This window comes from Sinosporangium siamense, from assembly GCF_016863435.1.
Taxonomy (GTDB): Bacteria; Actinomycetota; Actinomycetes; order Streptosporangiales; family Streptosporangiaceae; genus Sinosporangium; species Sinosporangium siamense.
In genome coordinates this window covers 56,054-113,724 of the sequence record NZ_BOOW01000045.1, presented here as the reverse complement: position 1 = coordinate 113,724, position 57,671 = coordinate 56,054, and the positions used below count along the sequence as shown (strand labels likewise).

46 protein-coding genes and 1 pseudogene (2 of these 47 running past the window's edge) are annotated in these 57,671 nt (G+C 68.1%); 14 read left to right on the top strand and 33 right to left on the bottom strand.

Going from position 1 to position 57,671, the window contains the following annotated elements:
• Nucleotides 1-102 carry the end of a MerR family transcriptional regulator gene (locus tag Ssi02_RS33220; protein ID WP_204031546.1) on the top strand. 264 nt of this gene lie to the left of the window's left edge, so the window shows 102 of its 366 coding nt (coding positions 265-366); its start codon lies beyond the left edge, outside the window; it ends in the stop codon at nucleotides 100-102.
• Nucleotides 103-137: 35 nt separating this feature from the next.
• Nucleotides 138-1,379 (top strand): MFS transporter, encoded by a 1,242-nt coding sequence (locus Ssi02_RS33215; RefSeq protein WP_204031545.1) that lies wholly within the window; start codon nucleotides 138-140, stop codon nucleotides 1,377-1,379.
• Between the two features lie 99 nt (nucleotides 1,380-1,478).
• On the opposite strand, the gene Ssi02_RS33210 is transcribed toward Ssi02_RS33215, so the two are convergent.
• The 3 genes from Ssi02_RS33210 to cobF form a co-directional block, all read right to left on the bottom strand.
• Nucleotides 1,479-2,420 (bottom strand): prenyltransferase/squalene oxidase repeat-containing protein, encoded by a 942-nt coding sequence (locus Ssi02_RS33210; protein WP_204031544.1) that lies wholly within the window; start codon nucleotides 2,418-2,420, stop codon nucleotides 1,479-1,481.
• 235 nt (nucleotides 2,421-2,655) lie between these two features.
• Nucleotides 2,656-2,865: a hypothetical protein gene (locus Ssi02_RS33205; RefSeq protein WP_204031543.1), complete on the bottom strand. Its 210-nt coding sequence runs from the start codon at nucleotides 2,863-2,865 to the stop codon at nucleotides 2,656-2,658.
• A 195-nt stretch (nucleotides 2,866-3,060) separates the two neighbouring features.
• On the bottom strand, nucleotides 3,061-3,828 hold the full coding sequence (gene cobF, locus Ssi02_RS33200) for a precorrin-6A synthase (deacetylating) (protein ID WP_204031542.1): 768 nt from the start codon (nucleotides 3,826-3,828) through the stop codon (nucleotides 3,061-3,063).
• Nucleotides 3,829-4,093: 265 nt separating this feature from the next.
• Here cobF and Ssi02_RS33195 point away from each other — a divergent pair, with 265 nt between their 5' ends.
• On the top strand, nucleotides 4,094-4,645 hold the full coding sequence (locus Ssi02_RS33195; protein WP_204031541.1) for a cob(I)yrinic acid a,c-diamide adenosyltransferase: 552 nt from the start codon (nucleotides 4,094-4,096) through the stop codon (nucleotides 4,643-4,645).
• A gap of 7 nt (nucleotides 4,646-4,652) precedes the next feature.
• Here Ssi02_RS33195 and Ssi02_RS33190 read toward each other — a convergent pair whose 3' ends face one another.
• The 11 genes from Ssi02_RS33190 to Ssi02_RS33140 form a co-directional block, all read right to left on the bottom strand.
• Complete coding sequence (locus tag Ssi02_RS33190; RefSeq protein ID WP_204031540.1) at nucleotides 4,653-5,417, bottom strand: cobalt-precorrin-4/precorrin-4 C(11)-methyltransferase; 765 nt, start codon at nucleotides 5,415-5,417, stop codon at nucleotides 4,653-4,655.
• A gap of 122 nt (nucleotides 5,418-5,539) precedes the next feature.
• On the bottom strand, nucleotides 5,540-6,586 hold the full coding sequence (locus Ssi02_RS33185) for an alcohol dehydrogenase catalytic domain-containing protein (protein ID WP_204031539.1): 1,047 nt from the start codon (nucleotides 6,584-6,586) through the stop codon (nucleotides 5,540-5,542).
• Nucleotides 6,583-6,876 (bottom strand): YciI family protein, encoded by a 294-nt coding sequence (locus Ssi02_RS33180; protein ID WP_204031538.1) that lies wholly within the window; start codon nucleotides 6,874-6,876, stop codon nucleotides 6,583-6,585. The genes Ssi02_RS33185 and Ssi02_RS33180 overlap by 4 nt, the downstream gene beginning before the upstream one ends.
• Before the next feature lie 12 nt (nucleotides 6,877-6,888).
• The gene (locus Ssi02_RS33175; protein ID WP_204031537.1) at nucleotides 6,889-8,520 is read right to left on the bottom strand and encodes an FAD-dependent oxidoreductase; all 1,632 of its coding nucleotides are present in this window, start codon (nucleotides 8,518-8,520) and stop codon (nucleotides 6,889-6,891) included.
• A 19-nt stretch (nucleotides 8,521-8,539) separates the two neighbouring features.
• Complete coding sequence (locus tag Ssi02_RS33170; RefSeq protein WP_204031536.1) at nucleotides 8,540-8,998, bottom strand: GlcG/HbpS family heme-binding protein; 459 nt, start codon at nucleotides 8,996-8,998, stop codon at nucleotides 8,540-8,542.
• Complete coding sequence (locus Ssi02_RS33165) at nucleotides 8,995-10,557, bottom strand: GMC family oxidoreductase (RefSeq protein WP_204031535.1); 1,563 nt, start codon at nucleotides 10,555-10,557, stop codon at nucleotides 8,995-8,997. The genes Ssi02_RS33170 and Ssi02_RS33165 overlap by 4 nt, the downstream gene beginning before the upstream one ends.
• Before the next feature lie 46 nt (nucleotides 10,558-10,603).
• Nucleotides 10,604-12,019 carry an FAD-dependent oxidoreductase gene (locus tag Ssi02_RS33160; protein ID WP_204031534.1) on the bottom strand — a complete coding sequence of 472 codons (1,416 nt, stop codon included), beginning with the start codon at nucleotides 12,017-12,019 and terminating at the stop codon, nucleotides 10,604-10,606.
• Nucleotides 12,016-13,383 carry an amidase gene (locus Ssi02_RS33155; RefSeq protein ID WP_204031533.1) on the bottom strand — a complete coding sequence of 456 codons (1,368 nt, stop codon included), beginning with the start codon at nucleotides 13,381-13,383 and terminating at the stop codon, nucleotides 12,016-12,018. Before Ssi02_RS33155 ends, Ssi02_RS33160 begins: the two co-directional genes overlap by 4 nt.
• A gap of 111 nt (nucleotides 13,384-13,494) precedes the next feature.
• On the bottom strand, nucleotides 13,495-14,970 hold the full coding sequence (locus Ssi02_RS33150; RefSeq protein ID WP_204031532.1) for an APC family permease: 1,476 nt from the start codon (nucleotides 14,968-14,970) through the stop codon (nucleotides 13,495-13,497).
• A 92-nt stretch (nucleotides 14,971-15,062) separates the two neighbouring features.
• The gene (locus Ssi02_RS33145; RefSeq protein WP_204031531.1) at nucleotides 15,063-15,794 is read right to left on the bottom strand and encodes an SDR family NAD(P)-dependent oxidoreductase; all 732 of its coding nucleotides are present in this window, start codon (nucleotides 15,792-15,794) and stop codon (nucleotides 15,063-15,065) included.
• An 87-nt stretch (nucleotides 15,795-15,881) separates the two neighbouring features.
• Entirely contained in the window at nucleotides 15,882-17,633 is a 1,752-nt protein-coding gene (locus Ssi02_RS33140) for an FAD-dependent oxidoreductase (protein ID WP_204031530.1), read from the bottom strand.
• 93 nt (nucleotides 17,634-17,726) lie between these two features.
• Between Ssi02_RS33140 and Ssi02_RS33135 the strand changes: the two genes are divergently transcribed.
• A complete protein-coding gene (locus Ssi02_RS33135) occupies nucleotides 17,727-18,653 on the top strand; it encodes a LysR family transcriptional regulator (protein ID WP_204031529.1) in 927 nt (308 codons plus the stop codon).
• Nucleotides 18,654-18,722: 69 nt separating this feature from the next.
• Here Ssi02_RS33135 and Ssi02_RS33130 read toward each other — a convergent pair whose 3' ends face one another.
• The 9 genes from Ssi02_RS33130 to Ssi02_RS33090 form a co-directional block, all read right to left on the bottom strand.
• On the bottom strand, nucleotides 18,723-19,682 hold the full coding sequence (locus tag Ssi02_RS33130) for an ABC transporter substrate-binding protein (protein ID WP_204031528.1): 960 nt from the start codon (nucleotides 19,680-19,682) through the stop codon (nucleotides 18,723-18,725).
• Nucleotides 19,679-20,527, bottom strand: a complete 849-nt coding sequence (locus Ssi02_RS33125; protein ID WP_204031527.1) for an ABC transporter ATP-binding protein — start codon at nucleotides 20,525-20,527, stop codon at nucleotides 19,679-19,681. Before Ssi02_RS33125 ends, Ssi02_RS33130 begins: the two co-directional genes overlap by 4 nt.
• Nucleotides 20,528-20,594: 67 nt before the next feature.
• Nucleotides 20,595-21,359 (bottom strand): ABC transporter permease, encoded by a 765-nt coding sequence (locus Ssi02_RS33120; protein WP_204031526.1) that lies wholly within the window; start codon nucleotides 21,357-21,359, stop codon nucleotides 20,595-20,597.
• 28 nt (nucleotides 21,360-21,387) lie between these two features.
• Nucleotides 21,388-22,158: an ABC transporter permease gene (locus tag Ssi02_RS33115; RefSeq protein ID WP_204031525.1), complete on the bottom strand. Its 771-nt coding sequence runs from the start codon at nucleotides 22,156-22,158 to the stop codon at nucleotides 21,388-21,390.
• Nucleotides 22,155-23,285, bottom strand: a complete 1,131-nt coding sequence (locus Ssi02_RS33110; protein ID WP_204031524.1) for a histone deacetylase-like amidohydrolase — start codon at nucleotides 23,283-23,285, stop codon at nucleotides 22,155-22,157. Before Ssi02_RS33110 ends, Ssi02_RS33115 begins: the two co-directional genes overlap by 4 nt.
• Before the next feature lie 91 nt (nucleotides 23,286-23,376).
• A complete protein-coding gene (locus tag Ssi02_RS33105; protein WP_204031523.1) occupies nucleotides 23,377-23,820 on the bottom strand; it encodes a hypothetical protein in 444 nt (147 codons plus the stop codon).
• Between the two features lie 12 nt (nucleotides 23,821-23,832).
• Nucleotides 23,833-25,824 (bottom strand): primary-amine oxidase, encoded by a 1,992-nt coding sequence (locus tag Ssi02_RS33100; RefSeq protein WP_204031522.1) that lies wholly within the window; start codon nucleotides 25,822-25,824, stop codon nucleotides 23,833-23,835.
• A gap of 242 nt (nucleotides 25,825-26,066) precedes the next feature.
• Nucleotides 26,067-28,127 (bottom strand): catalase, encoded by a 2,061-nt coding sequence (locus tag Ssi02_RS33095; RefSeq protein ID WP_204031521.1) that lies wholly within the window; start codon nucleotides 28,125-28,127, stop codon nucleotides 26,067-26,069.
• 183 nt (nucleotides 28,128-28,310) lie between these two features.
• Nucleotides 28,311-29,771, bottom strand: coding sequence for an aminotransferase class I/II-fold pyridoxal phosphate-dependent enzyme (locus Ssi02_RS33090; RefSeq protein ID WP_204031520.1), 1,461 nt, complete (start codon nucleotides 29,769-29,771; stop codon nucleotides 28,311-28,313).
• A 389-nt stretch (nucleotides 29,772-30,160) separates the two neighbouring features.
• On the opposite strand from Ssi02_RS33090, the gene Ssi02_RS33085 reads away from it, so the two are divergent.
• Together Ssi02_RS33085 and Ssi02_RS40015 are read left to right on the top strand one after the other, a co-directional pair.
• On the top strand, nucleotides 30,161-30,625 hold the full coding sequence (locus tag Ssi02_RS33085; protein ID WP_204031519.1) for an SRPBCC family protein: 465 nt from the start codon (nucleotides 30,161-30,163) through the stop codon (nucleotides 30,623-30,625).
• A gap of 330 nt (nucleotides 30,626-30,955) precedes the next feature.
• Nucleotides 30,956-31,564, top strand: a complete 609-nt coding sequence (locus tag Ssi02_RS40015) for a DUF6461 domain-containing protein (protein WP_373870231.1) — start codon at nucleotides 30,956-30,958, stop codon at nucleotides 31,562-31,564.
• Between the two features lie 288 nt (nucleotides 31,565-31,852).
• Here the strand turns inward: Ssi02_RS40015 and Ssi02_RS40170 are convergent.
• Nucleotides 31,853-32,296, bottom strand: a pseudogene (locus Ssi02_RS40170) (VanZ family protein); the annotation flags it as partial.
• Between the two features lie 433 nt (nucleotides 32,297-32,729).
• Between Ssi02_RS40170 and Ssi02_RS33075 the strand changes: the two are divergent.
• Nucleotides 32,730-33,269 (top strand): hypothetical protein, encoded by a 540-nt coding sequence (locus Ssi02_RS33075; RefSeq protein ID WP_204031517.1) that lies wholly within the window; start codon nucleotides 32,730-32,732, stop codon nucleotides 33,267-33,269.
• Between the two features lie 48 nt (nucleotides 33,270-33,317).
• On the opposite strand, the gene Ssi02_RS33070 is transcribed toward Ssi02_RS33075, so the two are convergent.
• The 3 genes from Ssi02_RS33070 to Ssi02_RS33060 all read right to left on the bottom strand — a co-directional run bounded on the left by Ssi02_RS33070 (nucleotide 33,318) and on the right by Ssi02_RS33060 (nucleotide 38,554).
• Nucleotides 33,318-34,370: a hypothetical protein gene (locus tag Ssi02_RS33070; protein ID WP_204031516.1), complete on the bottom strand. Its 1,053-nt coding sequence runs from the start codon at nucleotides 34,368-34,370 to the stop codon at nucleotides 33,318-33,320.
• Nucleotides 34,363-34,914, bottom strand: a complete 552-nt coding sequence (locus Ssi02_RS33065; protein ID WP_204031515.1) for an RNA polymerase sigma factor — start codon at nucleotides 34,912-34,914, stop codon at nucleotides 34,363-34,365. The genes Ssi02_RS33070 and Ssi02_RS33065 overlap by 8 nt, the downstream gene beginning before the upstream one ends.
• 481 nt (nucleotides 34,915-35,395) lie before the next feature.
• On the bottom strand, nucleotides 35,396-38,554 hold the full coding sequence (locus Ssi02_RS33060; protein ID WP_204031514.1) for an FAD-binding and (Fe-S)-binding domain-containing protein: 3,159 nt from the start codon (nucleotides 38,552-38,554) through the stop codon (nucleotides 35,396-35,398).
• A 344-nt stretch (nucleotides 38,555-38,898) separates the two neighbouring features.
• Between Ssi02_RS33060 and Ssi02_RS33055 the strand changes: the two genes are divergently transcribed.
• The 4 genes from Ssi02_RS33055 (at nucleotide 38,899) to Ssi02_RS33040 (ending at nucleotide 43,592) form a co-directional block, all read left to right on the top strand.
• Nucleotides 38,899-40,680 carry a glycoside hydrolase family 15 protein gene (locus tag Ssi02_RS33055; RefSeq protein WP_204031513.1) on the top strand — a complete coding sequence of 594 codons (1,782 nt, stop codon included), beginning with the start codon at nucleotides 38,899-38,901 and terminating at the stop codon, nucleotides 40,678-40,680.
• Entirely contained in the window at nucleotides 40,677-41,753 is a 1,077-nt protein-coding gene (locus tag Ssi02_RS33050) for an enolase C-terminal domain-like protein (RefSeq protein ID WP_204031512.1), read from the top strand. Before Ssi02_RS33055 ends, Ssi02_RS33050 begins: the two co-directional genes overlap by 4 nt.
• 5 nt (nucleotides 41,754-41,758) lie before the next feature.
• Entirely contained in the window at nucleotides 41,759-42,772 is a 1,014-nt protein-coding gene (locus Ssi02_RS33045) for an SDR family oxidoreductase (RefSeq protein ID WP_204031511.1), read from the top strand.
• 94 nt (nucleotides 42,773-42,866) lie between these two features.
• Nucleotides 42,867-43,592: an MgtC/SapB family protein gene (locus Ssi02_RS33040; RefSeq protein WP_204031510.1), complete on the top strand. Its 726-nt coding sequence runs from the start codon at nucleotides 42,867-42,869 to the stop codon at nucleotides 43,590-43,592.
• Between the two features lie 87 nt (nucleotides 43,593-43,679).
• Here the strand turns inward: Ssi02_RS33040 and Ssi02_RS33035 are convergent, their stop codons facing one another.
• The 3 genes from Ssi02_RS33035 to Ssi02_RS33025 form a co-directional block, all read right to left on the bottom strand.
• The gene (locus Ssi02_RS33035) at nucleotides 43,680-45,299 is read right to left on the bottom strand and encodes an alpha/beta fold hydrolase (protein WP_204031509.1); all 1,620 of its coding nucleotides are present in this window, start codon (nucleotides 45,297-45,299) and stop codon (nucleotides 43,680-43,682) included.
• Nucleotides 45,300-45,458: 159 nt separating this feature from the next.
• Nucleotides 45,459-45,791 (bottom strand): hypothetical protein, encoded by a 333-nt coding sequence (locus Ssi02_RS33030; RefSeq protein ID WP_204031508.1) that lies wholly within the window; start codon nucleotides 45,789-45,791, stop codon nucleotides 45,459-45,461.
• Between the two features lie 1,110 nt (nucleotides 45,792-46,901).
• A complete protein-coding gene (locus tag Ssi02_RS33025; RefSeq protein WP_204031507.1) occupies nucleotides 46,902-48,413 on the bottom strand; it encodes a hypothetical protein in 1,512 nt (503 codons plus the stop codon).
• Between the two features lie 356 nt (nucleotides 48,414-48,769).
• Between Ssi02_RS33025 and galE the strand changes: the two genes are divergently transcribed.
• A complete protein-coding gene (gene galE / locus Ssi02_RS33020) occupies nucleotides 48,770-49,780 on the top strand; it encodes a UDP-glucose 4-epimerase GalE (protein WP_204031506.1) in 1,011 nt (336 codons plus the stop codon).
• A gap of 257 nt (nucleotides 49,781-50,037) precedes the next feature.
• Here the strand turns inward: galE and Ssi02_RS33015 are convergent, their stop codons facing one another.
• The gene (locus Ssi02_RS33015) at nucleotides 50,038-50,826 is read right to left on the bottom strand and encodes a carbonic anhydrase family protein (RefSeq protein ID WP_204031505.1); all 789 of its coding nucleotides are present in this window, start codon (nucleotides 50,824-50,826) and stop codon (nucleotides 50,038-50,040) included.
• A gap of 1,677 nt (nucleotides 50,827-52,503) precedes the next feature.
• Here Ssi02_RS33015 and Ssi02_RS33010 point away from each other — a divergent pair.
• Entirely contained in the window at nucleotides 52,504-55,977 is a 3,474-nt protein-coding gene (locus Ssi02_RS33010) for a carboxypeptidase regulatory-like domain-containing protein (protein WP_204031504.1), read from the top strand.
• Between the two features lie 320 nt (nucleotides 55,978-56,297).
• Here Ssi02_RS33010 and Ssi02_RS33005 read toward each other — a convergent pair whose 3' ends face one another.
• Both Ssi02_RS33005 and Ssi02_RS33000 read right to left on the bottom strand, forming a co-directional pair.
• On the bottom strand, nucleotides 56,298-56,744 hold the full coding sequence (locus Ssi02_RS33005; protein ID WP_204031503.1) for a hypothetical protein: 447 nt from the start codon (nucleotides 56,742-56,744) through the stop codon (nucleotides 56,298-56,300).
• A gap of 102 nt (nucleotides 56,745-56,846) precedes the next feature.
• Nucleotides 56,847-57,254: a hypothetical protein gene (locus Ssi02_RS33000; RefSeq protein WP_204031502.1), complete on the bottom strand. Its 408-nt coding sequence runs from the start codon at nucleotides 57,252-57,254 to the stop codon at nucleotides 56,847-56,849.
• Between the two features lie 134 nt (nucleotides 57,255-57,388).
• Between Ssi02_RS33000 and Ssi02_RS32995 the strand changes: the two genes are divergently transcribed.
• A protein-coding gene (locus tag Ssi02_RS32995) for an SMI1/KNR4 family protein (protein WP_204031501.1) crosses the window boundary here: on the top strand, nucleotides 57,389-57,671 show its 5' portion. 269 nt of this gene lie beyond the right edge of the window; the window shows 283 of its 552 coding nt (coding positions 1-283); it begins with the start codon at nucleotides 57,389-57,391; the stop codon falls past the right edge of the window.

Genomic DNA, 57,671 nt, shown 5'->3' with positions numbered 1-57,671 from the left:
CGCCGGCGGCTGGCCGAGGTGGACCGCCGGATCGAGCAACTCCAGGAGCAACGCACACGCCTGGCCGTGCATCACACGGCGATCACCGGGCCGCCCGTTTGACCTTGACACCGGTGTCACGCTTTTAGCGTGCACGCATGAACGCTGACAACAAGGGCGTGCGAGGACACGGCTGGCTCTTGGTCCTGCTCCTGGCGACGTTTGTGATCGGTACGGATGACTTCGTCATCGCCGGAGTCCTGCCGGAGATCGCGGCCGACCTGGACGTGAGCGAGGCGGCGGCGGGGCAGCTCGTGACGGTCTTCTCCATCACCTATGCGCTGGCCGCGCCCCCGCTAGCGGTGCTGACGGCGCGATGGCCGCGCAAGACCCTGGTGGTGGGGGGACTTGCCGTCTTCGCGGTCGTCAACGTCGTGACGGCGCTGGCCCCGGCCTATGCCGCGCTGATGGCCCTGCGGGTGCTGGCGGCGCTCGTGGCGGCGGCGATCACCCCCGCGGTGTTCGGGATGGCGGGCCGGCTGGCGGCGCCTGAGCGGGTTGGCCGGACGATGGGCGTGGTGGCCGCCGGGCTGACCATGTCGCTCTTCGCCGGGGTGCCGATCGGGACGCTCCTCGGCTCGGCGTTCGGCTGGCGCTCGACGTTCGCGGCGGTGGCGCTGTTCACGTGCGCGGTGGTCGCCGCGGCGTCCGTGCTGCTGCCGCGGCTCCCCGGCGCACCCGAGCTCGGGGTCGGGGCACAACTGCGCGCCTTGAGCCGGCCGGCGGTGCTACTCGGCGTGCTGGGCACGGTCATGGGGGCGAGCGGCGGGCTGATGACCTATACCTACATCGCCCCGATCACCCACGACCTGACCGGCCGGGGTGGCACGCTGGTGGCGCTGAGCATCGCCGTGGTGGGCGTCGCGGGGGCCTTCGGCACCTTCGCCGGCGGCAGGCTGACCGACAGGTGGGGAGCGGACCGTGCGCTGCTGTTCACCTTCGGCGTGCAGGCGGTCGCGACGGCAGGGCTCGCGGTCATCGGCCTTCTGGGGCAGGGCTCGGCGCCGGTGTGGCTGCTGCTGACGACCCTCGCCGTGTGGGGTTTTGGCGGGTGGGGCTTCAACCCTCCCATGAACACCCGGGCGCTGCGCCTGGCCGGCGACGCCGGCACCGAGGCGGTGGCGCTGAACACCAGCGGTCTGTACGTCGGCATCGCCCTGGCCGGCGCCCTCGGCGGCGTGGCGCTCGAACTCCACGGCGGCCTCGGGCCCGCGGTCGCGGCGAGCGTGATCCTGCTGCTGACGTTGTCGCTGATGGTGATCTCGGTCAGGCGCTTCCCGTCCGGCGATCGCGCCCCGGCAGACCTCGGTGCACCCCAGTCCATGCCCTCGTCCCACTAGACATGGATTTATGCCCGTTAATCGATTTGACGGATAACGCCAAGGTCTAAGCGGCGACGGCGGGCGGAGAATCCCTTCGCCCGCCGTCGAGGTGACCGCTCAGCGGCAGCGGATCAGGCCGAGGGCCTGGCCCGCCTGGAACGTCGCGAACGCGTTGTCGCCCGGGCTTTCGTCGTTGTAGCGGAAGGCCCCGCTCGGATTCTGGAGGTCCAGCAGCCGCCCGGCGGGGTCGGCGTTGCCTTTCCGCCAATTCCTGAAGTTCTGCCCCGTCGCGCGCAGGGCGAGGATCACCAGGCCGGTGGAATTGGCATCGCTGGCCGTGCCGTATGCCGTGGAGAAGGTGAAACCCGCGTCGGCGCTCTGCTGCGTGCGCAGATATCGCAGTGCCGCCGGGATCGTGCGGCTCCTGCCGTTGGCCTTGAGGGCGACCAGGCTCACCGCGGTCGTGTTGGTGTCGGTCTCGGCGGCAGGCCGGTAAGCACTCCAGCCGCCGTCCGGCTGCTGAAGGTCCTCCCAGGCCCGCAGCGCCCTGGACGGCGGACGCTCACCCACCGCGCGAAGAGCGGCCAGCGCGTAGGCGTTGCCCGTGGGGTTGGTGTCGTAGAGACCGGTGGCCGGGTCGTATGCACTCTTGACGCGGTTTTTGAAGTCGAAGCCGTCGGGCGCGACCGTCGGCTTCTTCGCGAGAGCCAGCGCGAGCAGGAACTTCGCCGCGACACCGGCGTTGGGGATGCTCGTGGTCTGGCTGTATATCCAGTCGACGGCCGACTTGCCGTCGCGCCTGACCGTCGACGGGTCGACCCCGAGCGCGACGAGCGCGTAAACCGCGTCGGCGGTCGACGTCTGCCCCACACTCGGGAAGGAGCCGTCGGGCTGCTGCTGAGCCTTGATATAGCGCACGGCCTTGTCGACGGCGCTCGCCGGAGCGCACGCCGTCGTGCGCCCGGAGGATGTCACCGACGCGGCCGCCGCCGCGGGCGTGAGCACGCCGGCGGCCAGCACGACGGGCAGTGCGACGAGCATCGATCTAAAGAATTTCACTACACCCCCTGTGGCAAGAATGGACTCCACGCCGGGGCGGTGTGGAGTGGAGAGCACGACCATTTCCGGTCGGGCTGAGGTGCGGTGAGAGTATCGTGGTCGGAACCCGGCCGGGGGTCAAGTCTAAATTCCCAAAATATCTATAACGGCCATCACGCATACACGAAATGGATTTACCACAAAAGCCGCCGGAAGTCCCGGAGGTGCACCTTCGAGTGGATTTTCAGATATTTGATCAATATGAATGTACGGCGAAGCCGCCGTAAACGGCAGACACGGCTTCGCCGTACCCGACCCGCTCACCCTGCAAGAGCACGTCTCCGCTTTCGCGAGGAGCGGCGGCGCGGTGCATGCGGAGTGCGCCGGCCTGCTCTACCTCGCACGACAGCCGAAACGGGCACCCGATGTGCGGCGTCCTCGACGTCGACGCGGTGATGACCGGCACGCTCGAACTTGGCTACCGGGAGGCGACCGCCGCCCCCTCCGTGCTCGGGGCGGAAGGCGCCCGGCGGACAGGTCACGATCGGCGCCTGCGCACCGCCGGTTCAACCGCACCACGACCTCCGGGGCAAGAGCCGCCGAAATCTACGGGGAGTTCACGACAACGCCTGCCATGAAATCGCCTGCGGGAAAACGCCGATCACGAGCCGGAGCGGCGGCGCAGCAGATAAGTGTCCATGATCCAGCCCTTACGCTCGCGGGCCTCGGCCCGGACGGCGACGATCCGCGCGCCGACCTCCCCCAGCGGTCCGGCGATGACGATCTCATCCGGTGTGCCGAGGTAGGCACCCCAGTAGATGTGCAGATCCCCGTCGTCCAGGGTCGTGAACGAGCAGTGCGCGTCCAGCATGACGACGACGTCGTCGACGTCGCTCGGGAATCCCTCGGCGGCCAGGCGGCGTCCCGTGGTGACGAGCACGGACTTGCCGACCTGGTTGAGGCTCGTGCGATGCCGCGCCACCAGGGTGGAGACGCTGCTGATGCCGGGAACGACCTCGTAGTCGAAGGCCACCCGGCCGCGTGACCTGACCTCCTCCAGCACCGCGATGACGTTGTCGTAGAGCGTGGGGTCGCCCCAGGCCAGGATCGCGCCGATCCCGTGCTCGGGTAGTTCGTCGAGGAACATCCGCTCATACAGGTCGGATCTGCGGTTGTGCCAGTCGGCCACCGTCGCGACGTAGTCGGCGGGGTCGCGGTCGCGGCCGACGTCGGCCGAGGTGACGACCCGGTAGTCCGATCGTTCCACGAAGCGGTCCAGAATCGCCTGCCGTGCCTCCACCAAGTCCCGCTTGTTGTCCCCCTTGTCGAGGAAGAAGAAGACCTCCGCTTCATTGAGCCGTTCGATCGCCTCCACGGTCATTTGCCGTGGGTCTCCGGCGCCGATGCCGATGATGAAGATCTTCCGCATGTGCGAAACCCCCATTCCTCTCCATGGTCGGCCGTGGACGCGATCCCCGCCGTGGTCAAGCCGCCGGCTAAGTTTTCCACGCCCCGGCCGCAGGAGCGGCTGCGGGTCAGCGTGCGGCGCCTGGAGCCGGTCGCGGTGGCGCCGCTTGTCCATGTCACAGGGTCCGCGGTGCCGTAGGCTGTCACTCGATCATCCAAGGTGGAATATCCCGGCAACTCCAAATTCTCATTTCACATGCAGCGGGCGACATTTCGAAGGGATCGATATGAAGCTTTACACACGCGGCGGGGACAAGGGTGAGACCGGAATTTGGGGAGGGAAGCGGGTCGGCAAGGACACCGCGCGAATCGAGGCGATCGGCAGCGTCGACGAATGCAATGCGCTGATCGGCCTCGCGATCGCCATGGGCCTTCCCGGAGACATCGGGCGGATGCTGGAGACCGCGCAGAACAACCTCTTCGTCGTGGGCGGGGAGCTGATGGCGCCGAGCCGTGAAGGGTCGGGCACGTCGCTCCCCCGGCTGTCCGGCGACGAGATCCAGGCGCTCGAAGGGATGATCGACGAGTTGGACGCGCGGGTTCCGCCGCTGCGAAACTTCATCCTGCCGGGCGGGGTTCAGGCGGCGGCACAACTGCACGTGGCGCGAACGGTCTGCCGCCGCGCCGAGCGCAGGGCCGCCCAGCTCAACCGGCAGGAGGGCGTGAGCGAATATGTTCTGGCTTATCTGAACCGATTGGCGGACCTTTTGTTTGTGATGGCCCGCGCCGCCAACCACTCGGCGGGCGCCGCAGAAACCCAGTGGGCCCCCCGGGGGTAGGAAGGATTCACCCTCCGGGCATGACCTTCCGGGGACGCCGGGGATCGTAGAGATATGACTCCCGGCCGTGGCGGGAGGCCGCGTCCAGTGCGGGGCCCACGAGGATGACGGCGGCCTGCCTGAGTCCGTGGGCCTCGACCTGATCGGCGATGTCGGCCAGTGTGCCGGTGAGGATCACCTCGGCGGGCTGGGAGGCGTAGGCCACCACCGCGGCCGGGCAGCCGGCGCCGTATTCCTCGGCGAGCTCACCCGCCAACTGCCTGACGCGGGTGATCGCCAGGTGCAGCACCAGGGTGGCCCGGGTGGCGGCGAACGCCGCGAGTGACTCGGTCTCCGGCATCGCCGTCGACCGAGCCTGCGTGCGCGTGAGCACGACGGACTGGGCGAGGAACGGCACTGTCAGCTCCTTGCCCAGCAGCGCGGCGGCGGCCGCGTAGGCGGGCACCCCCGGAGACACGTCCCACGGCACACCCTGCGCGTCCAGCCGGCTGGTCTGCTCGGCCAGAGCCGAGTAGATCGACGGATCCCCCGAACACAGCCGGACCACGTCATGACCGGCCAGGTGGGACTCGACGAGGTGGCCGACGATCTGGTCGAGATCGAGGTGGTGGGTGTCGATCAGCCGGGCGCCGGCACGGCAGTGCGACAACACGTGCTCGTCGATGTAGGTGCCGGGATAGAGGCAGACGTCCGCCCGCTCAAGCATCCGCACGGCCCGGAGCGTCAGCAGATCGGCCGCTCCGGGACCGGCTCCGATGAAGTGAACGGTCACCCCTGATCCTTTCGCGCCACCCGACTGCCCGGCCCGCGAACCCCCACGCTTATGGGAAGCCGCTCGGCCCGCCTCCGAGAGCACACTGTATCCGCCCGAGCAAGACGCCCGGCCTGCGGTCCTTATCGGTCGGCGCCGTCCATGGTTATCAGGACCTTGCGCACGTTTTCCGCCTCGGTGTGCATGGTGTTGAACGCCTGCTCGACCTGGTGGAAGCCGAAGCGGTGGGTGATGAGGTGGGTGAACCGGTCTTGATGTCGTGCGATGAGCTGAAGGCCGTCTCCGATCAGGTCGAGGCTGTTGCGGCTGCCGAGAACGTCGAGCTCCTTCAGCGGGATCGTCCGCATCGGGATTCGGGTGTCCCGGTCGGAGATGCCGACCATCACGACCCGGCCCGTGGGTGCGGCGACGTCCAATGCCGCGGCGAAGGCCGCGGGGGATCCCGTCGCCTCGATCACGATCGTCACCGGTCTGGCCGGATCGGCCGCGGCGAGGGTGGAGATCTGTGGACCCGTAGGGAAGGGGGCTGTGGGGTCGACCGTGACGCTCGCGACCGCGCCGAAGTGCTTGGCCGACTCCGCGCGGGCGGGCAGGGTGTCGGCGGCGACGACGTCGACGCCGAGTTCGTGCAGGTAAAGGGTGGCGATCAGGCCGATCGGCCCGCATCCGATGACGAGGGCGAGTTCGCCCGCCTCGGCGCGGCTGCGGCGGACCGCCTGCATGGCGATGCTCGCCGGCTCGCTCAGCGGGGCGAGTTCGCCGGGCAGGCCGGGGGGCACCTTCCGCAGGGTCTCGATCGGTGCGAGGACATAGTGGGCCAGGGCGCCGTCCTCGTAGCAGCCGAGCACCGAGACACGCTGGCACACGTTGGCGCGGCCGATGCGGCAGGGGTGACAGGTTCCGCAGGAGCGGACGGGGGACACCACGACGGCCTCGCCGGGCGTGATCGGGGTGTCCCCCGCCACCTGCTCGACACGTCCGGCGAACTCGTGTCCCTGCACGATCGGGAAGGGGTTGAGATATTCGCCCTGCCAGATGTGTGAGTCGGTCCCGCAGAGCGTGACGTGCTCCACGCGGATCAGCGCGGTGCCCTCGCTGAGGGCCGGTATCGGCCGCTCTTGATATTCGAGCCGATGTGCGGAGACGGTGTTGGCGACCTTCATCGTCATTCGAGGGGTACCTTTGCGAACGCCACGTTCCACTCCCTGATGTCTCGTTGTTCGATCACTCCGGCCGACCAGAAGGGGTCTTGGTCGAGGGCCTGCTCCACCGCGGTCGCGTCGTGCGCGTGCAGGATGATCAGTGCTCCGGGGCGGTCCTCGTCCTCCAGGCGCCCGCTCAGCACCAGCACCTCCGCCGCGAAGAGTTCGCGCAGGAAATCAACGTGGACCGGCCGATATTGATCACGTCGCGCCGCGCTGCCTTCGGCGTACTCATATCGCACGGCATACAAAGTCATGAGGTCTCCTGGTCACGACGCACTGGCGGGTTTGACGTAGCCGAAGCGGCTCATCGGGGTCAGCGCGCCGATCTTGGGCCACTCAAGCGGAACGTCGAGTTGTGTCCGCAGCAGGCGCTGGTAGTCGGCGAGTGTGCGCTCACGCGCGTGCACCTGCGGCGGGGTCGTGCCCTCAAGCACGCAGAACGCGGCGAGCGCCCCCGCCGCCTCCCCGATCGCCCATTCCACGGGATGCACCCGGTAGGCGCCGTTGGTGATGTGGGTGGTGCCGATGTTCTTGGCGGCGGCGATCAGGTTCGACACCCGCACGGGAAGCAGTGCGCCGAGCGGGATCTGGAACGGCCAGGTGTCGATGTCCACGCTGTTGCGCCCGGACGTCGACGGATGGAGGTCCATCCGGTAGGCGCCGATTCCCACGGTGTCGGGGAACGCCTCCGCGCCCGCCCGCCCCTCGCGTGCCTCCACGCCGACGTGGGACTCGGTGACGGTGAACCGGGCCCGGATCCGGCGCGCCTCCCGGATGTACGGCTCCATGGCCAGGCCGTCCTCGGTGCCGGTGAGGTCGGGGCGGGGCCGCAGTCCCGGATAGCCGTGCCCGCCGTCGTGGCGGGGCGCCTCGGTCTGAATCCAATAGATCAGCGAGAGTGAAAGCTGACGGGCGCCTTCCAGGGCCAGTGCCTTCCCCTCTTCGCCGACGCCGAGCAGCGGGCGGTCGAAGTAGTCCATCATTGGCCACACCGCCGCGGACAGGTCGGACTCCCAGCGGCCGTCGAACTGGTGGGAGGCCAGGATGCGGCGGGACGACCACAGGTCGTAACGGACCCCCGACTCGTTCACCTCGTTGGTGAAGAGCGGGCGTGGACGCGGTGTGTGGGTCACATAGTCGGAGATCTGCCACCCGAGGAAGGGGCCCGGCCAGAACTCCGGCCGGTAGGCACGCCAGTAGTCGTACTGCTCCGGGCGGTCGATGGTGAAGTCGCCGTCCGGGACATATCCCACGATCATCGCCCAGGTCATGGCCTGCTGGTCGAGCGGGTCGGCGACGTCGAGCGCGTGGAGCTCGCCCGTCTCGTCCCGGCTCTCGGCGCCGATGACGTGCTCGACCGCCGCCTTGTCGATGAGGTCGCCGAGTTCACTGGCGTCGAGGAAATAACGCGCCTCGTATTCCCGCACCGCGCCGCCGCGGGTTCGTACGCCGATCGAACGGATTCTGTCGCCGTCGACGTGCGCCTCGGTCAGCGTGGAATGCTTGAGCACACGCAGCCGCCCGCGGCTCATCCACGGGTAGAGCTCGCTTTCCAGCACCAGCTGCGCGACATAGGGCTCATGGGTGAGCGGGCCGACATTGCCCAGCCCGGGGTTGAAGCCGGGCCGGTTCCGTGCGCGTGCGGCGACCGGATACTTCTCAAAGTAGAAGCGGCGTACGGCGTCGCGGAAAGCACGATAACTCGCGGAGCATCCCAGCGACTCGATCCAGGGATGCTCGTCCGGCGGCACGGCCTGAGCCGAGACCTGTCCGCCGATCCATTCGCCGGGGACGACGAGAAGAACGGTGGCGCCGGTCTTCACGGCGGCGAGCGCGGCGGCGACACCGCCGAGGCCTCCGCCGTAGACGGCGACGTCGAACCGTTGTGGTGATTCCACGCGGGGCTCCAGTTGCTGGTTACTCATTGCTGTGTGCCGGATCGGCGGACGGCTGCGCCTGATCGAGGTAGGCCGACACGGCCACCCTCGCGATATCGGCGTCTTGCTCTCCGGTGCCGCCGCTGACACCGACGGCGCCGAAGCAGTAGCCGTCGTCCAGCAACGGCAGCCCCCCGGCGAATGTCGCGATCGGTGCGGCGACCGCCGCGGGCAGACCAAAGTACGGTGCCCCCGGCTGCACGACGCCGGCGAGCGCTTCGGCGGGTTTGGCGAATCCGGCCGCGGCGCGTGCCTTCGCCAGTGCGAGGTCGGAGGTGGCGGGCAATGCGTCCTCGTGCCGGCACGCGGCGACGAGAACTCCCGCCCGGTCCACGACGACAACGGTGATCCTGACGTCGCCCGCGTGGTGCAACGCGGCCTCGACGGCGGTCAGTGCTCTCCTGCCGGAGACGACCGTCCGGGTGATGTGCTGTGTCATGCGGTGTACTCCGAGGTGGCGCTGATGCGGAGCTTGTCGCCGAGGAGCAGGTCGGCGGCCTTCTCGCCGACCATCACGGCGGGGGCGTGGGTGTTCACGCTCGGCACGGCGGGCATGATCGAGGCGTCGGCGACACGGACGCCCTCGACGCCGCGCACCCGCAGTTCGGGGTCGACGACCGAGGCGTCGTCGCTGCCCATCCGGCAGGTGCCCACCTGGTGGTGATAGGTGATGCACGTCTGCCGTACATATCTCTCCAGCTCCGCGCGTGACAGCCCCGGTTCCGCGGGGGCGACGAGCGAGGCTTTGAGCGGCTCGAAGGCACCGGTGCCGGCGATCGCCAGTGCGATCTCGACGGCGGACATCATGGCCTCGACGTCGTAGCGCTGGGTCAGGTAGGCGGGATCGATGACAGGCGGGTCGGAGAGGTCGGCCGAGCGCAGCGTGATGCGGCCGCGGGATTTGGGGCGCATGATTCCGGCGCCGATGGTGAATCCGAACTCCGGCACCGGATATCCGTCCACCGGCTTGATGAAGTGCAGGAGAATCGGCTGCAGATCGGGGACGGCCATCTGCTCGTGGCTCCGCCAGAAAAGCACCGTGTCCATCATGTTGCCGCCCGGTGAGGGCAGTGGTTCGGGGGAGCCGAACAGGACCGGGGCGAGCGCATGGTCGTGGAGGTTCTCCCCCACACCGGGCGAGTCGGCTTCGACGTCGATTCCGAGCCGGGTCAGCTCCCGTTCGGGACCGATTCCGGATCGGAGCAGAATGGCGGGCGACTCGACGACACCGGCCGACAGAACGACTTCCCGGCGGGCGCGCACCGTGCGTGAACCGCCGGACTCGTCGACGAGCCGGACACCCACACACCTGCCGCCTTCCAGCACGAGGCTTTCGACTCTCGTCCCGGTGAGCAGGGTCAGACGGGGACTATCCAGGACCGGCCAGAGAAAGGCGCGTGAGGTCGACGCGCGGCGCCCCGAGCCGACGGTCAGGTCCACCGTTCCGGCGCCTTCCATCGTCTCGCCGTTGAAGTCGAAGTTCTCGGGAATGCCGATCGCCTTCGCGCCTTCGATGAAGGCCTGGCTCACAGGGTTGTCGCGGGACACGGGGGTGACGGAAAGCGGCCCGGCGGCGCCGTGCCAGGGTGTCTCCCCTAGCAGATGGCGTTCACTGCGGAGGAAAAGCGGGAAGACGGAGTCCCATCCCCAGCCGTAGCAGCCGTCGAACTCCCACGCGTCGTAATCGCGCCGGTGGCCGCGGACATAGATCATCCCATTGACGGAACTGCTTCCGCCCAGCACCTTGCCACGCGGCAAACTCAGCTCCCTGCCCTGCAAACCGCGTTGTGGGGTGGTCTTGTAGTTCCAGTCGTAGGGACCACCCCAGAGTGTGCGCCAGGAACCCGGATCGCTGAGCGATTCGACGCCGCGGTCGCTGCCTCCGGCCTCGACGACAAGGATGTCGCCGACGCCTGCGTCCACCAGCCGCCGCGCGATCACACTGCCCGCCGAGCCCGTTCCGACGACGATGTAGTCGAACTCGTCCCGTTCTTTCATCTCCGCGTCTCTCCAGTCCTGTCGTTGCTCCCGTGGAAAAGCCCGATCACGGCTCTTCGAACGGCACAGCCGCCGCGGCGTCGAGAAGAGCACCGTCGCGGGTGAGCGCCGCCGCCAGCACGGCTGTGTCGAGTGCCTGCGGCGCGACGGCCTTGCCGGCGCTGAGCGCCGCCGCCGTCCCCGACGCCTGGCCGAGGGCCATGGCCGTGCCCATGTGCCGCAGCCCCGCCATTCCCTTGCGGGTGGCCGACACGCAGCGGCCCGCGACGAGCATGCCGTCGACCCCGCGCGGCACAAGGGCGCGGTAGGGGATGGGGAACGGCCGGTCGGGCACGACGAGCGAGATCCCGTCGCCGCGGTGGTGATGGATGTCGAGCGGCCCCGACCCGAGCGCGATCGTGTCCTCGAAGGCCGTGCCCGCCAGGACGTCGTGCTCGTCCATGACGTAGTGGCCGATGACCCGCCAGGTCTCCCGCACCCCGATCCAGGAGGCCAGCGTGCCGAGACGCGCGTTCTCGAAGCCGGGCAGCTCTCCGCGGAGGAAGGGGATCAGCCCGTCGATCATCCGGCGTCCCTCGATCTCTGCCAGCCCAAGCTCGGACTCGTCGGTGCCGTCGCGGCCGGTGACGCGGGTCATCAAGACGATGGCGTCGTCGCCGTGCGGTGAGCTGAGGACCGGCAGCAGTTTCTGGGCCAGCACGCCCCGGCGCAGCCCCTCCTCGGCGATGCGCTGCTTCTCCTCGCGCGGCAGGGCCCTGAACCGCCCCACGTCGACCCCGACGACGCGGGCGATCTGCGTCATCGGCTGGCGTTTCCGGGGGTCGTCGCGTGCGCTCTCCCGCTCCGCACCCGCTTTGACCGCGATCGAGCCGTGGGCGCTCGCGTCGATCACCGTCGTGGCGAGGAGCGCCCTGCGCTCCACCGGGCCCTGGTAGACGACGCCCACGCACCCGGAGCGTTCCATCACGGGCTCGACGGCCTGCGCGTGGAGATAGGGGGTGACGCCCGCCTCGACCAGCATCTCGTCGAGCACGATCTTGAGCACTTCCGGGTCGAACGGGAAGGTGATCACGTTCACGGGGTTGTCGCTGGCCTCGGCCAGCACGTAACGCCCGAACCCGGGGGAAGCGCCGCGGGCGACAAGGCGTTCGGTCACCTCCAGCGGGATGCCGCCCACGACGCGCAGGTCGTTCCAGAAGAAGCCCATGAAGCTCGCGACCATCGCGCCGGTGGCGGTGCCGCCGAGGAAGGCGGCCCGCTCGACCAGTGCGGTGCGCGCGCCCGTCCTGGCCGAGGCGATCGCCGCGCACACCCCTGCAGGGCCGCCGCCCACGACGACCACGTCGAAAGTGGCGGCGACGGGAACCGCGCCGGCCTCCTCGTGGACGACGTCTCCCCCGGGCCGTCCGACACGCACGGCCGGTCCGCGGCCTCCGGGGTCGTCCGGCTCGCTAAAGGTCACGAAACATCCTCACCGTCATGTGCGTCGTCGAGTGCGTTTCCGGCGACGATCAGCCTGGCCAGGCCGTACAACTCTGCCTCCGTGCCTGGAGCGCCGATCAACTGCACGCCGATCGGCAGTCCGTCCGGGTCGTGCCCGCCGGGGACGCTCAGGGCGGGCAGGCCGGTGACGGCGGCCGCGCTGATGTAGCGGAGCATGGCGGCGTCACGATCCTCGAAGCTCCCCGGAGCCGTCTCGACGGTGTCGGTGTATTGCGTGACCCTCGTGAACGGGAAGACCGGCAGCACGAGGATTCCGTCCGGGCCGAGACCGCGGCGGGCGCGGTGCGCGAGTTCGAACCGGCGGGCCGCCGCGTTCAGATAGTCGTCGCGGGAGATGAGCGTGCCCTGCTCCAGAGAGCCGCGCACGTCCGCGCCGTATTCGTCCGGACGTTCCCGCAGCCACACCTCGTGCAGGTCGGCCGCCTCGCGCAGGAAGGTGGTGACCGCGACGTCGACGCTCTCCGGCACCCATCCGGTGTCCGCGTCGCGGTCGAGCCGCACCCGGCCGCGGAGATTGTCGACCACTTCGGCCATGGTCTCCCGCACGGCGTTCGCCACGTCGTCCAGCCGGTGGGTGAGCAGGCGGACACGGGCCGCTCGCGGTCGCCGCAGTGTGCGGCCGGAGAGGACCTGGAGGATCTCCACGTTGTCGCCGATCGTCCGGGTCATCGGGCCGGCCGTGTCCATGCTGAGGGCGAGCGGGACGACTCCGTGCAGCGGCACGGTCCACGCCGTGGGGCGCATCCCCACCGTCCCGGTGAGTGAGGCGGGCATACGGATCGAACCGCACGTGTCGGTGCCCAGGGCGACCATGGTGAGACCGGCCGCGACCGCCGCCGCCGAGCCGCCCGACGAGCCGCCGGGCGACAGACCCGCGCCGAGCGGGTTGTTGACCGTGCCGAAGTGCGGGTTCTCGCTGGTGCCGCCGAGCGCGAACTCGTGCATGTTGGTGCTGCCGACGACAACCGCGCCCGCCGCCCGCAACCGGGCGACGACAGTCGCGTCCTCCGTGGGGACACGCCCGGCCAGCACGCGGCTGCCGGCCTGCGTCACCCGCCCCCCGACGTCGATGTTGTCCTTCACACCGACCGTGACGCCCGCGAGGGGCAGGTCGCGTCCGGCCGCCAGCTCGGCGTCGACCCGCCGGGCCTCCGCGCGGGCCGCGTCGCGGTCGACCCAAATGAAGGAGTGCAGTCCGGCGTCGAGGGCGTCGATCGCGGCGAGCGACCTCTCGACCGACTCCAGCGCGCTCGTCTCGCCCGCGCGGATCCCGCGGCGCAGCTCGCGCACGCTCGGCTGGGTGACCGCCTTGTCTTCAGGCACGATCTACCTCACCCACCCGTGCGGGTGCGGGCCCTCGACACCGGCCCCCGGGGGTGGCGCGCACGCGGCGGGTGCATCGATGTCCGTGGTGCTCATAGGGTTCCTTTCCGGTCAAGCGCCGACGCGCTCGATCATCTCCTCGTAGGAGGCGGGGTTACGCTTCTTGATCACGGCTGCCTGGATCAGCGCTAGGACGGGGAAGGCGGCGATCAGTCCGAGCAGCAGGATCGTCACGCCGCCGACCACCTGGTTGCCCTCGGCGTCGACGTCGCCGACAAGCAGCGGGAAATACGCGACGATCAGGACCGCCGCGGCGACCATGCCGATGAGGCCCAGCACGGGGGCGATCACGGTGTTCCAGGGGCGCCTGTCGACCTTCGTCTTGGCGAAGTAGACCAGGATCGCGACGGATGTCAGCGTGATCAGCAGGGCGATCGCCAGGTTCGTGACGCCGCCGAGCGGTGTGAACACCGCGAAGACCGGGTCCAGGCCGAGGACCGCGAAGACCGCGATCAGCGCCCCCGCGGTGACCGTCTGCACGAGCGACGACGTGTGCGGCGACCGGTGCCGCGGGTGGATGCCGGACAACGCGCGCGGTAGGACCCCCGCGTTCGCCATCGAGTGCTGGTAGCGCGCGAGCACGTTGTGGAAGGCCAGCACACACGCCAGCATCGCGGTGATCAGCAGGAAGTTGACGCCCTTCTCGCCGAGCACGCCGAGGTAGCGGTGCATGGTCGCGAAGATCATGGTGCCGGGGTCCTCCGTGGCCTTGGCGACCACCTTGTCCGAGCCCCAGGCCATGACGATCGACCAGGCGGCGAGGGTGTAGAAGACGCCGATGCCGATCACGGCGGCGTATGTCGAGCGGGGGATGGTGCGGGTGGGATCGCGTGCCTCGTCGCGGAAGACGACCGTCGCCTCGAAACCGATGAACGACCCCATCGCGAACATCAGCCCGATGCCGGGCGAGCCGCTCACGATGTTGGCCGGGTCGAAGGGCGACAGGTCGAGCCCGGAGTCGCCGCCGGTGATGAGCACCGCGACCACCAGGGCGAGCACGATGCCGACCTCAAGCACGAGCATGAAGCCGAGGACCTTACTCGACAGGTCGATGTTGCGATAGCCGAGATAACCGACCAGGGCGATGACCAGCAGCGAGCACAACCACCACGGCAGCGCCGGGCCACCCAGCGAGCTCAGGGCGCCGCTAAGGACATATCCCATGTAGGCGTGCACAGCGATCTGCACGGAGGTGTAGGCCAGGATCGCGAGCCACGCGGCAACGATACCGGCGGCGGGTCCGAGGCCGTAGCCGACGAAAGTAAAGAACGCACCCGGTTTGGGCACGTGGCGCGTCATCGTCGTAAGCCCCACTGCGAAGAGCACGAGGATGACGGCGCCGATCGCGAACAGCGCCGGGAAGCCGACGCCGTTGCCGATCATAATGCCAAGCGGGGAGACGCTACCGACGACAACGAGCGGCGACGCGGCCGCGACAACCATGAACACGATGGAGACGACCCCGAGCGAGCCGGAGAGACGGGCCGGTGTCTCCTTGCCTTCTGGTGCAACTGTGCTGTTGCCCATTGAGGCTCCTTACCTTTGTTGCTACACACTGTTGTTGCTGCACTGTTGTTGCTGCACTGCTGTGCTGGTCGGTGGACGGAGGTGGCCCGGCTTCAGTAGGCGCCGTTGACCGACCATCCGCCGTCGATCACGAGGTTGTCGCCGGTCACGTGGGAGAGTCGCTCGTCGGTGAGCAGGAGCACGGCGTCGGCGATCTCCCCTGGCTCGGCGAGACGCCCTTGAGGCGTGCGGCGGAGAATGGCCCGCTCGTCGAGATGGCCGGCGTTCAACGCGTCCTGCACCATGCGGGTTCTCGTGTATCCCGGGCTGACGCAGTTCACCCGGATGCCGTGGGCCGCCCACTCCAGGGCGAGCACCTTGGTCATCGTCACCACGCCCGCCTTCGAGGTGCAGTAGGCGACTCTGCCCTCTCCGGGAACACCCGCGGTGATCGAGGCGATGTTGACGATCTGCCCCTTGGCCCGGCGAAGTGCGGCGAAGAGCGCGTGCGCCGTGTGGAACGACCCGTACAGGTTGCTCTCCAGCACCTCGCGCCACAACTCCGGAGTGATGTCCTCCGCCCGCCCGAACCCGGTGACGCCCGCCGCGTTGATCAGCAGGTCGACCCGGCCGAGCGCCGACGCCGCACGAGCGACGTCGTCCGCCTTGCCGACGTCCACCGGCACGTAGTCGACGCCTTGGATCGCGTGCTCGGGGGCCTCGCGATCCCAGACGACGACCGGCTGCCCATTCGCGGTGAGCCGGGCGGCGCAGGCGGCGCCGATCCCGCGCGCGCCTCCGGTGACGACCGCGGCACCAGGTGTCCCCGCATCGTGAATTGGCATGTCTGAACCTTCTCCAGTCGGCCTCGGCGCGTCCAATATCGAGCGCGACAGGGGTGATAAGCGACGGTTATTGTCGGGCAACGAGAGTCACCCGCTTCGCGTGAGCGCGTCTTCGACCGCGAGATAGGCGAACACGATCGCGGGACCGAGGGTGATGCCGGGACCCGGATATCCGCCTCCCATGATCGAGCGCATGTCGCTGCCGAGCACGTAGAGCCCGTCGATGGGCCGCCCGCCGGCGTCGAGCGCGCGGGCGTTCTCGTCGGTGACGAACCCCGAGGCGGAGCCGATGTCGCCCGGAAAGATCCGGACGGCGTAGAACGGCGGCCGCGTGAGGGAGCCCAGCGAGGGATTCGGCCGATGCCGGGCGTCGCCGAGGCCGCGCTGGTAGGGGTCGTCCCCGCGCCCGAAGTCGGGGTCCTTCCCCTGTCCGGCGAAGGTGTTGAACCGCCGCACCGTCTCGCGCAGCCGCCCCGGCGGCATGCCCAGCCGGTCGCCGAGATCGTCCAGGTCGCGGGCGCGCGTGAGATAGCCGTCGCGCAGCCGCCGCCTGGTGCCCCATCCTCCCGGCCTGACCGCGCCGATTCCATAACGCATGACGGCCCGGTGATCGGCGATCAGATAGCTGGGCAGCCCGTCCCGCTCGCCGTGCGCGAGCATCCGCTCCCCCACCACGTGGTACGGCGAAGCCTCGTTCAGGTAACGCCTTCCCAGCCGGTCGACGATGACGAAGCCGGGTTTGCCGCGGTCGAGCGCGAAATGCGGATAGGGATCAGGTTTCCCGCCGTGACGTCCGGGTGTCAGCGAGACCGGGGCCCAGAACGCGTCGGTGCCCTGCCGTCCGAAGACGGCCCCTGCGCTTTCGAGCAGGCTGTGGGCGGTGGCCTTCGCGCTGCCGGCCACGGCGCTCCACTCCAGCGGGAGGTCGCCGAGGACCTCCGTTCTCCGTACCCCTCGGGAGAACCCGCCGGTGGCGCTGATCAATGCCCGCGCCGCACGGACGGTCCTGGTCGCCCGCCCGTCGGTGATCTTGACGGTGTGCGCCCCGCCGGGGCCGCGGGCGAGCTCCACCGGTTCGGCGTTCACGACGACGCGGGCCGTGCCGAGCCGTCTCAGTGAGGCGAGCAGGCGGCCGATCAACGCGTTGCCCAGGGTCAGCCGGGATGTGCGCCGGTAGACCAGCAGGTCGACCAGGTGCCGCACGACACGCGGGAGCGCGGTGACGGCGTTCACCAGCGCCTCCCGGCTCACCGGCCGGGCCGCGATCACCGAGTAGCGCCGTACCTCGTCCCGGCCCGGCGCCAGGCCGCCCAGGATGGTGAAGTTCCGCAGCGGCGGGCGCACGAACCTCAGGTCGGGGCCGAGGAGCCTGCCGTCGAAGTCGACGGCCTCGAGCGCCCGCCCGGAGACCGCCGCCCCCTCGACGGAGCCCAGATAGTCGGGGTGGTGATCGCGCCGGACGAAGCTCACCAGCGTGCGGCGCTCCAGGAGGGCGACGGCTTCCGCCGCCTCGCCGAGGAAACGTTCCCGCAGGTGAGTGAGGGAGTCATCGCCTAGCGCGCGTTCGAGGTAGCGGCCCGCGAGCCGCCGGTCCTCCTCGGCCGGCCTGCCGTCGGCGGGGTGCGCGCCCGGCAGCCAGAGTGTGCCCGCGGTGAGCGCGCTTGTGCCGCCGATGTGCTCACTGCTTTCGACGATCAAGACGCGTGCGCCGCGCAACCCGGCGAACAGCGCGGCGGCGAGTCCCGCCGCGCCGGCCCCCAGCACCACGACGTCGTACTCGCCGTCCTCCGGGATGTCCCGCACGGACGTGACGACGATCGAACGCTTGCGTTGCGTCATGGGACTCCTTTCAGCGAACTGTCCGTTGAAATGATTGAAAGTTGCAGCTCATCCCTCCAAGACGGAGTGGACCAGTGCCGATAAGCTGGGGTTATGACCTTCTCGGCGACCAGGCTGGGCTTCGACCTGCGCATCCTCGAAACCTTTGTCGTGGTCGGACGCGAGCTGAGCTACCGGCGGGCGGCCGAGATCCTTTACGTCTCGCAGCCCGCGGTGAGCCAGCAGATCAAGAAACTGGAACGGCAACTCGGATTCACGCTTTTGGACCGTTCCTCCTCCGGCGTGCGTCTGACCGCGGAGGGCACGGAGCTGCTCCGCGCCGCCGAGCGTGCGCTGGGCGACCTGCGCGACACCCTGCGACCGATCCAGATGGCGCTTCGCCCGAGTGAGAGCCGGATCAGGATCGGCTACATCACGACCTGGGCGCGCACGGAGATCCCCAAGCTGATGGCCATGGTCGAGCGTGACTCACCCGAGCTGAAGGTCGTGCTCGAGTCGTATGTCTTCGACGACCTGCTCCACGCGATCCGCAACCAGATGATCGATCTGGCCATCTTCCATCTGCCGGACGTGCTCGACCTCGACACCTCGGCGCTCCACCTGATGCGGGTCGGGAGCACTCAGCGGTTCGTCGCCGTGCGCGCCGACCATCCGCTCGCCGCCAGGGAGTCGGTGGATCTCACCGAGCTCGCGGGCCAGGCGTGGGTCGGGGCCACCGGCCTGTACGCCGAGAACTTCGTGGCCCTGTGCGTCAAGCACGGGTTCACACCCAACATCGTCGTCTCGGCGGCCAACGCCGAGACCATGCTCGGCCTCGTGCGCGCGGGCCTCGGCGTCACCGTGGTGCCCAACCAGCCTCCCGGCTGGGACGACCTGGCTTTTGTCCCGATCGAGGATGAGGTGCTCGACATCGTGGTCGCGCAGCACCGCGACGCACCGCACCCCTTCACACGGCCGCTGATCGGCTTGATCAGATCCACGTTCGCCGCGACCACCATTCCTCGGACGGAGACCGGCTGAGCGCCTCGAATCGGCTCTGTCCTGTACGGTGAAGCCTCCACGGCCCCACGCGGCCACCGCCGCCTGGGCTCAAGGCAGCAGCCCGCCGACGTCCGCCGGAGAGTTGATCCACTTCTCCAGCTCCAGCAACTGACCGATGCGCTCAAGCGGGGCGCGGCGCACCTCGGTCTCGAACACGTCGAGATCGAGCCGCTTGACGATCTCCGGGTCGAGCTGCTTGAGAACGGTGGGCACATGCGCCCGCACCTTCTCGGGGTTCTCCTTCACGTGCACCAGGGTCTTGTTCAGCGCACGCGTCATGGCGGCCACAAGCTCGGGATCATTGTCGGCCAGCTTCTTCGACGTGAAGATGAGCTGGGTCGCCATGTCGGGGACGGCGTCGGAGTTGTTCGTCTCCTTCACCGCGTGGTTCCCCTTGGCGACCAAGGTGCTGATGAAGGGCTCGGCCGTCCAGATCCCGTCGACGTGCCCCTGGGCAAGGGCGCCCGGCATGTCCGCGAATCCCATCTCGACGAAACTGACCCGGTCCGGATTGCCGCCGGCGTGGCGCACGGCCTCGCGGATCGTCAGGTCGCCGACACTGCGGAGCGCGTTGATGGCCACGGTCCGGCCTTCCAGATCCTTGGCGGACCGTACGGCGGGATCCTTGGCGAGCACGACGTTCGACGACTTGACCGTGCCGCCGGCCGACGTGCCGTCACCCGTCCACGGGGCGATGACGCGCACGTCCAGCCCCCGGTCCCTGGCCAGCAGCAGCGAGACCGGCGTGCTGGAGGCGAACTCCATCTGCCCCGACGAGACGGCGGGGAGGAGTGCGGCCCCGCCCTGCCCCGTCTCGACGGTCAGTTTCAGTCCCTCGGCTTCGAAGAACTTCTGGTCGATGCCCACATGGATGGCAGCCGTGACGGCGGCGGGCACGAGACCGATGGTCACCTCCTTTAACCCGCCGGCCTCCTCTCCCCCTCCCCCGCAGGCCGCCGCGACAGTGAGCGCCACCATGGCCGAGAGCGTTTTCCCCACACGTTTCATGAGGGCTTCCTTTCGTATTGCAAGGTTTGGCCGGCCGGGCTCGCGTCGGCCGGAACGGCCCGCACGCCCCGTTTGGCCTGTTGAACGAGTCCGTAGACGTGGGCGCGGAGCTCGGCGAACCTCGGGAGGGCCCTCGTGCCGAGTTGGTCGCGCTCGCCGGGCAGGTCGATCCGTACGTCCTCAAGGACGACCGTGGGCGAGTTCGACAACACGAGCACGCGTTCGCCGAGGTAGACGGCCTCGTCGATGTCGTGGGTGACGAACAGGACCGTGACCCGCAGCCGCGCCCACAACTCGCGGATGAGGTCCTCCAGGTCGGCGCGCGTCTGCGCGTCGACGGCGGCGAACGGCTCGTCCATCAAAAGGATGTGCGGCTCGTAGGCCACGGCCCTGGCGATGGCGACGCGCTGCTGCATGCCGCCGGAGAGCTGCCAGGGGTAGGAGTCGTGGACGTGGTCGAGCCCCACCGTGGCGAGCGCCTCGTCGACCAGGACGGTGCGCCGGGCGCGGGGAACCTTCTTCTCCTTGAGCGGCAGTTCGACGTTGCCGCGGACCGTCATCCACGGAAACAGGCTGCGCCCGTATTCCTGGAAGACGACCGCCATGCCGCGGGGCGGGCCGGAGATGGCCGAGCCCTCCAGCCGGACCTCGCCCGCCGTGACGTCCATCAGCCCCGCGATGCACCGCAGGAGTGTCGTCTTGCCGGCGCCCGAGGGGCCGACGACGCAGACGAGTTCGCCCCGCGCCACATCGAAGTGCAGGTCCCGGACGGCTTCGACGTGACGGGTGCCGGTCGTGTAGACCTTCTTGACGTGGTCCACGGCGAGCACGGGTGTGAGGGTCATGGGGCCCCTTCTTTTTGCTTGCGACCTGTCGCCTGAGAGCCGTCGCCCGCGACCTGTCGTGCGGGTTCTATTGCTTACGGCGAAGGCCGAAATACCAGGCCAGGACGCGGTTCTCGACGAGTCTGAAGACGAACGCGAGGGTCACCCCGATGGCGCCGAGCAGCAGGATGCCGGACCACATCTGCGGGATGGCGAACGACCGCTGGAACTGCACGATGGTGAATCCGAGCCCGTTGCTCGCCGCGAACATCTCGCTGATGACCACGAGGATGACGGCGATCGACAGGGCCTGGCGCGCCCCGGTGACGATGTGCGGGCTCGCGCCGCGCAGCAGCAGGTGCCGGAATCTCGACACCGGGCTTAGGCGATAGATCCGCGTGGTGTCGTGAAGCACCTCGTCGATGGCCCTGGCGCCTTCGACTGAGTTGAGCAGGATCGGCCACACGCAGCCGAACGCGATGACGACGACCTTCATGGTGTCGCCGATGCCGGCGAAGAGGATGATGACGGGAACCAGGACCGGCGGGGGAATCGACCGCAGGAACTCGAAGACCGGTTCGCAATATTGCCGCAACGGAGTCGAGAGACCGATGGCCAGGCCGGTCGGCACTCCGATGAGCAGGGCGAGCAGATATCCCACGGCGAGCCGCAGCAGCGAGGGTCCGACGTCGGCCTGCAGGCGTCCTTCGAGCCAGGTCGAGGGCACCGTGCCGAGGATGTCGCGCAGCGGCGGCCAGAAGAAGTTGTCGCTGCCCAGTGAGACGAACCACCATGCGGTGACGAGGCCGGCGGGCAGGATCGTGACGATGGCGATGGAACGGATGAATCTCATATGCGTTCTCTCGGCGTGGAGACGCGTGTCACACGGCGTTCTCTCGGCGTACTGAAACGTGCCAGCGCAGGGCGCGGCGCTCGGCGGCCCGGATCGACAGGTTCACCACGACCCCGAACAGGCCGGCGACGACCACGAGGCCGTACATCGTCTCGACGGCGCCGGCGGACTGCGCGAGGGCGATCTGGCGGCCGAGGCCCGGGGATCCGATGACCAGTTCACCGGTGATCGCGAGCACGAGCGCGACCGTCGCCGCCAGGCGCATGCCGGTCATGACATGGGGCAGCGCCGTGGGCCAGACGACGACCCGGATCCGGGTGAACACCCCGAAGCCGTAACTGCGCGCGGTCTCGTGCGTGACCGGGTCGATGTCGCGCACCCCGTCGAGGACCTGCACGAGGACCTGCCAGAAACTCGCGTAGACGATCAGCATCAGGGTGGATTCCATGCTGGTGCCGAACATCAGGACGGCGAGCGGAATCAGCGCCACCGACGGGATGGGGCGCAGGAACTCGACTGTCGACGCGGTCAGCGCCCGAAGCCCCGGCACGACGCCGACGACGACTCCTACGGCGACGCCGGTGACGATCGCGACGCCCAGCCCGGTGGCCCAGCCCCGCACGGTGTCGAGGAGCGCGGACCAGAACGCCTCGCGGGAGAGTTCGCCGGCCAGGGCTCCGGCGATCGTGCTCGCCGTCGGCAGATAGCCGGGGTCGACCAGGCCCGTGCGCGGAAGGAGTTCGAGAAGCGCCGTGAAGGCGGCGGTCCCGATCAGTCCGCGCCGCCACGAGGCCCTCATGACGCCGGCCGCGGATGTGTGGCCGCGTTCAGCGCCGCCTCGACGCGGTCGACGGCGCGTGCCTGGTCCGGTGAGATCTCCTGAAAGGGATTCCCCTCGACGATGAACCCCACGGGATCCCCCACCTCGGTCAGCTCCCCGGCCAGCGTCTCGACGACGGCGAGCATGCAGAAGGGGACATACCACGGCGAGTAGCCGCCTTCGTGGGCCACGACGAGCCGCCCCTCACAGGTGCCGGCTGCCAGTTCCATGACCTGTTCGGTCATCCACCGGTAGTCCCTGACCCCCAGCAGCATGTGGCCGTTGGGGTCGAAGAAGGACGCGTCGTAGCCACTGGCCACCACGATCAGCTCGGGGCCGAAGTCGCGCACTCTCGGGATGACGATCCTGCGGAACGCCTCCCGGTAGGCATGTGTTCCCGACCCCGGCGGAAGGGGGACGTTCACACACGCGCCGAGCGCGCCGGGGCCGCCCACCTCGTCGGCGTCTCCTGTGCTGAGTTGCAGAAGCCGGTCCTGATGGATCGACACGGTCAGCACGTCCGGGTCGTCCCAGAAGATCTCCTGCGTGCCGTTGCCGTGGTGAACGTCCCAGTCGATCACTGCGACGCGGCTCACGCCGTACTCGTGGCGCACGGCCTGTACGGCGAGAGCCACGTTGGCGAACACGCAGAGAGCCATGCCCCGGTCGGGGAGGGCGTGGTGGCCGGGCGGGCGCACGAGTGCATATGCGTTCTGCACCGTGCCTTCCATCACGGCCCTGGCGGCGGCGACGACCCCGCCGGCGCTCAGCCGGGCGATCTCCAGATCGCCCGGGCCGAACGGTGTGCGCCAGATTCCCCGGTCCGCGTAACCGCCCTTGGGGAGGGCGTCCTGCTCGATCAGGAAATCCAGGTAGTCGCGGGTGTGCACCCGCAGTAGCTCGGTGTCGCTCGCCGGGGCCACCCGCAGCGGCGTCAGACGCTCGGCCAGCCCGCTTGTGTGGACCAGCGAGGCGGCGCGGCGGCGGGTGTCCGGTTGATCTAGGTGATCGCCTGGTTCGACGAATCTCCCGGGAGGGATCAGCCCTGGGCTTCTCCCCATGTCGTACCAGTTGTACTCGTCTTTGTAGACCCATCCAGTCTTCACGGACATGCTCCTCCGCATACGCGACGGCGTTCGCTGATCGGACAGGTGGCGTTCCCCCGCTGGCGCCGCCCGGCGGTTTATCGTGGTCTCGTCATGGACACGTTCTGTTCCTTCCTGGAGTGATCCGGCGCCAGGCGACCCCCAGCAGCACCCCGGCGGCCAGGACCGTCTCGGCGAGGGCGAGCCACATCGCCGCGCTCATCGCGAGACCCGCGAAGCCTGTCAGCGGAGTCCGTTCGTCAAGATGGCCCCCGTGGTGGCCCGCCGTGTGCGTCACCGCGCCGTCATGGCCGAGGCCGATGTGTACGACGATCATGGTGACGCTGAGGACGAGCATCATCGCCCACGCGTGAGGACGTGGCCGCAGCCACACCTCGATCGCGCAGAGCGCGCACGCGAGGGCCAGCACGACCGTGAGCACGGCGGTCGGCCCGGGAAGCGAGCCGATGAACAGCAGGTGCAGCGCGGCCTGCGAGACGGCGCACACCGCCGCGACCATGACCGGCACCCGCGCCCGGCGCGACGGTTGAACCACGGGACGCGCCGCTCAGTGCCGGTGACCGTCGGTGTGGCACGCGGCGGCCTCACCGTGGCCGCGCTCGGCGGGCAGGTCGAGCATGGGGTTGCCGTCGAAGAACCCGACCGGCTTGAGGTGCAGCCCCACGGTGGCGACCGGCATGACCGGCCAGTCCTCGGGGCGTGTGACGTGGTGCGCGCAGAGCACAGGCCAGATGACCAGGTCGGCGGCGGCGAGCGAACGGTTGCCCTCGGTGTAGGCCGGCAGGCCGTCGCCACCGGGGTGCTGCGCCACGTATTCCCCCGCCGCGTAACGTTCGCGCGAGTCGTACGGGGTGGCCCAGATGTGCTTCGCCGTAAAGCCGCCGCGGTTGGCCTGCTGCGAGCCGGGCCGGGCGAACGGCATGGTGAGGGAGCCCCCCAGCTCGACCTTGTAGGCGATCAGGGACCCCAGCGCGTTGCGCTTTTCGGAGTTCGCGACGAGCCACGCCTTGCCCGCGGCCGGGTCGGCCAGCTGGCGGGCCGCGTGCTCGGTGTCAAGGTGGGTCACGACCTGCCGCCAGGCGTTCCCCCAGGGGTTCTCCTCGTCGGGGGCGGCCTCGCTGTGCACGGCGTAGAAGTCGTTGCGTTCGCCGTCGACCGCCATGTCGAGGCGGAGGCCGAAGAAATGCTGGTGGTTGGGGCCGTAAAGCCCGGGCGCGACAAGAGTGCCGTATCCGGGGGTGACGCCGGCCTCCACGGCACCGGTGGACAGAATTCCGGTGAGCTTGGACTCGAACTCGATCGACCCGTCGAGATACAGATACCAGTAGAACCCGTAGTCGTAGTTGCCGACCGTCGTAAACACCGAGATCACAAGCCGCCGGTTGCGGCGCACGAAGCCGGCGCCGTCGGTGTCGGTGTGCTTCCACCCGATGCCGGCGTCCTCCTCGTGGATGCAGATGGCGTTCGGGATCCGCACCGCCTGCCCGGTCTGGTCGTTGACGTAGGCGTCCATGTAGGCGATGTCGCCCAGGCAGTCGCACCCCAGCACGAGGCTGTTGGCCATGCCGCCGAGGCCGTACTCACCCTCGTCGAAGACGTTCTTGTTCCAGTGGGTGTCGCCAGGGTCGCCGTACGGCACGTACATCTCGGAGAGCGACGCCCGGTAGATCACCGGGCGTTCGACCCCGCGGTCGGCGTAGGAGATCTGGTGCAGCACCAGCCCCTCGCGGGGGGTGTAGCCGATCCGAAGCCGCCAGTTCGCCCAGGTCAGCGCGTGCCCGTCGATCGTGAACGAGCGCCCTTCCGGCTGTTCGACGACGATCGGCTTCATCGGCTCGCGCACCGACTCGAAGACCGGGGTGTTACGCGGATCGGCGATCTGGTCCGGCCGGTAGTCGCCGTTGGTCGGTGGGAGCGCGACCACACCGGTGTCGGTGACGTCGAGCACCTCCATCGCGTCCAGGTCGACCGTGACGACGAGGTTCTCCACCGGCCTGGCGTAGGCGTTGCCGCGCGGCGAGTCCTTGACGTAGGTGAGCGGCCGCGCGATGCGCCGCCGCTCGGGCGCGTCCTCGGGACCGGTGTATCCGCTGGCCCACTTGTCGATGGTGACCAGGGAGAAGTCGGTGACGCCGCGCTTGCGCATCGCCTCCTGCCAGCGGGGATCCGCGCGAATCACGGCTCTGCAGTTCGCCAGCTCGTATTTGGTCATCGGCGCCTGAGCGTCGGGGATCTCCGTAAGGCTGACCACGCTGTCGGCGGACAGGTCGACGACGGCCTCAAGCGTCCGGTGGAAGGTGCGGTCCCGCAGCACGACGAACGCCTGCCTGGCCCACGTGTCCCCGGCACGGAACCCGTTGACGACCTCCTTGGGCGGCTCGTGCAACTCGATGAACACGAACCGGTGGTCGTCTTTGAGCCCACGATCGCGCGCGAGGATGGCGGAGGCGCGCCCGATCTCCTCCGGGCTCAGCGGTTCGAGCGGATGGGCGGGCCCGGCCGCACCGAGGTCCTCGCCATATCCAAGGGTGCTGGACAAATAACCGTCTCCTCACGAAGCACGAGAGAACGACCGTTCGCACAGGTCACACGGTCCGAGTACGGCGGAGCCCAGGCGACAGGTCGTCCATTCTTTCCCGGGTCTTTTCCGGGATTTCGGCTGGTTGGAACGACCTTGACATGCATCGTGAGGGACGTCCAAGAAGGTCTGTGCGCGGGATGATAAGCGGAGCTTATGAACTTGTCTGCGATCTTGATCACCCGGCACCGCTGGCCACCGGGTCAGGCCGGAACGCTGTTGAGCTCCCGGTTCCAGTGCCGGTGGAGGCCGAGAGCGGCGACCAGCTGGTCGAGGAATTCGGCGGACGTCTCCACGCCGGTGACCACGCCCCCGCCGTCGCCGTCCAGGTGGGCGGCTTGCAGCAGCTGCCGGCCCGCGCCGACCGCCGCGACGGTCTTGCCGTGTTTGAAGGCCTCAGCCAGGAAGTGCAAGGCTTTGCCGTCCTTGGCGAGCAGGTGTGCGCTGCCCTCGCCACCCGGGACGACCACCGCGTCGTAGAAGACCGAGGCCACGGTGGGCAGTGCCTTGGTCACCGGCAGGCGGCCCTCCTCGGTGGTGACGACCGTGCCGTCGTGCGGCGCGAGCAGTTCGCAGATCGCTCCCGCGCCGGTGATGGCCCCCGACAGCGCCAGCACGTCTGCCGCGTCGACCCCCTCCGAGGCGAGCACGGCGACCTTCCTGGTGTCGGGGCTCTGCGGCTGGCGGGACTGGCTGAGCGCCGGCGAGCTCCTCCCGTGGTTGAGCGTCTTCTCTTCTGGAGGCGCGACGCCGACTCCCTGGGCCACCTCCACGGCCAGGTCGTGGTCGACGTTGTTGAGGTTGGCCACGACGCGTTCGCGTACGTGGAGGTGTGTCACCTTGCCGAGTTCGAAGCGGAAGGCCGCCACGATGTGTTCCTTCTCCCAGGCCGACATGCTGTTCCAGAACAGCGTGGCCTGGCTGTAGTGGTCGGCGAAGCTCTCCGCCCGCTTGCGGATCTTCGGTCCCGCCACGTGTTCGGGGTAGTGGACGTAGGCGCCCTGCTCGGCGATCGCCGGACAGCCGCCCGACAACGAGTTCGGGTGATAGGCGGCCTGCCCCTGGTGAAGGGCGCTCTGGTGGTAGCCGTCGCGCTGGTGGTTTCGCACCTCGGCCAGGGGCCGGTTGACCGGCAGTTGCGGGAAGTTGGGCCCGCCCAGGCGGATGAGCTGGGTGTCGAGGTAGGAGAACAACCTGGCCTGCAGCAGCGGGTCGTCGGTGACGTCGACACCAGGCACCAGGTTTCCCAGGTGGAAAGCCACCTGTTCGGTCTCGGCGAAGAAGTTGTCGGGGTTGCGGTCCAGGACCAGGCGCCCGACGAGCCGCACCGGGACGATCTCCTCTGGGATGATCTTCGTGGGGTCCAGCAGGTCGAAGTCGAAGGCGTGCTCATCCACCTCCGGCACCAGTTGCACCCCGAGGTCCCATTCGGGGAAGTCGCCCGACTCGATGGACTCCCACAGGTCCCGGCGGTTGAAGTCGGGGTCCATGCCGGCGATCTTCTGGGTCTCGTCCCAGACCAGCGAGTGGGTGCCGAGCCGGGGAATCCAGTGGAACTTGACGAAGGTGGACTTCCCCTCGGCGTTGACGAGCCGGAAGGTGTGCACGCCGAACCCCTGCATCATGCGGTAGCTGCGCGGCAGGGCCCGATCCGACATCATCCACATCATCATGTGCGTGGTCTCGGGCTGCAGCCCGACGAAGTCCCACAGCGTGTCGTGTGCGGAGGACGCCTGCGGGATCTCGTTGTTCGGCTCGGGTTTGACCGCGTGCACGAAGTCCGGAAACTTGATCCCGTCCTGGATGAAGAACACCGGCATGTTGTTGCCGACCAGGTCGAAGTTTCCCTGCCGGGTGTAGAACTTGACGGCGAATCCCCGCACGTCGCGCACGGTGTCGGCCGAGCCGCGCGACCCGGCGACGGTGGAGAACCTCACGAACACCGACGTCTCCACCTTGGGGTCGGTGAGAAACTCAGCGGTGGTGAACTCCGTGAGCGGTGACGTCACCTGGAATTTGCCGTAGGCGCCTGCTCCCCGGGCGTGCACGACACGTTCGGGGATACGCTCATGGTCGAAGTGCGTGATCTTCTCACGCATGTGGAAGTCGTCCATGAGGGTGGGGCCGCGTTCTCCCGCACGTAGTGAATTGTCGGTGTCTGAGACGCGTGTGCCCTGGTCTGTGGTGAGACGCGCACGCTCATCGGCCTTGACGCGATCGTCGGTGAGAGCGTGGTTCTTGTCATCAGATGTGTGGTGAGTCATTTTCTGCTCCAGATGGGGCCCGCCGATAGATCACTGTCGGCCGTTGACCAGCCCTTTTGGAAGGACCGCTGGTGTGATGCGCTCCCATAGCGGATGACTTGTCCTTCTTCTGGCCCTGCCCGCCATCTGGGAAAAGATGCGCCGTACGCCAGGAAAAGCAACTCTTGTGGAAACGGCCTTCGATCAGAGCACTACGCGCACAGTCCCCACCGTGGGATCCACCGCGTCGGGGATCACCATGCCCGCCGCCACACCACTGCGCAGATAGCGCAGAATCTCACCGGTAATACGCTCCCCCGGCACGACGGCAGGCACACCCGGCGGGTACGGAGTGACCATCTCCGCCGCGATCCGCCCGGCGGCCTCGTCGGCGGAGACCTGCTCGGTGGGGCCGAAGAACGCGTCACGCGGCGGCATGACCTGCTCCAGCCGCATTTGCCGCGGGGAGAGCAGCTCAACGGGGGCCGCGGCGGGCATCGCCGCCGCCGCCTCCACCATGGCGCGAAGCCCGGCCACGAGCAGGCCCGTGGAGTGGGCGTCGTCGGCGTGGGTGAGCTGGGCGCAGATCCGGCGGTGGTCGGCCAGCCCCACATTGATCCGCCGGTGCCGGCGCAGCCAGTCCGCCATGCTGTAGCCCGTCTGGTTCAGCGCCCCGACGTCGATGACCACCTGCAACGGGTCCATGTCGAAGGCCCGATCCACACCGCAGAGGTGCTCCCTGCCCTGCACCGCAAGCCCCTCGATGGCGTCGATCGCCGCCCGGGTGGCCTCGGCCAGGGCCAGGGTGTGGTCGTACAGGGCGCGCCCCTGCTCGGCCATCTGGCGGCGCCAGCCGTCCATCGCCGCGTAGATCAGCACCGACGGACTCGTGGTGCTCAGCAGATCGGCACGTGCCTTGAGCACCTCGGGCTTGATCAGAAGCCCCTGCAGGTGGAAGACCGACCCCTGTTCCAGCCCCGCCCCCATCTTGTGGATCGAGGTGACGCAGACGTCCGCCCCGGCGTTCATCGCCCAGATCGGCAGATCCGGATGGAACGGCAGATGCGCCCCCCATGCCTCGTCCACGATCAAGGGCGTACCGTGCTCGTGGCAAACCCGACTGATCGCCACCAGATCGGCGCAGGTCCCATATGGCGTGGGACTGACCACCAGCGCACCCTTGGCATCGGGATGCTCGGCGAACATCGCCTCGAACGCCGCAGGCGAGGGCGGATGCGCCAGATGCAGCTCGGCGTCCCACTGCGGATCCACCCACACCGGCTCGACACCCGACAGAATCAGCCCCGCTATCACCGACTTGTGGGCGTCCCGGCTCACCAGCAGCTTCTCACGCGGACCCGCCGCCGACAGCAGGGCCGCCTTGATCGACAGGGAGCTGCCACAGGTGGAGAAAAACGTGTGCTCGGCGTGTACGGCATGAGCCATCAACTCCTGGGCCCGCAACAGCGCCGACCAGGAGGAAGTGCGATCGTCCAGGCCACTCATCACCAGCACATCCGACCGGAAGACGGCCTCCCCCAGCACCTCGACAACCCGCGGATCCACCCCACGCCCCTGCTTGTGCCCCGGAGGCGTAAACGGCAACTGACCAAGCCGGTGGTAGTCGACCAATGCCTCCAACACCGGCGCCTGCGCGTGGTCCATCCCCTACGGCTGCCCCGAGACCCAGCCAGAAAACATCCCACCAGCCCCACCAGTCTGTTGTTTTCCACCCTTTTTCCCCACACGGTGGGAGATTGAGGTGCGACCGTCGGAGTCCTGTCTTGGAGAAGATCCCTAACCGGGTCCACCGATGATCACAGCGAGACGGGAGCCGCCCAGCCGCGCGCCGGTGCGCGTCTCCAGAATGGCCATGGCCGCGAACTCGCCGCCAACCGGGGGGCGTCGACCGCAGGGCCAAGAACCGCTAGCGGCGGGGGTGGCGGAACGCACCAAGCGCATAAAGGGGCAAAGGGCGGGTATTCGGAACCTTTCCGGCGCTATGCCGTACACAGCGTCGGTCAGGACAGCAGAACACGACGAGAGGATCATCGATGAGCACCATCACCCAGTCCGTCGACGTCGCCGTCCCCGTCCGCACCGCCTACAACCAGTGGACCCAGTTCGAGTCCTTCCCCCACTTCATGGAAGGTGTGGAGTCCGTCGTTCAGCACGGCGACACCATGACGCACTGGAAGATCAAGATCGGCGGCGTGGAGCGTGAGTTCGACGCTCGCATCACGGAACAGCGGCCCGACGAGAAGATCGCCTGGGCGTCGATCGCCGGCCCCCGGCACGCCGGCGTCGTCACCTTTCACGCGCTCCGCGACGGAGGCACCCGCGTCAGCCTGGAGCTGGAGACCGAGCCCGAAGGGGCGGCCGAGAACCTAGCGGACGCCGCAGGCCTCCTGTCCCACCGGGTCAAGGGTGACCTCCAGCGTTTCGCCCGGTTCATTGAACACCGCGGCCAGGAAAGCGGCGGCTGGCGCGGCGAGGTCCCGCCCCCGCCCGCCGTGTGAGCCTCGGCCTGGGCTCTCGGGGCAATAGGGGTGCGCTGAGAGCCACGGGCCCACTCCGCCAGCCGGCGGTGGACTCCACCACCGCCCGGGGCGTCCCACTCGCCGCCGGTGCCACCTCAAAAGGGGGCGCCCGACGGGACAAACCCCGCCATACCAGGCATCAAGCTCCGCTGAGGCGGCGCAGCGTGCGGGGTGTGTAGTCGCACCCCACTCGGTTCCAGGACAGGCAGGGAAAGAGGGTCGCGCGTCCCATCGCCGGTTTCCGATCCACCCCGAAGCCGGGCGGACATAGTGTGCTTCGCGTAGGACAACGGAGCGGGGAATACCAGCGTGGAGATCGAGCATGCTGACGTGCGATGGGTGTCCCATGGTTGGGACCTGGGGGACGTCTGGTGCTTGACCTTTGTGCGCGGTCTAACAGAGGCGGAGGCTCTGCGGCGCACGGGTGCCGTTGAGGAGAGCATTCGGCCGTTGAGTTACGCCGAGTTGGTGGACAAGGGCCTGTTCCCCGGCACGGTCCTGGCGGGGCGTCTCGGTGACTGGGTCGTGCTGATCGGCCGGAACCAGGGCAGGGCTCCTGACTCCGCCGCAGTGTCGGCGCTCTCACGCGGGACAGAGATGGTGTCGGTCTTGCGGCACGACTACGCGAGCGACTACTTCATCTATGCCGTGGACGGCGATGAAGTGACCGGTTTCGATCCGAGGAAACCGGCATGGCGATATGGGAGTGATCCGGAGCGCCTGCTGGAGGAGATGGGGCACGCCGGTCTCGATCCCGCCTATCCGCCCTCTGATGACGACGAGTGGGATGAGAGCGTGGTGCATCGTCCGGCGGTCGACGGGGCGCTGGTGCTTGCGGCCCGGCTGGCGGGAGTCGCCTTCACGCATGAGGTTCTGCACGGCCCTCTCACAGGGGGGCGCCGCGCGCAGGGCGACTAGGCACTCGGCCGGCCCCCGTTCTTCCGCCGACCCGTACTGCACCGCTTTCCCGTCCTGGCCGTGGGAACCGCTCATCCGGCGGCGACGGTTCACGGCGTCCGCGCCGAGCAGGGACACGACGCCCCTCTCCCACTGCTGAGCAGGGCCGGCGACGCCACCCTGGAACTCCACCACGACACCGGCAAACGCCACCGCCGGCACGGCGACAACGAGCGTCCCCCAAAGCGGGAGGGCGGACTTCGCCCCGTAATCCACGGTGAACCAGCGCATAAGGGCCAACGCCACGACCGATCCGCCCATCGCACCGAGCGTGTTCGCCGCGATGTCGGAGGTATCGCACAGCCGGCCCAGGTGGGGAGCCAACGCCTGGACCGTCTCGATCGCGACCGAGCTCACGGCGCCGGTGGCGGCGGACATCGCAGGCCTGCTGGTGATCAGCGTCAGGAACAGGGTGAACGGCATGAACAACACCACGTTGAGCATGCCCGACTCGTTGAGGACGCCGTCCCAGGGCGAGGTGACGGTGCAGTAGCGCCACTGCGCATCTCCCAGGCCGACGGGTGTGAGCGTGGCCGCCAGGACGATCGACGCCGCCAGGGCGAAGAGAACAACCGGCGTCCTCGGCCCCTTTCTCCGCGTCGCCCAGAGAACTCCGAAGGGCACGGTCACCAGGAACAACGCCACCAACACCCCGACAAGCAGCCAGCTTCTTCCCAGAACCACGGAAAGCATAAGCTCCTCTGTTTTTCCCGATAAAAATACGCACCACCCCCAGACGGAAACGGCATTTACGGAAGTCCACTGCGATCGAGAGACGGCGGGAGAGGCCGATCCTATAACCACACCCCGAGCCAGGCGCACCCCCCATATCCCGGGTGCAACCATTCCGCGCCTCCGACCTGGCGAAACTGCGGCGCCGGCATATCCATCGGCCCCTGCATAAATAGACCAGCCTCCCACCGGGACAAATGTGGAACTCAACCATCTATGTCCGGCACCTATACCGTCATTACATCCCGAAGGAAAGTTTCCCCATCTGTCACCGAATTCTGTCCATAGGTGCAGGATTGAGCCGTAGATCTTTAAGTTTTCCGGTGATCGAGTTAGACATGTAAGGGCGTCTGATCATCAGCCGCGCATCGTCGTTGACAACGAAAGGATGCTCATGGCCCGGAAAACACGAGCCCTCGGCATGGGACTAGCCTTGGCGCTGTCAGCCGGAATGTTTCTTGTTCATCCGGCGCAAGCCGCCCCCACACCGACCCAATGTGAATCCGACCGAAAGGAAGCCGTTGCGCAGCAGTTGGCGGACAAGCCCGGAGGTGACGTCGTCGACGCACGAACCGTCGCCTACGAAAACGGCAATGCACGGGTCGTGCTCGCCAGCCCCTCCTCGTGTAGCGAGATAACCGTTCAGGCGATGAACGACTGCCCCGCCGGCTGGGCATGCTGGTGGGAGGACACTTATTATCCCAGCACCGGAAGGCGTCTCCAGTTCTACGACGCCGGCGTCTGGCAGAATCTCCGCGACTGGGGTCTCAACTCCTGGGGCTCCTACTACAACCGCAGAGGCGATGACGCCGCCATGAAAAACGTCTCCAGCAGCGCGGCATCCTGCTATCCGCAATATTCGTCGATTTCCACCAGTGGCGGCCTGGCAAGCTGGCGCTGGATCTACCTAGCGAACACCAGCGCCAACTGCTGATGGTCTCTTCGGCCCCGGGAGAGAATCCCCTCCCGGGGCCGAAGGCGTTCAGCTACCCGGGTTCTGTGCGTAGTCCCCGTTCAGCAGGAGCTTGTAGCCGATGACCGCCGGCACGTCGAGGTTCAGTTTGCCGGCGTTCTCCGTGAGCATCTCCTCCACCGCGAGCAACTCCCCCGTCTCCGGGGCGATGATCAAGGCCCATCGCCGGGGAAGGGAGTACTTCTCGTCGAGGGCGACGGCCTCCCCCTTGCGGCCGGCGCGGTCGACGACGGTGCCGAGGTGTTTCAGGTCGGGGCGTTCGGCGAGCAGCCGCCACAGCCTGGCGGCGTCGCCGGGGGGCACGGTCTGCTGGAGGTGCAGGGCGATGACGCTCTGCACCAAACGGTGTGTCTCGCCGGCCTCCGGCAGGTTCACCCTGTCCAGCAGTGCCTTGTGAAGGTCCCCGGGCAATGCGCTCACCGGCGGGAAGTGGCCGGCGTCCACCGGGAAGGTCTCCTCCAACACGGGCCGTACGGCGGTGCCGGCGGCGGCCTCGCCCTCATACCTCGTGGCCAGCGGATGGCCTGGGCTGGAGATCCTGCGTATCCGGCCCTCGCGGCGCAGCGGGGTCCACTGCTCCACCACCGCGGGCACGATCTCGGAGGTGGTCCTCCCGTGCGAGAACGAGGTGATGAGGTTCCACTCGTTACGCGACACGTGGCTGTAGGCGGCCCCCGGCGGCACCGGGCGGGCAGGTTGACCGGCGGCGGTCTCGGCCAGGGCGAGGAGGGCCCGGCGGGCGGAGGGCAGCGTGTCGTCTTGCGACACGGAGTGCCCGGCCAGGGTATAGGTCAATATTTCTGGTGTCGCTGGATATTGCAGGGGTGTGGTCCAGGAGACGAGCCCCACGGTCACCGCACACGCCGTCGCCAGACCTGCCGCGCCCAGCACCATGATCCGCCGGCGCGGCGGCCGGGAGCGGCTCGGCGCGGCATTCTCGGCGACGATGCGGCGCAGCGTCTCGCGCGCCTCGGGGCTCTGGGCCGCTCCGGCGAACCGGTCCCGGCGGATCGGATCGAGAGATCGCATCAGGCGTCGGACGTCGTCGAACTTGTCAATCACGATCGCTCCTCCCGTTGCCTGCCCGCTGCCTGAAGTCGAGCAGGAGTCCTTGGTCGCTCAGAATGGCCAGCAGGCGCTGCCGCGCCCGGTGTGCCCGCACGGCGGCGGTCGCGGGAGAGCAGCCGATCACGACGGCCACCTGCCGGATGGTGAGTTCCTCCCAGCCGATGAGCTGGAGAATCTCCTGATCCTTGGGGGACAGCACACTAAGGGCCTGAGACAGATCCAGGGTGGCGCCGACGTCAACGGAGGGATCGGGCGTCTCCCCGCCGAGAAACCCGGCTCCGAGAAAGCCGGCCAGTTTGGCCGCGAGGCGGCTCCCCCGGCGTTCCCTGCGGTGCTCGTTCGCCAGCACCCGCCGAGCCACGGCGTAGAGCCACGGCAGGACCTCGGCGTCGTCCGCCGGTAATTCCCGCTGTTTGCGCCAGGCGATCAGAAAGCTGCCGGCGGCGATGTCGTGAGCGGTCTCCTCGTCCACCCGGCGCGCCGCGTAGCGCAGCACGTCCTCGTAGTGGATGTCGAAGAACCTGGTGAATCTGGTCACCCGCTCGTCCACACTTGCGCCCTTCTCCCCTTGGCCAACACCTGTCTATGTCCGGGACGGGCAACGCGATAACAGGCCGGATCGGGAAACCGGCCGGCAGGCGACGGTCAGGGCAGCATGGGGTGACCGTAGCGATGATCAGGAGGACGGTGACCTGAAAGCGAGAGACGCGACAGGGGCACCACGGAGCGGTGACCTGAAAGGGAGAGACGCGGCGGGGGCAGCACGCATACGACAGGCACCCATCGGCCGGGGCGTCAGGCGTTGGATCGTGTTCTTTGAAAAAAGTGGAGTGCCGTCTTGGCGACGGCGGGCCTTGTGATCTTTCGATCACTAAACCTTCCACCTTCGAACACAACCACCGTTTGAGGATCTCTCCTCATTCGGCCCCTCGTTTCCCGAGGTCGATGGGTGTCACCTACATAGTCCCGCGCTCAGGGCAAGCACTCAAGGGGTCCCAGACCCCTCGTGACCAGGTTTTTTACCTCTTGTGAGGCTTGAGTGGTTTAGTCCTGCCGACGGAAGCCGCGTCCGGAGAACGCCGTCTTCCCATCAGCCGGCGCACGCAGATCCACCCGCCCGCCGCCGCCGCGGCACAGGCGCCGATCACCACGACGGTGGTCAGCACACGGACAACCCGTGAAGGCGGTTCGGGCCGGTCCGACCATACGCGTTCGGGACGAGCTTGACCGTGGTCACCGCGCAGCCCGGCACGCAGCAGCTCCGCGAGATGCACACCGCGGCGCCCACCGGAGGCCCCCTGATCCACCTGAGTGCGGCAGCTGAACCCGTCGGCGAGGATCACGTCATCGGCGGCGGCGGCCCGGACGGCGGGCATCAGCACCCGTTCCGCACAGGCCTCCGAGACCTCGTAGTGCCCCTGTTCGAACCCGAAGTTGCCGGCCAGCCCGCAGCACCCGGAGTCGAGCACGTCGGCCTCCAGCCCCGCCGCCGCGAGTACGGCCTCATCGGCGTCGTAGCCCATGATCGCATGATGGTGACAGTGCGTCTGAACGTGCACCCTGCGCGCCACCGCTTTCGGCCGCCAGCCGGGCGTGTGATCGTGGAGCAGCTCGGCCAGGGTCACGGTCTGCCGGCGCAGCCGCTCCACATCCTCATCGTGCGGGAACAACTCCTTGGCGTCGCTGCGGAAGACCGCCGTACAGCTGGGCTCCAGGCCGACGATGAAGGCACCGGCCCGCAGATGTGGACGGAGCACGTCGACGGTGCGCCGCAGCGCCCTCTTGGCCGTTTGCAGCTGGCCGGTGGAGATCCAGGTCAGGCCGCAGCAGACGGTCTGATCGGGAACGAAGACCCGCCATCCGGCGTCCTCGAGAACCTCGACCGCCGCCTGGGCCACGCCGGTGTCGAAGTGGTTGGTGAAGGTGTCGGGCCACAACACCACCTGGCCTCGTTTCCCGATGCCACGGGGAACATGTCTGGCGTACCACCGCTGGAAGCTCTGATCGGCGAACAATGGCACATGCCGCCGGATGTCGACCCCGGCCGCCTTCTTCGCAGCCCAGGCCAGGCCCGGCGCATGCGTCAGCAGGTTGATCAGCCGCGGCGCGGTGCGCACGACCAGCGCCGCCGCGAGTGGCAGCCAGCCCATCGTGTAATGCGCACGCGGGCGCAGCCGGCGGGCGTAGTGGTGGGACAGGAATTCGGCCTTGTAGGTGGCCATGTCCACGTTGACCGGACAGTCCGCCTTGCAGCCCTTACAGGCCAGGCACAGATCAAGGGCGTCCTTGACGGCGGCGGAGCGCCAGCCGTCGGCGATCGTTCCCCCGCGCACGACCCCGTCGAGCATCTCGAACAACAGGCGGGCGCGGCCCCGGGTGGAGTGCTCCTCCTCCTTGGTGACCATGTACGACGGGCACATGACGCCGCCTTCGTGCCGGCGGCACTTCCCGATGCCGACACACCGCAGTACAGCCCTGCTGAACCCGCCCCCGTCTTCCGGATACCCGAAATGCGTGGCAACCTCGCCGTGGTGGTAGTCGGCGCCAAGCCGCAGATTCGTGTCCAAGGGGTACGGCGAAGCCACCTTCCCCGGGTTCATCCGGTTGTCCGGGTCGAAGATCGCCTTGAACTGCCCGAACGCCTTGACCAGGTCGTCGCCGTACATCTTCGCCAGCAGCTCGGCCCGGGCCTGCCCGTCGCCGTGCTCCCCGGAGAGCGAGCCCCCGTAGCGGGCCACCAGATCCGCGGCCGATTCGAGGAACGACCGGAAGGCCCTGATACCGGCGGGATGAATGAGGTCAAAGGGAATGCGGCTGTGCACACAACCCTGTCCGAAATGCCCGTACAGGGAAGCCTGGCTATAGCCGTACTCGTCGTAGAGCCCGCTCAGATCACGCAGATAGTCGCCGAGCCGGTCCGGCCCGACGGCGGAGTCCTCCCACCCGGGCCAGGTGTCGGCCAGGCCGGGCACGTAGGCGGTGGCGCCCAGCCCGGACTCGCGGATCAGCCACATCTCCTTTTCGCGCTCCGGGTTGTCAAAAAAGCCGACAGCGGGATCGCCGCGCTTCTTGCCCAGCCCGCGCAGCAACCTGTCGGCCGCCGCGTCCGCCTCCTTCTGGGTGTCGCCGCCGGTCTGCACCAGCAGGTATGCGCCCTCCTCAGGCAGGAGCCGGAGAGCTTCGGGATTGAGATGTTTGCGCCTTTCGTAGTCGACGAGTTTGCGGTCGATGCCCTCCAAGGCGATGGGGTGGTACGGCAGGATGGCAGGCACGGCGTCACCGGCCGCGGCGATGTCCGGGTAGACCAGAAACGCCAGCGTCTGACATTTGACGACCGGCACGAGTTTGAGCCTGGCCCGCAGCACCGTCACGCATGTGCCCTCGGCGCCGACCAGCGCCTGGGCGATGTTGAAGTGGTTCTCCGGCAGGAGACTGTCGAGGTTGTAGCCGGACACACGGCGCGGGATCTTCGGATAGCGGGTCCGGATCTGGCCGAGATAGGTGTCGCGCAAGGCGCGCAGTTCGCGGTAGACCTGCGCCCTGCGGTCATCGCGGGCGACGATCTCGGCATATCTGTCGTCGTCGGTCTCCCCGACCCACATCCGGGTGCCGTCGTAGAGCAGCACCTCCAGCTCCACGATGTTGTCGACGACCTTGCCCGTGCGTTGCGCGGTCGCCCCGCAGGAGTTGTTGCCGATCATGCCCCCGAGCGTGCAGTGATTGTGTGTCGCGGGCTCCGGGCCGAACTCCAGCCCCGTGAGTTCGAGCTGTTTGTTGAGCACGTCCAGGACGATGCCGGGTTCGACGACGCAGGTGCGGTTTTCCGCGTCAACCTCCAGCAGGCGATGGCAGTATTTCGTCCAGTCGATGATCACGGCGGTGTTGGTGCACTCGCCCGCCAGGCTCGTGCCGCCGCCGCGCGAGGTGATCGGAGCCCCGTGCCGCCGGCACACTGCAACCGCGGCGACCACGGCCCCGACGTTCCTCGGCACCACGACGCCGATGGGCACCTGGCGGTAGTTGGAGGCGTCCGTCGAGTAGGCGCCCCGGGATCCGGCGTCGAAGCGGACCTCGCCGTCCACTTCGGCCAGCAGGTCTCGCTCCAGGGCGGCGACGTCGACGTCGGCGACCGGAATGCGGGTGACGGGCTCCGGCAGGACGATCCGGGCGGTACTCATGCTTCCAACCTCGCCAGGTCCACCACATCCGGCATCTGCTGCGGGTTAAGGATGGTGTCGACTCCCCAGTCGACGAGCCGTTTCGCGAGGCTTTCTCCTACGATCTCCGGCATGGCTACCCCCGATGGCGATCTCGGCGTGGCACCTCCGAACTATCACGGCTAACGGCGGCCTTACCCCCGCAGTCCGACGCCAAACGACAGGCCGCACTAACCGACTGAGGATACGCGTGACGCGAGAAACCCCTGGTCAATCGGGTTACATTGGGAGAGGGAGGCGGTGCGGTTTCCACCTCAGGACGGCGGCGCCAAGCTGGTCCGGCGTCCGGCCGAGGGGAGGGCGGCATGCCGCGGTCGATCGAAAGCCACGCTCTCATCGGAGACACCCACACGGCGGCGCTCGTCGACGACGAGGGCCGCATCGACTGGTTGTGCCTTCCCCGCTTCGACTCCGGCGCCTGTTTCGCGGCTTTGCTGGGCGCCCCGGAGAACGGCTACTGGCAAATCGCCCCGGCCGGCGGTGGCTCTGCCGTACGGCGGGGCTATCGGGACGACACCCTCGTGCTGGAGACGGAGTTCGCCGCCGACGGCGGCCGGGTGCGCGTGATCGACTGCATGCCTGTGCGTGACGGCCAGGCGGACCTCGTGCGCCGCGTCGAAGGACTCTCCGGAAACGTCCGGATGCGCTGCACCTTCGTGCCCCGCTTCGACTACGGCCGTATCCCGCCGTGGTTCAACGGCGACGGGCGCCGCGTTCACGCCTTCGCCGGCCCCGACTCGCTCACCTTGAGCAGCGGAGCAGACCTCGGCGTCGCAGACGGCGCGGTCAAGGGAGACTTCACCGTCGGGGCCGGCGAAGTCGTGGCGTTCCACCTGGCCTGGACGCCAACGGATCGCAAAGCCGTCCCCATCGACGACATCGGCGACGCCGTAGAGACCACCACACGCTGGTGGCGCCGATGGATCGGCGAGCACGATCGGGAGGGCCCCTACCGCAAGGCCGTCACCCGCTCGCTGATCACTCTGAAGGCGCTGACCTACGCGCCGGGCGGCGGAGTCGTGGCCGCCCCCACCACCTCACTCCCCGAGGTCATCGGCGGGTCGCGAAACTGGGACTACCGATACTGCTGGGTCAGGGACGCGGCCTTCGCGCTGCTCGCGTTCCTGGACGCCGGCTATGCAGAGGAGGCCTTCGCCTGGCGGGAGTGGCTGCTGCGGGCCGTGGCCGGGCGCCCCGAGCAGATGCAGATCATGTACGGCGTGGCGGGCGAGCGGCGCGTGCCCGAGATGGAGTTGCCGTGGCTGGCGGGATATGCGCGCTCCAGCCCCGTCCGCCTCGGCAACGCCGCGGCGGAGCAGTTGCAACTCGACGTCTACGGCGAACTCATGAACGCCTTCCACCACATCCGCATCAACGGTATCGGCCCTCAGGCCCACGCCTGGGAGGTGCAGCGCGCTCTGCTCGACTTCCTGGAGTCGAACTGGCGTGAACCGGACCAGGGAATCTGGGAGATGCGCGGTCACCCGCGGCAGTTCACGTTCTCCAAGGTGATGGCCTGGGTCGCCGCCGACCGCACCGTCAAGGACGCGGAACGCTTCGGCCTCGCAGGACCGGTGGACCGTTGGCGGCGGCTACGGCAGGAGATCTTCGACGACGTCTGCCGGCTCGGATACGACGATCGCCGGGCGACCTTCACCCAGTCCTACGGCCGCCCGGCACTGGACGCCGCCCTGCTGCGGATGCCGCTGGTGGGATTCCTGCCCGCCCGCGACGAGCGGATAGCCGGGACCGTGGCGGCGATCGAGTCCGAGCTGCGCCAGAAGGGTCTCGTGCGGCGCTACAAACCCCGGGACGAGGCCGACGGACTCCCGGGCGAGGAGGCGGCGTTCCTGCCCTGCACCTTCTGGCTCGCCGACGTCCGTCTCCTCCAGGGCAGGACCGGCGAGGCGGTCAAGATCTTTGAGCACCTGCTCGGTCTCCGCAACGACGTCGGCCTGCTCGCCGAGGAGTACGACCCCGGCAATCGCCGTTTCACCGGAAACTTCCCCCAGGCGCTGTCGCACATCGCGCTGATCCACACCGCACTGCAGCTCACCTCGGCGCTCGGCGCGCGGAGAGCGGCATGACCGCCGTCGGCGAGATCACCGCCGCCGTCTACACCGTGCCCACCGACCGGCCGGAGGCGGACGGCACGCTGGCCTGGACCGAGACCACCATGACGCTCGTGCGGGCGCGGGCGGGCGGGCTGACCGGGCTCGGCTGGACCTACGGCCCGGCGGCCTGTGCCGCGATCGTCCGCGACCTGCTCGGGCCGACGGTGAGCGGCATGTGCGCCTTCGACGTGCCGGCGGCGTTTGGGGCGATGGTCCACCGGGTCCGCAACGCCGGTCGGGCGGGAGTCGCCGGTTATGCGATCTCCGCGGTGGAGACGGCGCTGTGGGATCTCAAGGCGCGTTTGCTTGATGTGCCGCTGTGCCGCCTGCTGGGGCAGGCCGTCCAGGCCGTCCAGGTATACGGCAGCGGCGGCTTCACAAGCTACACCGAGGCCGAGCTGGCGGAGCAGCTCGGCGGCTGGGCCCTCGACGACGGCATGGGCCGGGTGAAGCTCAAGATCGGGCGGGACCGGGACGTCCGGCGGGTGCGCCGGGCGCGTGAGGCGATCGGCGCGGACACGGAGCTGTTCGTCGACGCCAACGGTGCCTACACCGCCAAGGAGGCCGTCCGGCTCGCGGCGGCGATGGACGAATGGGATGTGCGCTGGTTCGAGGAGCCGGTGTCCTCCGACGATCTCGCCGGACTGCGCCTGGTGCGCGATGCCGTACGCCCCGACGTCACCGCGGGCGAATACGGCTGCGACCTGTACTATTTCCGGCGCATGGCAGGTGCCGTCGACTGCCTCCAGATCGACGTCACCCGCTGCGGCGGCATCCTGGAGTGGCAGCGCGCCGCGGGGCTCGCCGCCGCGCGGAACCTGCAGGTGTCGGGCCACTGCACGCCGCAGCTTCACCTGCACGTCGCGCTGGCCACGCCGAACGTGCGGCATCTGGAATGGTTCCACGATCACGTGCGCATCGAGTCGATGTTTTTCGACGGGTTCCGCGCTCCGGTCGAGGGCATGCTGACCCCCGACCTCTCCCGCCCCGGCATCGGCTTGGAGCTGAGATCGGCCGACGCCGACCGATATCTCACCAGGGGGTGATGAGCATGACCGGCAAAGAACCGCGCACCGTGGTCGTGACCGGGGCGAGCGCCGGTGTCGGCCGGGCCTCGGCCCGCCTCTTCGCGTCCAGAGGTGACAACGTGGCGCTGCTGGCCCGCGGCGAGAAGGGCCTCGCCGCCGCGGCCGAGGAGGTCCGCGCCGCCGGTGGGCGGGCCCTCCCGATCGCCGTCGACGTCGCCGACGCCCGCGAGGTCGAGGAGGCGGCCCGGCGGGTGGAGGACGAGCTCGGCCCCATCGACGTCTGGGTGAACGTGGCCTTCAGCACCGTCTTCGCCCCCGTCGCCGAGATCACTCCGGTGGAGTTCCGCCGCATCACCGAAGTCACCTATCTGGGCTACGTCTATGGCACCAAGGCCGCGATGGACCACATGCGGCCCCGCGGGCACGGCGCCATAGTCCAGGTGGGGTCCGCCTTGGCATACAGGGCGATCCCCCTGCAGGCCGGATATTGCGCGGCCAAACATGCCATTAAGGGTTTCACCGAGTCGCTGCGCTGCGAGCTGCTGCACGACAAGACCGAGATCCAGGTGACGATGGTGCAGCTTCCCGCGCTCAACACCCCGCAGTTCGACTGGGTCCTGGCCCGCCTGCCGAGGCGCCCGCAGCCGGTGCCGCCCATCTATCAGCCGGAGATCGCGGCCCGCGCGGTCGTCTTCGCCGCCGACCATCCCGGACGCAAGGAATATTGGGTGGGCTTGACCACCGTGCTGACCCTGCTGGCCGAGCGGCTGGCCCCGTCCCTGATCGACCGTTATCTCGCCAAGACCGGCTACCGTTCCCAGCAGACCGAGGAGCCTCACCTGCGCGACAGGCCGACCAACCTGTGGGAGCCCGTGGACGACGAGGAAAGGGACTTCGGAGCGCACGGCCGATTCGACGCCCGATCCCACCCCCACAGCCCGCAGGCGTGGCTCTCCCGCCACCGCCGCCTGGCGGCCGTCGCCCTCGGCTCCGCCGCCGCCCTCGCCACGGTGATCCGGCTGGCGCGGCGCACCTGATCCCCGGCGGCACCGAGTACGGCGGAGCCCCCTTTCCCTTTCCCAGAGATTTACCGGGGTGTTCCCACAGCACAAGCAGGGGACATCTGGCCGAATGGGAGTGGCGAGCGCCGCCGGAGGACTGGCGGGCCAGGGATGGGTCCAGCTGGGTGAGCTGGGCCTGGCCTTGGTGTTGTCCACGGCGATCGGAATGGAGCGTGAGATCCGGCAGAAGAGCGCCGGGCTGCGCACCCACACGCTGGTCGGTTTCGCCGCGGCGCTGATCATGCTGGTTTCGAAATACGGCTTCGGCGATGTCCTGGGCGATCACGTGACGCTAGACCCCTCCCGCGTCGCCGCTCAAATCGTGTCCGGGATCGGCTTCATCGGGGCCGGCATCATCTTCGTCCGGCAGGACGCGGTGCACGGCCTCACCACCGCCGCGATCATCTGGCTCACCACGGCGGTCGGCATGGCGGCCGGGGCCGGTCTGTGGTTGCTGGCCATAGCCGTGACCGCCGGCCACTTCCTGGTGGTCTTCGGCTTCACCCCGCTCGCCGCCCGGCTGCCCCGCTCAAAATTCACCCAGTCGCGGCTGCATCTGGTCTACCACGACAGGCGGGGGGCCTTGCGGCACGTCCTCTCGGTCTGCACCGACCACGGCTTCGTCATCGCCCATCTGCTGGTGGAGCGTGAACACGAACGCAAGGACCCCCGCCTGGTCTCCATCTGGATCCTCCTGCAAGGTCCAGGCAAGATCGACGAACTCGCCACCGTGCTGGCGGACATCGACGGCGTCATTTCGGTCTCAAGCACCGACCTCGACGCGGCGATCCCCTGACGAACCGGCCGCGCGCCGCCCGGTGACACGCCGTCCGGTGAAAGGCCGCGTGGGCCGTGACCGCGGTCACGGCCCACGCGGGGCGGGTCAGCGGCGTACGGCCCAGCCAGGCAAGCCGGGCGAGCCAGGCAAGCCGGGCGAGCCAGGCGAGCCGGGCAAGCCGGTAACCGGACGGGGCATCGGGCGCCCGATGTCGAGCTTGGCCGCCGTACCCGGCGGATCCGTCGCGCAGCGGGTGCCGTGGGCGGGGACGGTGAGCGAGATCAGATAGTTGTCGACCGCCGTGGTGGCGCACTGGCCGTGGCCGTAGACACCGTGGCCGCCGCCTTCATGCGTGAGGAGCCGGGCGGCCCGGCCGATCTGCCGGGCGGCGCTGGTGGCCCAGATGTAGGGGGTCGCGGGGTCGTGCAGCGTGCTGGAGACGAGCAGGGGCGGCGTGCCCTTCACCCGCAGTGGACGCTGCGGATACTTGACCGGATCGGAGTGGCCGAGGCAACCCGCGACGGCGGAGAGCGCGAGGGGACTCGGACCCATGTCGGGGGAGATGGCCTCCGACCTCCGCACGTGGCGTGCGAACTCCCGATAGTTGCGGACGGGGAGCCGCCAGTCCTGGCAGAAGATCTCCATCGGATAGTCGACGATCACCTCCTGCGCCGCGGCGGCGGCAGCAGCGGCGGGATAGCTGGGCGGATCGGCCCTGCCGTCCCGGTCGAGGTCGCGCAGGAAGGTCGCGAGCGGCCTCAGGTCGGAGCCGTAGAACGCGCCGAACGCCTCGGAGATCAGGTGCATCCTGGTGTAGGTGCTCTCGGGCGGGGTGATGCTGCGGAGTTCACCGCGGTCGGCCCGCTGGAGCAGATCCGACCAGACCGCGCGGACGTCCTTGCCGTTGAGCGCGCAGTCGGCGCTCCCGCCGCACCACTTCACGAACGCGTTGAACGAGTCCTGGACCGCCCACGCCTCGGTGTCGAGGAACCCGCGGGTGTTCAGACTGTGGTCCATGTTGCCGTCGATCGCGAGAGCGCGGATGCGGCCCGGGTAACGTTCGGCGTAGAGCTGGCCGATGAGCGTGCCGTACGAAACTCCGTAGTAAGTGAGCTTCTCGTCCCCCAGAGCCGCCCGCAGGGCGTCCAGGTCGTGCACCGTGCTGACGGTGTCGACGTGGTCGAACATGGGCCCCGTGCGGGTGCGGCAGTCGGCCCTGCGCTCCTTGTTGTGGGCTACGAGCGCGTCGAAGTCGGCCTGGTTGCCCGGGAAGGCCGACGGCCCGCGCATGAGCACCTCGAGGGAGCAGCGGACGGGGCTGCTGCGCCCGACCCCGCGGGGATCGAACCCGATGATGTCGAATCGGCGGTTGACCTCGGCCGAGAACATGTTGCCGCCGTAAATGAGCATGCCCACGCCCTCACCGCCGGGCCCACCCGGGTTGAAGACCAGGGAGCCCTGCCTGGCGGCGGGATCGGTGGCCTTGATCCGGGCGACGGCCAGCTCGAAGGTCGGGCTCGCCGGATCGTCACGGTTGATGGGCAGCGTGAGGGATCCGCAGTCGACCGCGGGGTTCTCGGGACAAGGTGCCCAGTTGATCGTGCCCCCCGGGGCCGCCGCGGGGGCCGCTGCGGGGCTCGCCGCGGCGGGGCTTAAGGGGGTGAGGGAAACAGTGAGCGCGGCAAGAGCGCCAAGAGCGATTGCCGTACGCCGTCCAATCGTCATGATCACATGCTGTTGGCTGGGTACGACCGTTTCCTCCAACCTCGGGAGGAATAGCGGATCATTCGCAAGTACTGAAGATTGCCACCGAAATGACCCCTGACTCATCCCTTTGGCCGATTGTCGGATGGCAAATCAAAGGATCCTGCAGGTGGACGCCGCTCAGGTTTGCCGAGGGCTGAAGCTGATGAGCAGATAGCAGAGCACCGCCCCCACGACGGCGACCCCGGCGCCGGTCGCGCTGGCCACAGCCAGCCCGTGCACTTGGGCGACCTGCTCGGTGCCGGTGCCCTCCGCGAGATGGGCGGCGGCGGCCCCGGCCGAGACCGTGTTGAGCAACGCGGCCCCGATCGAGCCCCCGACCTGCTGCGAGGTACTGACCACCGCGGACACGACGAACGCGAGCGCGTCGGCACTCACCACCCATTGCCTGGAGGCGTCGGTCAAGTCCACCGTCTCCTGCGCCGACGGAAGCGCCACAGCGACAATCGTCACGTCGAGCGAAACCATCAATTGCGCCAGCGAGACCACCGCAAGCCCCACCAGCGACCCGGCTTTGCCATCCACTCGCTCCCCAAATGTGCTGTGCTCTGTTCAACCACAGACGGAGAGCGCTTCGTAAACCCGGCGCCCCATCCCAAAAATGGGACCACCAACGCCCTTCCCCCCAGCAACACCCGACACCTTAGGAAAAGACCAAGTATCCCGCCGGTAACCAAGGCACGGGATAAAATCCGGAAGGCCCACTCGGCAAATAGTCAAAACATCAGAAACGAACCGATCGGCTCAATTGGGCAGGAATGCAGAATGCCCCGTGCCCCACGGCATCGGTCGCTCCCCGCTTTTGGGGATCCTAGGCTCCACAGTGATCATGACGATGTGATGACACAGATCCAACGGGCAGAGCAGCAATCACCACTGAAGTCCGACCCGGCGACCGGCGAGCCGGTCCCCCAGGGCGCCCTCCCCTATAGGGGGAACGGAATGGACTCGGTCGCTGCCGCAGTCCGGCTTCACCTGGACCACCAGAGCGAGCACGTCCGCCGTGGAGTGATCGAGTCGATGAAGGTGCTGGACGGCTCCCTCACCGCGGTGGTGTCCCTGCTGACCGGCCTCACCCCCGAGCGCGCCGACGTGCTCGGCGGCACCGGCGACTGTGGACGCGGTCGCCCAGGGGCCTGCCGGTCGGCTCGGGTGAGGTCAGGTCCCAGGTCTGCACGTCACCGGCTTCGCTGCCGGACACCGCGAGGCTCCTGCCGTTCACGGTGCCGATCGCCAGGGTCCAGAACTCGGCCTCATGCCTGCCGAGAACACCGAGGAGCCGCCCGGCGGCGACGTCAGGAGAACAACGACGGCTACCTATGGTGCGAGCGCTCCAGGGCCGGCGGAGCGATGTCGGTGAGCAATCATTCCTTCCAGTCACGACTGGCCAGAGAACGCCTGTTCCTCACTGAGGACGGCGTGAACAACCGCCTGACCATCGCAGGCGGCCCTGCCACAGACGCGTGGCGCTGACTCTCGGTCAGCTCTAAAGAGATCCGTGGGCCCCGCCGGTCACCCCGGTGGGGCCCATCTCGTCTGGTCCCGGGGGTGTTCGGAATTCGGCTAGGGCAGCAGCGTCGACATCACCGTGGGCGGGAGGGAAGGGTTGGCGGCTGCCGCCTCCACCACCTGCCAGTCCTCATCGGCGAGTAATTCGGCGATCACCTGCGGCGGCAGGGCCGGATGAGCGGCGGCGAGGGGTCTGGCCTTGTGGTCCGACAGGCACACCAGCAGTGCCGGGGCCGTCGCGTGCCGGTGTGCGGCGATCTCACGCAGAGCTTTGCGCACCGGCGGCCGGTGCGCGGTCAACTCCTCCAGCAACTCCGGCGAGGCGTCCGGATTCCTCGCCACCCTGGCCATGACCCGGACTCCATGCCGTTCGACCATGGCCCGCAGACATGCCTCGGACAGGCCCGGGTGAGGTGCGACGGACCTGACCACCTTGGCATCGGGATCGGCGGCCAGCGCGTCCCGGACCTCGGGTGGCAGATCGCGCCGCTCGGCCACCAGCATCCGCACGGCGGGGTTCGCCGAGGTGGCCAGATCCTCGATCTCGTCGCGCGTGGCGGCGGCGATCCGCGGCAGCAGGGTGGGGCCGATCCGAGTGGTGCCGGCGAGCTGTGTGAGTACATCCAACGGCACCCGCGGATTGCGGGCGAGATCCCGTCGCACGTCAGGAAACGGATCGGCGGCCAGGACACGAATCAGTTCATGATGGATCGCGGGATTCTCGGCGAGAGCTGCACGAACACCGGGTTCCGGGCTGTCGGCCAGCCGTTCGTACACAACCGCGGGCAGATCCGGGCGGACGGCCAACGGCCGGCGGGACAACATCGAAGGGTGCTCGGCGAAACCCACGACGGCCTCGGCAGGCGTGGCCGGGTTCCACAGCGCTCTTAAGTGCATCTGATAGACGGTGGACTCGTGGGAACCGTCGCAAGCGGCATCGGACGGCAGATCGCAGTCGAGCCTCTGGCAATGCGGATCGTGGATGTACGGCGTAGCCTCACGATCGCAAACCAGGCACTGCCGTACCGGAGGGAGTCCTTCGCCGGTGGCCAGCGCGGACAGCACCGCCGGGGGCGTGTTCTCGTTGTCGGCCACCGCCCGGCGGACTTCGGCATGCGGATGCCCCGCGAGCCGGGCGGCCATGTCCGGCGTCGCCCATAACGCGAGTTCGGCGACGACGCGGATGTCCGGGTCTGCGGCGAGGGTCTCCGCCACATCGCGCGGCAGGTTCGGGCAGGCGGCGAGCTTCTCCCGGCGTTCGGCGTCCGGATCGGCCGTGAACAGGGGCGCCCACGCCGAGCGACCAAGCCCTTGCGCGAGCAGGTCAAGGGCGGCGATCGGCTGCGCCACGGGATCCACATCACCGGCGGTGACCAACCCCCGCTCCGCGAGCCGCGCGGCACTCCCCTCGATGCGCGCGGCCAGCGCTAGCACCTGAACGCGGGTGAGGTCCTCCCGCTCGCTCAGCCTCGCGGCGACGTCCTCATCGGCGACCGCGATCAGCCGATCGACCGACTCGGGAGGGAGCGCCGGATTGGCGGCAAGACCACGCAGGACATGGTTCACAAAAGCATCCTGCTAGATACAGCGGTGATTCGTGATCATTTTCTCGAGTACTGGAGCGCCCTCCGCAGTCTTTATTAGGAAACCTTCTCAAGCCATAATTCCTGCACGGTCCCAGTCGCATCGAGGCACGCGAAGGCCGAGTTTGCACGTCGGGTACGGTCACCCCGGCCTAAACTACGCCACAGGATTCCGCTGGACGGCGGTCCCAGACCCGACCACCGACATCCGACATCCGCTGAACGCGGACGACACTTGTAAAGCACGCGAAGTCGGCGTGCGTCCGTACGCCATGCCACTTCAACAACACGCATGAACGGAAGACCGCTCATGCCCCCGAACAGGAGACGACGACAATCGTGAAGGTCCTCATCGTCGGCGGTGCAGGGTTTATCGGCAGTACGATCGCATCCGCCTGCGCCGACAGCGGCATCGAGCCGGTGATCCTGGACAGCCTCGTCACCGGACGCAGGGAGTTCACCGCGGGCCGCACCTTCTACGAGGGCGACATCGCCGACGGCGAGCTGATCGACCGGATCTTCGCCGACCATCCCGACATCCACACGGCCATTCACTGCGCCGCCCTGATCGTCGTCCCCGACTCGGTCGCCGACCCTCTCGGCTACTACCGCGAGAACGTCGCCAAGGGCGTCCACTTCCTTTCGCACCTCGCCCGCAACGGCTGCACGCGGCTGCTGTTCAGCTCTTCGGCGTCGATTTACCGGGCCGACCCCGGAGACTTCTCGGTGGACGAGGACTCCGCTGTGGAGCCGCTGAGCCCATATGCAAGCACCAAGGCCATCTTCGAGACGATCCTGCGCGACGTCGCCGCCTCCGGCAGCCTCCGAGTCGTCTCCCTGCGCTACTTCAACCCCATCGGCGCGGATCCCAAGCTCCGCACCGGCCTGCAGATCCGCCGTCCCACCCACGCCCTCGGCAAGATGATCGACGTCTACCACTCGGGTGAGCCGTTCACCATCACCGGCACCGGCTGGCCGACCCGCGACGGCTCGGGCATCCGCGACTACATCCACGTCTGGGACCTGGCGACCGCGCACCTCCAGGCCGTCCGCCGCTTTGACCCCGCGACCTCCTCCGCTCCCTATCGTGCCGTCAACCTCGGGACGGGCACGGGCACCACGGTCCGGGAGCTCGTCACCGCGTTCGAAGGCGTCACCGGTCGCGAACTTCCCGTTGTCGAGACCGCCCCCCGGCCTGGTGACGTGGCAGGTGCTTACACTCGCAGCCACCTCGCCCGCGAACTCCTGGGGTGGGAGGCCAAGCGGTCCCTGGAAGAGGGGATCGAGGACTCTCTTCGCTGGCACGCCGAACGCGACAGAGTGATCGGCAACCAGCCCGCACCTCGCTAGCACGCCCACGTCCGCGGGCGGCTCCCCTACGGTCACCCCCGTGCTTTCGGTGTCCCGGGCTCCGGGGGTGCTCCAATTGGGGCCGCAGACGACTTGTCTCGAACAGGATGACGCCGCTCGACAGGGTGTTACTTCACGTTCGCCTGCCGAACCGTCATAGGTGGGGCCGACCTCCGCCTGCGGGAAGTCCCGTCACGGCACGTGCCGTGACGGGACTTTTCCTTCCAGGTGGTCGCCCTATGGTTATCGCGCTGTGGCTATCTGTGCGTGAGAGGGTGTGGGCTGGCCGTCTGCAGCGGCCTGGCGTTGTAGTCGGGCGCGTGGGTTGACCAGTGGTTGCGGATGGCGCTGAGGGTAGTGCTGCTGATCTCCAGCGAGGTGTCCTTGAGAATGACCCATTGCACGCCATCGGTGTAGGGATACGACGTCAGCGAACCCTGATAGAGCCAGGCGGTGTTCCTCGTGGACGGCAGCAGGTTGTTCAGGGTGACGCCGGTCTTCAGCTTGGACAGCCCGCCCGGCACCGGCCGGTTACTCCGGAGAATCTTGTCGTGGAGGTCGTTGTCGTCGGCCGTGTCGACCTCGGTCAGATGCACGGCGACGATTACCTTGTCCGAGCTGTCCGTTGGGTTTTCGTGCACAAAGTGCACTTCCACCTTGGGCCTGGTGGTGGTGCCGCCGTTGTCGAAGTGGTGCTCGCCTTGCACGTGCCACTCGATGTCGACGAGATCGTAGGTGGTGCCGCCGGTGAAGGTGAAGGTGCCGGCGCCTGCGGGCACCCCCAAGTAGTAGGACTCGTCCGCGTCGTAGTTAGAGTCCCAGACGGTGTTTCTGTAGTGCAGGTAGTAGTTAGTCGAGCTGTTGTTGTAACTGAAGCTCCACGTCCGAGTGTCGGTGGCCGGCGTCGGATTGGTGACGACCGTGACCGGGCTGTCGACAGGGTGGGTGGCTGTCGCGCTGGTGGCGAGAGCGATCGAGGCGGTGACAGCGACCGCGGCATAGGCGGCTGCTGCTGCTCGGGAGGTAAGACGACGGCGGAGTTTCACCTTTGGGGCCCCTTACTTGCTTTTTTCGGCATCGCCAAATAGGCGTTTCACGCCGAAAGGTAGATAGAGGGATTTAGGGAAGTTACGTCGTTACTACCTACACGATATTTCTCCTCAGTGTCCTGACAAGGTCAGATCAGGACATGTCCTATATAGGACATAGTGCAGTGCTGGGAGCGTCACTCAGGGTGAGTTTTTCGCAGCCAGGATTCGGTGTGGACGGTAATTAAGCGGACATTTAGCAATAAATACGTACCGAACACTTCGGATGAGGAAATCCGCCTCTTTCAATGGCACATAGCTGACTTCAGCCACGGCTGCGACTTTAGCCCCGCAAGCCACAGGGGGCACGATTGGTGGACGACCACCGATCGGTGTAGATCAAATGAGCAGGTAGGGGCTGAGTATCGCGGTCTCGCCCTTACAGAAAATCGGCCCTTACAGAAAGTCGGCCAAGCATTTCCGAAGGTATTTCGGTGTTCAGGCCGCACGGGCATGAGGGTGAAGATCAGGATTGAGTGGGACCTGTCTGCGACGCCCTGAAGATTCTCTGCCGCAGGCGTCGTACGTCCTCCTGCCCCGGCGCCAGTCGACCGACACTCAGCCCACGTCTTCGTCCTCGGGTCCGTTCACCGTCGCGGCGGCGGTCGAGACGGCCGGGACCGCTCCCTCCGTGTCCGCCATGGCGTCCAGCTTGTCCCTCGGTCCCGTCGTCCTTTGACACCTTCCATCGCCAGGGCTCGGGATCACGAGGCATCATCGGGAGTTCAATTTCTTGCTGGGGAATCCCGGATGGCACCGGAGTTCTTGGGCTCTCCCCCGACATCGAACGTCAGGGACGGGAACGGGCCATACGAACACAAACCCGTGACCGCATATTCGGCCTCACCATCATCTGCCGCACTCGGGATTCCAGCGCTTACACAAGCGGCCTTGGAAACGCGCCCGCAGCGCCGCTCCCCGGGCGATACTGTCCGGCTCAGGGCGTGGCCGACGGGCGTCGGCGAGACCCGGGCCGCGCGCGGACGGCACTACCTACCCGTCGGATGCCCATCCCGCCGGATCCCCCGACCGACGGTGGACGGAGCAAGTCCCATCGCCCGGATCAACGCCTTCTCCCGCAACCGGCCGGCGATGCACATGTCCTCGTCCGCGGCGAGGTAGCGGAACCGGCCGCCGGAAGGTGGCGTCTCCTCACGAACGCCCTAAGCCTCCCCCCGTGTCCGCGGTCTTTCGCATGTCTTTCTCATTGATTCGATCGCAAGGCCGGATCGATTTAGTAATCCAATTCGCAACGCCCGCCGAGAAGATCTCCCGGTCAGCATTCCCAAACACCGGCCGACGTTATCCGATCGTACTCTAGAACGCTCCCGTAGCCTTAAATCTTTGGACCGACGTTTTTTCCAACGGTCCATCGGTTGCAAAGTCGGCAAGATCACTACACGATTCTCCGCATGGCCCGTGGAGATCATTACCCGACTTCGTCGTACCGGACCCATCCCGGTCGAACTGAAGGAGATAGCCGTCGCCGCCCGAAGGGCCGCGCGGCATTCCTGGTGATCGACGCCATTCGGAGCACGAGACGTCCCGAAGGGCCACGTTTGTAAACGATCCCGTCGATGTGACGGGACCCATCCGGCCTCCCGGGCGGACTTCCCCCGGTTCGAAGGAGACCGCATGTCCTATACCTCCCTGCGATGGCGGACGGCCCTGGTGGGCACTGCCGCCGCCCTCGCCCTGCTACTGCCTCAGGGGGTGGCCCACGCCGCGCCCGAGGAAAACAAGATCGATAAAACCCTTGCCGCGGCGCTGGATAAAAGCCCTGCTTCCTTCCTCGTGCATTTGAAGGGCTCCGCCAATCTGAGCGCGGCCGGCAAGGCCTCTGCCAAGAGCGATAAGAGCGAGCAGGTCCTTAAAGCCAAAACTGCATATGCCGCCGGCGCACAGGCCGATCTGCGCAACCTCCTCACCGAGAGGAAGGCGGAATTCACCCCCTTTTGGGTGGTCAATGCGGTCAAGGTGACCGGTGACTCCGCGCTCGCCGCCGAGATCGCGAAGCTGCCCGACGTCCAGCGCATCGAGGCCGACCGCACGATCTCGCGTCCGCAGCCGAAGCCGGCCAAAGAAATGCCCAAGGTCAACGCCATCGAGTGGAACATCGACCGGATCGGGGCTCCCAGGGTCTGGAGCGAGTACGGCACGCGAGGAGAAGGCGTCGTCGTCGGCTCCATCGGCGACGGTGTGCAGTTCGACCACCCGGCCCTCGCCGACAAATACCGAGGGCGTAAAGCCGACGGCACCGTCGACCACAACTACAACTGGCTCGACGCCGAAGGGATCTGCTCCAGCACGGTGCCGTGCGACCTGACGGGCGGCGGCACTCACGCCATGGGCACCGCGGTGGGCGGCACCGCCACCGAAACCATCGGAGTCGCTCCCGGCGCCAAGTGGATCGCGGCGAACGTCTGCTGCACCATCTCCGCGATGCTGCAGGCCTCCCAGTGGATGCTCGCCCCCACCGACCTCACGGGACGCAACCCCCGCCCGGACCTCGCACCGGACGTCGTCACCACCCAGTGGACGGACGAGACCCTCGACAGCTGGTTCGCCCCGGTTCTCGACGCCTGGGTCGCGGCCGGCATCTTCCCGGTGTTCTCAGCCGGCACCGACGGCCCGGCGTGCGGCACGACGCGCACCCCCGGGGCAGCGCTCAAGGGCTACAGCGTGGGCGCCTTCGACAGCCTGAACGCGATCGCGCCCTTCTCCAGCCGGGGCGCGGGGCAGGACGGCGAGATCAAGCCGAACATCACCGCCCCGGGAGTAAACGTCCGCTCGGCGGTCCCCGGGGGCTACCGGCCCTTCAGCGCCAACTCCACCTCCCACGTGGCGGGCGCGGTGGCGCTGCTCTGGTCCTTGGCTCCCGGTCTGAAGGGTGACATCCAGGGCACACGCACGGTGCTCGACCACGGTGCGGCCGACGTCTCCGACCTCGCCTGCGGTGGCAGCCCCGCCAAGAACAACACCTGGGGTGAGGGGCGCCTCGACGTCTACGCGTCGGCCCGTGTGGCCCCGGTCAGCCAGACCGGCGGACTGTCAGGCACGATCACCTCGGGCGGCCAGCCGCTCGACCTGGCGACTGTCACCCTGACCGGCCCGCTCAGCCGCAAGATCGTCACCGGCAAGGACGGCAAGTACGCACTGCCGCGCCTGCTGACCGGCGGCTACCAGGTCACCGTGCGCAAGCTCGGGTACGGCCAAGCCACCGCGAACATCGTCGTGCAGGCAGACCGGCCGACCGTGCACAACGCCTCCCTGAACCGGGTGGCGACATATGCGGTGTCAGGGACCCTCACCGCCGAGGGCGCGCCGCAGGCGGGCGTCAGGGTCGCCGTGGCCGACTCCCCGACGGAGGCCACCACCGACGCCTCGGGGCGCTACCAGCTCACGCTGCCCACCGGGACCCACCAACTGCAGGCCGTGCCGCCGAGCGGGCGCTGCTCGGGGCCGGCCACCGTGTCGGTGACGGTGCGCGGCACGACGAACAGGAACATCGCGCTGCCCCGCCGTACGGACAACTTCGGATATGCCTGCAGCAGCGGCACCGCCGCGTTCGCCCAGGGAACCGATCTGCTCGCCGGAGGCACCGGTGAGGTGGCGCTGCCCTTCACCTTCCCGTTCTACGACGGCAGCTACTCGAGGGTCTGGATCACCAACAGCGGCTACGCCTCGTTCGTCAACCGGCCCGGTCCGCTCCAGCCGTACCTGCCGTCCATCGGGACGCCGAACGCGACGGTCTACCCCTTCGCGAACAACACCACCATGGACGCCTCGTCCGGGATCTACACCGACACAGCCGGAACCGCCCCCAACCGCACCTTCGTCATCGAGTGGCGCAACGTGATGGCGGAGGGGAACGCCGCGAAGCGGGTCTCCTTCTCGGCGGTCATCGGGGAGTCCGGTACGGTGAAGTTCCACTACCAGGGTGGCGACGGTCTGCGCAGCGGCGCGGCGACCACTGTGGGCATCGAGAACGAGCAGGGCAACGACGCGTTCCTGTTCTCGCACGGCAAGCCGGACCTCGCGGACGGGCAGGTCCTGACGTTCGCCCCGACCAGGCACGGCCTGCTGACCGGCACCGTCACCGACGCCGGCACGGGTCAGCCGCTGGCGGACGCCATCGTGAACGCCGGCGGCGCCGAGTTCACCACGGACGCCGACGGCACCTACCTCGGGCATGTCCCGGTCGGCAGCCACCTGGTGATCTTCTCGAAGGAGAACTACAACACCGTCCAGCAAACGGCCACCGTCAGCGTGGGGGTCGTGACGCGTGTCAACGCCGCGCTGTCCGGCGGCAGCTTGAGCGTCTCAACGAACGAGGTTGAGATGGTCATGCCTGGGAACGACATACGGACCCAGCGCATCAAAATCACCAACAACGGCAACTCCACCACGGCCTACTCCCTCGCGGTGGAACCGCCGCAGGGCTGGCTCAGCATCCGTCCCACAAACGGCCAGCTCGCCCCTGGGGCATCGGCCAACGTGACGCTCACCGTGAACAGCTCGGGCCTGGCACCCGGTGAGTTCCGCAGGGGCAAGCTGGTGGTGCGGGCGGGCAGCAGCCTCGCCACGGCCGCCGAGGTCGCCGTCACCCTCGCGGTGCCGAGGCACCAGGTCGCCCTCGACGCGGGCGGCACCCTCCAACTGATCGACCCCCAAGGGGACACGTGGAACCCCGACCGCGCCTACACGGTCGGCGGCCACGGCTACGTGGGTGCCCAGAGCAGGGTCACGAGCACCACCAGGCCGATCTTCGGAACCGTCGACCAGGAGCTGTTCAGGACCGCCCGCGAGGCCATGACGGAATACCGCTTCGACAACGTGCCGTCAGGCGTCTACACCGTCGAACTGGGCTTCGCCGAACTGGGCAACGCCCTCCCCGGAGGCCGAGTCTTCGATGTCCTGGCCGAGGGACAGATCGCCGTGCCTCTCCTGGACCTGACCCAGCAGGTCGGCCAGTTCACCGCCGCCACCTACAAGTACACGGTAAGGGTCACAGACGGCCAGCTCAACCTGCGTTTCGCTCCCTTCGTGGGCGCAGCCACCGTCAACTCCGTCCGCATCACCGAACGGCCTGACAAGACCGCGCCGTAGGTGAATTACCCCGGCAGGTCCGCCCTCTTGGGCGGACCTGCCTTATTGCGCCTCTCTCTAGGCGAGAGGGCAGGGGCTCGGCACGGCCCCGAACCGGAAGGTTGGCGTAGCGGTCAGCTGAGCGAGGACCAGACAGAACACATCTCGTTTCTCGACTCTGCTTCATGAGTCGAGATTTCGCGTTCGGACACGTCGGAGAGCGATCACCGTTGGAGATGGCGGGCCAGGTCAGAGGTCCTACTCTGATGTCGCACGACCTCGACCGGACTCACTGATCCATGAGCGATGGCCATGCCGCCCCGGAGGGTTCTGCCGGTTATTCAGCGGCGGATTCGCAGGCGGATCAGATGCCCATGAGCGGCGTAGGCCCCGTCTCCGTCAAGCATGCCGGTGACGCACTCGATCGTGTCCTCGTCGACCTGGCGGGCTGCGAAGGACGCTTCCGCGACCGACGCGAGAAGCACGAGCGCATCACGGATCGGAAGGCCCGCCCCGGCCGGCTCGGCGGCGGCTGCGACCTCGACCTCGTAGACGCCGTCGTCCAGGAGCCGGCCACCGAGCAGCCGCCAGGGCGAGCCAGGCGCCCCGCAGGCCCTACGCAGGTGGGGCAGCAGATGCGCCTCGGGATCCTCGGCGACCCAGCCCTCCCGGTGCAGGTGCTCGACCAGCCGCTCTACAGCCGGTGCCAGCGCCTGACCGGTGGCGATGCCCGTGAAGCGTTCGTCAATGTCCCAACGTCGGCGTTCCACAGACACCAGGCTAGACACCCGCGCACTATGCCGGCTCGCCAGCTGGTAACGATCACGTGACCTGTACGGCAGCGCACACCGCTTACCAGCCGACCTGGGCCATGAGCCTGCTGGTCCCACTCAATATCGCGGGTCATCGGCTTCTACGCCATCCACGACTGCGGCCAGGGCTTCGTTCTCGCTCATGACCCTGAGAACATCCTGGGAGCGCTGCCGTACCTCATTCCAGACGTCCTCATGGCAAAGTGCGGCAACCGTCCAATAGGACGCGTTCTCCTCGCCGCTTATCGCGGACAGCAGCCCGTTTATTTCGTTGAGCGGTGCGACGAGTTCACCGGTTATGAGTCCGGCCTCCGATAGGACCCAGAGAGTGTGCACGGCCGAGTCAAAGTCTAGGGCCAGCTCGTCCACAGGGACTCCTATGCCTTCAAGTATGGACACCTGCTCCTCGCAAGGAGCGGAAAGTCTCTTGAGAGCCACCACAAGGTATGCGGCGACGTTGGAAGGGTCGGGACTGTAAGTGGTCATAGGTTGTGCTCACCCTGTGAAACGAGTCGTAATCCACGGTGGTTAAGGGGTCGTCGTTCTGGGCCCCGAGATGTAGGGCAGCCGTGTGACGCAAAGGTGGGCCAGGCGTAGGTGTCATTGAATATGGTCGCCGGATGGAGAGCTGGGACGAGGGCGAGGTACGCGCTCGGATACGGGAGATGGCGGCGCGGGCCCCGGAGCGGGCGCGCTTTGGGGCGGATACGCACCGGTACGAGCTAGCGCCTCCGCTGCCGGAGGCGGAGATCAGAGCGTTCGAGGAAGAACACGGTGTCGAGCTGCCGGCGGAGTACCGGTCGTTCGTCGCGGAGGTGGGCAACGGCCCCGCCGGCCCTGGCCACGGATTGATGCCGTTGACCGTCCCCCGGCCAGAGGCCGACGAGGAGTGGGCCGTGGACG

Excerpts from the sequence above, each read along its gene's own strand:
- Ssi02_RS33215 (WP_204031545.1), top strand. The coding sequence starts at position 138 with ATGAACGCTGACAACAAGGGCGTGCGAGGACACGGCTGGCTCTTGGTC.
- cobF (WP_204031542.1), bottom strand. The coding sequence starts at position 3,828 with ATGCGGAAGATCTTCATCATCGGCATCGGCGCCGGAGACCCACGGCAA.
- Ssi02_RS33195 (WP_204031541.1), top strand. The coding sequence starts at position 4,094 with ATGAAGCTTTACACACGCGGCGGGGACAAGGGTGAGACCGGAATTTGG.
- Ssi02_RS33185 (WP_204031539.1), bottom strand. The coding sequence starts at position 6,586 with ATGACGATGAAGGTCGCCAACACCGTCTCCGCACATCGGCTCGAATAT.
- Ssi02_RS33180 (WP_204031538.1), bottom strand. The coding sequence starts at position 6,876 with ATGACTTTGTATGCCGTGCGATATGAGTACGCCGAAGGCAGCGCGGCG.
- Ssi02_RS33170 (WP_204031536.1), bottom strand. The coding sequence starts at position 8,998 with ATGACACAGCACATCACCCGGACGGTCGTCTCCGGCAGGAGAGCACTG.
- Ssi02_RS33165 (WP_204031535.1), bottom strand. The coding sequence starts at position 10,557 with ATGAAAGAACGGGACGAGTTCGACTACATCGTCGTCGGAACGGGCTCG.
- Ssi02_RS33150 (WP_204031532.1), bottom strand. The coding sequence starts at position 14,970 with ATGGGCAACAGCACAGTTGCACCAGAAGGCAAGGAGACACCGGCCCGT.
- Ssi02_RS33145 (WP_204031531.1), bottom strand. The coding sequence starts at position 15,794 with ATGCCAATTCACGATGCGGGGACACCTGGTGCCGCGGTCGTCACCGGA.
- Ssi02_RS33140 (WP_204031530.1), bottom strand. The coding sequence starts at position 17,633 with ATGACGCAACGCAAGCGTTCGATCGTCGTCACGTCCGTGCGGGACATC.
- Ssi02_RS33135 (WP_204031529.1), top strand. The coding sequence starts at position 17,727 with ATGACCTTCTCGGCGACCAGGCTGGGCTTCGACCTGCGCATCCTCGAA.
- Ssi02_RS33130 (WP_204031528.1), bottom strand. The coding sequence starts at position 19,682 with ATGAAACGTGTGGGGAAAACGCTCTCGGCCATGGTGGCGCTCACTGTC.
- Ssi02_RS33125 (WP_204031527.1), bottom strand. The coding sequence starts at position 20,527 with ATGACCCTCACACCCGTGCTCGCCGTGGACCACGTCAAGAAGGTCTAC.
- Ssi02_RS33120 (WP_204031526.1), bottom strand. The coding sequence starts at position 21,359 with ATGAGATTCATCCGTTCCATCGCCATCGTCACGATCCTGCCCGCCGGC.
- Ssi02_RS33115 (WP_204031525.1), bottom strand. The coding sequence starts at position 22,158 with ATGAGGGCCTCGTGGCGGCGCGGACTGATCGGGACCGCCGCCTTCACG.
- Ssi02_RS33095 (WP_204031521.1), bottom strand. The coding sequence starts at position 28,127 with ATGACTCACCACACATCTGATGACAAGAACCACGCTCTCACCGACGAT.
- Ssi02_RS33090 (WP_204031520.1), bottom strand. The coding sequence starts at position 29,771 with ATGGACCACGCGCAGGCGCCGGTGTTGGAGGCATTGGTCGACTACCAC.
- Ssi02_RS33085 (WP_204031519.1), top strand. The coding sequence starts at position 30,161 with ATGAGCACCATCACCCAGTCCGTCGACGTCGCCGTCCCCGTCCGCACC.
- Ssi02_RS33075 (WP_204031517.1), top strand. The coding sequence starts at position 32,730 with ATGGCCCGGAAAACACGAGCCCTCGGCATGGGACTAGCCTTGGCGCTG.
- Ssi02_RS33060 (WP_204031514.1), bottom strand. The coding sequence starts at position 38,554 with ATGAGTACCGCCCGGATCGTCCTGCCGGAGCCCGTCACCCGCATTCCG.
- Ssi02_RS33055 (WP_204031513.1), top strand. The coding sequence starts at position 38,899 with ATGCCGCGGTCGATCGAAAGCCACGCTCTCATCGGAGACACCCACACG.
- Ssi02_RS33050 (WP_204031512.1), top strand. The coding sequence starts at position 40,677 with ATGACCGCCGTCGGCGAGATCACCGCCGCCGTCTACACCGTGCCCACC.
- Ssi02_RS33045 (WP_204031511.1), top strand. The coding sequence starts at position 41,759 with ATGACCGGCAAAGAACCGCGCACCGTGGTCGTGACCGGGGCGAGCGCC.
- Ssi02_RS33040 (WP_204031510.1), top strand. The coding sequence starts at position 42,867 with ATGGGAGTGGCGAGCGCCGCCGGAGGACTGGCGGGCCAGGGATGGGTC.
- Ssi02_RS33035 (WP_204031509.1), bottom strand. The coding sequence starts at position 45,299 with ATGACGATTGGACGGCGTACGGCAATCGCTCTTGGCGCTCTTGCCGCG.
- Ssi02_RS33010 (WP_204031504.1), top strand. The coding sequence starts at position 52,504 with ATGTCCTATACCTCCCTGCGATGGCGGACGGCCCTGGTGGGCACTGCC.
- Ssi02_RS33000 (WP_204031502.1), bottom strand. The coding sequence starts at position 57,254 with ATGACCACTTACAGTCCCGACCCTTCCAACGTCGCCGCATACCTTGTG.